This window comes from Microbulbifer sp. CAU 1566 (assembly GCF_023156515.1).
Taxonomy (GTDB): Bacteria; Pseudomonadota; Gammaproteobacteria; order Pseudomonadales; family Cellvibrionaceae; genus Microbulbifer.
This window is the reverse complement of sequence record NZ_JALNMG010000003.1, coordinates 173,014-230,684: the sequence shown is the minus strand read 5'-3', so window position 1 is coordinate 230,684 and position 57,671 is coordinate 173,014. Positions and strand designations below refer to the sequence as shown.

50 protein-coding genes and 1 tRNA gene (1 of these 51 running past the window's edge) are annotated in these 57,671 nt (G+C 56.9%); 36 read left to right on the top strand and 15 right to left on the bottom strand.

All coding sequences use genetic code 11. From position 1 onward, the window contains the following. Nucleotides 1–219 precede the first annotated feature (219 nt). Nucleotides 220–795, bottom strand: coding sequence for a hypothetical protein (locus M0G74_RS09400; protein ID WP_248216341.1), 576 nt, complete (start codon nt 793–795; stop codon nt 220–222). Between the two features lie 50 nt (nt 796–845). On the opposite strand from M0G74_RS09400, the gene M0G74_RS09395 reads away from it, so the two are divergent. Both M0G74_RS09395 and M0G74_RS09390 read left to right on the top strand, forming a co-directional pair. Continuing rightward, complete coding sequence (locus M0G74_RS09395; protein WP_248216340.1) at nt 846–1,028, top strand: hypothetical protein; 183 nt, start codon at nt 846–848, stop codon at nt 1,026–1,028. 12 nt (nt 1,029–1,040) lie between these two features. Continuing rightward, nucleotides 1,041–1,562, top strand: a complete 522-nt coding sequence (locus M0G74_RS09390) for a hypothetical protein (protein WP_248216339.1) — start codon at nt 1,041–1,043, stop codon at nt 1,560–1,562. 143 nt (nt 1,563–1,705) lie between these two features. On the opposite strand, the gene M0G74_RS09385 is transcribed toward M0G74_RS09390, so the two are convergent. Together M0G74_RS09385 and M0G74_RS09380 are read right to left on the bottom strand one after the other, a co-directional pair. Continuing rightward, nucleotides 1,706–3,250, bottom strand: a complete 1,545-nt coding sequence (locus tag M0G74_RS09385; protein ID WP_248216338.1) for a helicase HerA-like domain-containing protein — start codon at nt 3,248–3,250, stop codon at nt 1,706–1,708. A 98-nt stretch (nt 3,251–3,348) separates the two neighbouring features. Then, nucleotides 3,349–4,335, bottom strand: coding sequence for an AraC family transcriptional regulator (locus M0G74_RS09380; protein ID WP_160153926.1), 987 nt, complete (start codon nt 4,333–4,335; stop codon nt 3,349–3,351). A 194-nt stretch (nt 4,336–4,529) separates the two neighbouring features. On the opposite strand from M0G74_RS09380, the gene M0G74_RS09375 reads away from it, so the two are divergent. From M0G74_RS09375 to M0G74_RS09350, 6 genes are all read left to right on the top strand, one after another. Beyond that, the gene (locus M0G74_RS09375; RefSeq protein WP_248216337.1) at nt 4,530–5,876 is read left to right on the top strand and encodes an NAD(P)-binding domain-containing protein; all 1,347 of its coding nucleotides are present in this window, start codon (nt 4,530–4,532) and stop codon (nt 5,874–5,876) included. A gap of 13 nt (nt 5,877–5,889) precedes the next feature. Continuing rightward, nucleotides 5,890–6,867, top strand: a complete 978-nt coding sequence (locus M0G74_RS09370) for a bile acid:sodium symporter family protein (RefSeq protein ID WP_248216336.1) — start codon at nt 5,890–5,892, stop codon at nt 6,865–6,867. A gap of 60 nt (nt 6,868–6,927) precedes the next feature. After that, on the top strand, nt 6,928–7,938 hold the full coding sequence (locus M0G74_RS09365; protein WP_248216335.1) for an SDR family oxidoreductase: 1,011 nt from the start codon (nt 6,928–6,930) through the stop codon (nt 7,936–7,938). Beyond that, nucleotides 7,935–8,810 (top strand): SDR family NAD(P)-dependent oxidoreductase, encoded by an 876-nt coding sequence (locus M0G74_RS09360; protein ID WP_248216334.1) that lies wholly within the window; start codon nt 7,935–7,937, stop codon nt 8,808–8,810. The genes M0G74_RS09365 and M0G74_RS09360 overlap by 4 nt, the downstream gene beginning before the upstream one ends. A 275-nt stretch (nt 8,811–9,085) precedes the next feature. Beyond that, complete coding sequence (locus M0G74_RS09355) at nt 9,086–9,871, top strand: TatD family hydrolase (RefSeq protein WP_248216333.1); 786 nt, start codon at nt 9,086–9,088, stop codon at nt 9,869–9,871. Nucleotides 9,872–10,048: 177 nt separating this feature from the next. Beyond that, nucleotides 10,049–11,656 carry an aminotransferase class V-fold PLP-dependent enzyme gene (locus M0G74_RS09350; RefSeq protein ID WP_248216332.1) on the top strand — a complete coding sequence of 536 codons (1,608 nt, stop codon included), beginning with the start codon at nt 10,049–10,051 and terminating at the stop codon, nt 11,654–11,656. Nucleotides 11,657–11,700: 44 nt separating this feature from the next. Here M0G74_RS09350 and tcdA read toward each other — a convergent pair whose 3' ends face one another. From tcdA to M0G74_RS09335, 3 genes are all read right to left on the bottom strand, one after another. Beyond that, on the bottom strand, nt 11,701–12,528 hold the full coding sequence (gene tcdA, locus M0G74_RS09345; protein WP_248216331.1) for a tRNA cyclic N6-threonylcarbamoyladenosine(37) synthase TcdA: 828 nt from the start codon (nt 12,526–12,528) through the stop codon (nt 11,701–11,703). A 125-nt stretch (nt 12,529–12,653) separates the two neighbouring features. After that, nucleotides 12,654–13,118: a peptidylprolyl isomerase gene (locus tag M0G74_RS09340; RefSeq protein WP_160153919.1), complete on the bottom strand. Its 465-nt coding sequence runs from the start codon at nt 13,116–13,118 to the stop codon at nt 12,654–12,656. A gap of 221 nt (nt 13,119–13,339) precedes the next feature. Continuing rightward, on the bottom strand, nt 13,340–13,771 hold the full coding sequence (locus tag M0G74_RS09335; protein WP_248216330.1) for a hypothetical protein: 432 nt from the start codon (nt 13,769–13,771) through the stop codon (nt 13,340–13,342). A 368-nt stretch (nt 13,772–14,139) separates the two neighbouring features. Between M0G74_RS09335 and M0G74_RS09330 the strand changes: the two genes are divergently transcribed. The 4 genes from M0G74_RS09330 (at nt 14,140) to M0G74_RS09315 (ending at nt 18,456) form a co-directional block, all read left to right on the top strand. Further along, nucleotides 14,140–14,559, top strand: a complete 420-nt coding sequence (locus tag M0G74_RS09330) for an HIT family protein (protein WP_248216329.1) — start codon at nt 14,140–14,142, stop codon at nt 14,557–14,559. A 120-nt stretch (nt 14,560–14,679) separates the two neighbouring features. Further along, nucleotides 14,680–15,474, top strand: coding sequence for a DUF2807 domain-containing protein (locus M0G74_RS09325; protein WP_248216328.1), 795 nt, complete (start codon nt 14,680–14,682; stop codon nt 15,472–15,474). 310 nt (nt 15,475–15,784) lie between these two features. Beyond that, nucleotides 15,785–17,233: a YcjX family protein gene (locus M0G74_RS09320; protein WP_248216327.1), complete on the top strand. Its 1,449-nt coding sequence runs from the start codon at nt 15,785–15,787 to the stop codon at nt 17,231–17,233. Continuing rightward, entirely contained in the window at nt 17,230–18,456 is a 1,227-nt protein-coding gene (locus tag M0G74_RS09315; protein ID WP_248216326.1) for a TIGR01620 family protein, read from the top strand. The genes M0G74_RS09320 and M0G74_RS09315 overlap by 4 nt, the downstream gene beginning before the upstream one ends. A 131-nt stretch (nt 18,457–18,587) precedes the next feature. Here M0G74_RS09315 and M0G74_RS09310 read toward each other — a convergent pair whose 3' ends face one another. Further along, nucleotides 18,588–19,136, bottom strand: a complete 549-nt coding sequence (locus M0G74_RS09310; protein ID WP_160153915.1) for a hypothetical protein — start codon at nt 19,134–19,136, stop codon at nt 18,588–18,590. 376 nt (nt 19,137–19,512) lie between these two features. On the opposite strand from M0G74_RS09310, the gene gorA reads away from it, so the two are divergent. Beyond that, nucleotides 19,513–20,874 (top strand): glutathione-disulfide reductase, encoded by a 1,362-nt coding sequence (gene gorA / locus M0G74_RS09305; protein ID WP_248216325.1) that lies wholly within the window; start codon nt 19,513–19,515, stop codon nt 20,872–20,874. A 278-nt stretch (nt 20,875–21,152) separates the two neighbouring features. Here the strand turns inward: gorA and M0G74_RS09300 are convergent, their stop codons facing one another. Beyond that, complete coding sequence (locus M0G74_RS09300) at nt 21,153–21,524, bottom strand: HPF/RaiA family ribosome-associated protein (protein WP_248216324.1); 372 nt, start codon at nt 21,522–21,524, stop codon at nt 21,153–21,155. Between the two features lie 107 nt (nt 21,525–21,631). Further along, nucleotides 21,632–21,850, bottom strand: a complete 219-nt coding sequence (locus M0G74_RS09295) for a hypothetical protein (RefSeq protein ID WP_248216323.1) — start codon at nt 21,848–21,850, stop codon at nt 21,632–21,634. 178 nt (nt 21,851–22,028) lie between these two features. Between M0G74_RS09295 and M0G74_RS09290 the strand changes: the two genes are divergently transcribed. Then, nucleotides 22,029–23,075, top strand: coding sequence for a hypothetical protein (locus M0G74_RS09290; RefSeq protein WP_248216322.1), 1,047 nt, complete (start codon nt 22,029–22,031; stop codon nt 23,073–23,075). A gap of 136 nt (nt 23,076–23,211) precedes the next feature. On the opposite strand, the gene thpR is transcribed toward M0G74_RS09290, so the two are convergent. Beyond that, nucleotides 23,212–23,793: an RNA 2',3'-cyclic phosphodiesterase gene (gene thpR, locus M0G74_RS09285; protein WP_248216321.1), complete on the bottom strand. Its 582-nt coding sequence runs from the start codon at nt 23,791–23,793 to the stop codon at nt 23,212–23,214. 271 nt (nt 23,794–24,064) lie between these two features. Here thpR and M0G74_RS09280 point away from each other — a divergent pair, with 271 nt between their 5' ends. Continuing rightward, the gene (locus M0G74_RS09280) at nt 24,065–24,574 is read left to right on the top strand and encodes an Hsp20 family protein (RefSeq protein WP_248216320.1); all 510 of its coding nucleotides are present in this window, start codon (nt 24,065–24,067) and stop codon (nt 24,572–24,574) included. 2 nt (nt 24,575–24,576) lie between these two features. After that, nucleotides 24,577–25,269, top strand: coding sequence for a class I SAM-dependent methyltransferase (locus M0G74_RS09275; RefSeq protein ID WP_248216319.1), 693 nt, complete (start codon nt 24,577–24,579; stop codon nt 25,267–25,269). On the opposite strand, the gene M0G74_RS09270 is transcribed toward M0G74_RS09275, so the two are convergent. Beyond that, nucleotides 25,249–26,235: a helix-turn-helix domain-containing protein gene (locus tag M0G74_RS09270; RefSeq protein ID WP_248216318.1), complete on the bottom strand. Its 987-nt coding sequence runs from the start codon at nt 26,233–26,235 to the stop codon at nt 25,249–25,251. The two genes, M0G74_RS09275 and M0G74_RS09270, sit on opposite strands and share 21 nt — an antisense overlap. A 218-nt stretch (nt 26,236–26,453) precedes the next feature. Between M0G74_RS09270 and M0G74_RS09265 the strand changes: the two genes are divergently transcribed. The 10 genes from M0G74_RS09265 (at nt 26,454) to M0G74_RS09220 (ending at nt 42,142) form a co-directional block, all read left to right on the top strand. Further along, complete coding sequence (locus tag M0G74_RS09265; RefSeq protein WP_248216317.1) at nt 26,454–28,313, top strand: beta-ketoacyl synthase; 1,860 nt, start codon at nt 26,454–26,456, stop codon at nt 28,311–28,313. Between the two features lie 557 nt (nt 28,314–28,870). Further along, complete coding sequence (gene fadB, locus M0G74_RS09260) at nt 28,871–31,027, top strand: fatty acid oxidation complex subunit alpha FadB (RefSeq protein WP_248216316.1); 2,157 nt, start codon at nt 28,871–28,873, stop codon at nt 31,025–31,027. A gap of 11 nt (nt 31,028–31,038) precedes the next feature. Next, nucleotides 31,039–32,214, top strand: a complete 1,176-nt coding sequence (gene fadA, locus M0G74_RS09255; RefSeq protein WP_248216315.1) for an acetyl-CoA C-acyltransferase FadA — start codon at nt 31,039–31,041, stop codon at nt 32,212–32,214. Between the two features lie 261 nt (nt 32,215–32,475). Continuing rightward, a tRNA-Leu gene (locus tag M0G74_RS09250) sits at nt 32,476–32,560 on the top strand. Between the two features lie 159 nt (nt 32,561–32,719). After that, nucleotides 32,720–34,033 carry a trigger factor gene (gene tig, locus M0G74_RS09245; protein ID WP_160153905.1) on the top strand — a complete coding sequence of 438 codons (1,314 nt, stop codon included), beginning with the start codon at nt 32,720–32,722 and terminating at the stop codon, nt 34,031–34,033. A 288-nt stretch (nt 34,034–34,321) separates the two neighbouring features. Then, nucleotides 34,322–34,966: an ATP-dependent Clp endopeptidase proteolytic subunit ClpP gene (gene clpP / locus M0G74_RS09240; protein WP_160153904.1), complete on the top strand. Its 645-nt coding sequence runs from the start codon at nt 34,322–34,324 to the stop codon at nt 34,964–34,966. 228 nt (nt 34,967–35,194) lie between these two features. After that, nucleotides 35,195–36,478 (top strand): ATP-dependent Clp protease ATP-binding subunit ClpX, encoded by a 1,284-nt coding sequence (clpX, locus tag M0G74_RS09235; protein WP_160153903.1) that lies wholly within the window; start codon nt 35,195–35,197, stop codon nt 36,476–36,478. 376 nt (nt 36,479–36,854) lie between these two features. Next, entirely contained in the window at nt 36,855–39,260 is a 2,406-nt protein-coding gene (gene lon, locus M0G74_RS09230) for an endopeptidase La (protein ID WP_160153902.1), read from the top strand. 490 nt (nt 39,261–39,750) lie between these two features. Continuing rightward, on the top strand, nt 39,751–40,023 hold the full coding sequence (locus tag M0G74_RS09225; RefSeq protein WP_160153901.1) for an HU family DNA-binding protein: 273 nt from the start codon (nt 39,751–39,753) through the stop codon (nt 40,021–40,023). Between the two features lie 220 nt (nt 40,024–40,243). Continuing rightward, nucleotides 40,244–42,142 carry a SurA N-terminal domain-containing protein gene (locus M0G74_RS09220; RefSeq protein ID WP_248216314.1) on the top strand — a complete coding sequence of 633 codons (1,899 nt, stop codon included), beginning with the start codon at nt 40,244–40,246 and terminating at the stop codon, nt 42,140–42,142. A 165-nt stretch (nt 42,143–42,307) separates the two neighbouring features. Here the strand turns inward: M0G74_RS09220 and M0G74_RS09215 are convergent, their stop codons facing one another. Both M0G74_RS09215 and gloB read right to left on the bottom strand, forming a co-directional pair. Further along, complete coding sequence (locus M0G74_RS09215; protein WP_160153899.1) at nt 42,308–43,885, bottom strand: LysM peptidoglycan-binding domain-containing protein; 1,578 nt, start codon at nt 43,883–43,885, stop codon at nt 42,308–42,310. 161 nt (nt 43,886–44,046) lie between these two features. Then, nucleotides 44,047–44,841: a hydroxyacylglutathione hydrolase gene (gene gloB / locus M0G74_RS09210; protein ID WP_248216313.1), complete on the bottom strand. Its 795-nt coding sequence runs from the start codon at nt 44,839–44,841 to the stop codon at nt 44,047–44,049. Nucleotides 44,842–44,989: 148 nt separating this feature from the next. On the opposite strand from gloB, the gene M0G74_RS09205 reads away from it, so the two are divergent. The 3 genes from M0G74_RS09205 (at nt 44,990) to dnaQ (ending at nt 47,032) form a co-directional block, all read left to right on the top strand. Next, nucleotides 44,990–45,799 (top strand): class I SAM-dependent methyltransferase, encoded by an 810-nt coding sequence (locus M0G74_RS09205; RefSeq protein ID WP_160153897.1) that lies wholly within the window; start codon nt 44,990–44,992, stop codon nt 45,797–45,799. Between the two features lie 68 nt (nt 45,800–45,867). Further along, on the top strand, nt 45,868–46,305 hold the full coding sequence (gene rnhA, locus M0G74_RS09200) for a ribonuclease HI (protein ID WP_248216312.1): 438 nt from the start codon (nt 45,868–45,870) through the stop codon (nt 46,303–46,305). Between the two features lie 4 nt (nt 46,306–46,309). Continuing rightward, nucleotides 46,310–47,032, top strand: coding sequence for a DNA polymerase III subunit epsilon (gene dnaQ / locus M0G74_RS09195; protein ID WP_160154978.1), 723 nt, complete (start codon nt 46,310–46,312; stop codon nt 47,030–47,032). A 113-nt stretch (nt 47,033–47,145) separates the two neighbouring features. On the opposite strand, the gene nhaB is transcribed toward dnaQ, so the two are convergent. Next, nucleotides 47,146–48,678: a sodium/proton antiporter NhaB gene (gene nhaB, locus M0G74_RS09190; protein ID WP_248216311.1), complete on the bottom strand. Its 1,533-nt coding sequence runs from the start codon at nt 48,676–48,678 to the stop codon at nt 47,146–47,148. 378 nt (nt 48,679–49,056) lie between these two features. Here nhaB and M0G74_RS09185 point away from each other — a divergent pair, with 378 nt between their 5' ends. The 7 genes from M0G74_RS09185 to M0G74_RS09155 all read left to right on the top strand — a co-directional run bounded on the left by M0G74_RS09185 (nt 49,057) and on the right by M0G74_RS09155 (nt 56,818). Then, nucleotides 49,057–50,754: a hypothetical protein gene (locus M0G74_RS09185; RefSeq protein ID WP_248216310.1), complete on the top strand. Its 1,698-nt coding sequence runs from the start codon at nt 49,057–49,059 to the stop codon at nt 50,752–50,754. 156 nt (nt 50,755–50,910) lie between these two features. Further along, nucleotides 50,911–51,615 carry an NAD(+) diphosphatase gene (gene nudC, locus M0G74_RS09180; RefSeq protein WP_248216309.1) on the top strand — a complete coding sequence of 235 codons (705 nt, stop codon included), beginning with the start codon at nt 50,911–50,913 and terminating at the stop codon, nt 51,613–51,615. 27 nt (nt 51,616–51,642) lie between these two features. Further along, nucleotides 51,643–52,293: a cation/multidrug efflux pump gene (locus M0G74_RS09175; protein WP_160153892.1), complete on the top strand. Its 651-nt coding sequence runs from the start codon at nt 51,643–51,645 to the stop codon at nt 52,291–52,293. A 92-nt stretch (nt 52,294–52,385) separates the two neighbouring features. Further along, a complete protein-coding gene (sohB, locus tag M0G74_RS09170; protein WP_248216308.1) occupies nt 52,386–53,609 on the top strand; it encodes a protease SohB in 1,224 nt (407 codons plus the stop codon). Between the two features lie 72 nt (nt 53,610–53,681). Beyond that, nucleotides 53,682–54,686 (top strand): YhdH/YhfP family quinone oxidoreductase, encoded by a 1,005-nt coding sequence (locus M0G74_RS09165; RefSeq protein ID WP_248216307.1) that lies wholly within the window; start codon nt 53,682–53,684, stop codon nt 54,684–54,686. 175 nt (nt 54,687–54,861) lie between these two features. After that, nucleotides 54,862–56,124, top strand: a complete 1,263-nt coding sequence (locus M0G74_RS09160) for a patatin-like phospholipase family protein (protein WP_248216306.1) — start codon at nt 54,862–54,864, stop codon at nt 56,122–56,124. After that, nucleotides 56,105–56,818: a DUF4919 domain-containing protein gene (locus M0G74_RS09155; protein ID WP_248216305.1), complete on the top strand. Its 714-nt coding sequence runs from the start codon at nt 56,105–56,107 to the stop codon at nt 56,816–56,818. The genes M0G74_RS09160 and M0G74_RS09155 overlap by 20 nt, the downstream gene beginning before the upstream one ends. Before the next feature lie 46 nt (nt 56,819–56,864). On the opposite strand, the gene M0G74_RS09150 is transcribed toward M0G74_RS09155, so the two are convergent. Next, nucleotides 56,865–57,671 carry the 3' end of an ATP-dependent helicase gene (locus M0G74_RS09150; RefSeq protein ID WP_248216304.1) on the bottom strand. 1,521 nt of this gene lie beyond the right edge of the window, so 807 of the gene's 2,328 nt are visible here — the last part of the coding sequence; its start codon lies beyond the right edge, outside the window — the gene reads right to left on this strand; the stop codon is at nt 56,865–56,867.

Sequence of the window (57,671 nt, the reverse complement as noted above, 5' to 3'; positions counted from 1 at the left end):
CCACTACTGCACCAACAGAAACGTTTTACTGCTCCCTGACATTCCTCAGCAGGTGCTGTTTAAAGTTTAGGCAGGCATTTGCAGAGGCCGAGTCCAAAACGGAAACTTGGCGCAAAAACGTTTACCTTTTAGACAGTTTATACAGGTAGTGCCATTGCGTGCCTGGGTGCGATTGGTGGTGGCTGAATTCGCGGTTCAGTCCGCCGTGCACTCAGCGGTTCAATCAAAGTTCAGCTCGCCGTCTTTCCAGTACTTGGTACCTTTGAGGGTGGCCTGCAGTGCGATCCCGCTTTCTGTCAACTGGTAGACACGCATGCCATCTGCCACTACCTCACCGCCAACGGCGACGCCTTTGTCCTGTGCCTTGGCGGCGGCATCCGCATGGCCGCCGAAAGACCAGCCGTGTTCCACAAACCGGTTCATTACTTCGGGAGAATCGAAAACAAACAGAGCGCGGAAGTCCTTCACCCCGAGCCCGAGGCCGACACCCACTTCACCCATTTTCATATAGGTGCGTTCACCGGACTTGCCGACTGCGACCCCGTAGCCAGTGGAAGCGCTGGCAAACAACAGGTTGACGTTGACGTTGCTGAATACGGCATACCCCGGAGCGCGGGCGAGATCGCTGCGCAGGTCTGGCTTAAGGCGGTAGAGCTCGTCAAGCACCTGGCGTTCGGTCTGTTGAATATGTTGGCGCTGTTCGTCTCGCGTCTGGCCGGGAGCGGCGCAGGAGGTTATCAGCAAGGCTTGGCCCAAAATAAGAACCAGGGCACTGAAGCGCAGGAATAAAGGCATGATCGTTTCTCCGTTGGGCCCCAACTTGATTTCCTTTTGCGCAGCGCTGGATGAAAATCACCCGGGATTGCGCGGAGGTTATGGCTGGCCGGGGGCCGCTTTGCCAGATCACAGTGAGAATACCGGCGATGTTCGGCAAAGCCTGCGACCTGGTGCACAAAGATACAATTGGCGCCACTTTCGGCGCTGATGACAAATCGGGTATTCTTGCCGCCATCTATCGGAATACCTAAGGAATAAAAATCATGAAATCATCCATCAAGCGCGGTATTGCCGCTTCCTGCCTGTTGACCCTGCTGCTGAACCTGACGGCCTGTGGCTATTTCCTCTACCCCGAGCGCAAAGGGCAGTCTGGTGGCCGGGTGGATCCGGTGGTGGTGATTCTGGACGGTGCCGGCCTGTTGTTTGGTATTCTGCCCGGTGTAGTGGCCTTTGCGGTGGACTTTACCAACGGCACCATTTACCTGCCTGCCGGTGGTAGCTCAGCCATTGATCGCCACCTGACCGCGGCGGATGCACCGAAAGAAGACGGCAAACCGGTGATCGACCAGAACGGCCAGGCCTGGATTGAGCTGCCCCTGGAGGCGGTAACCGGTGAGCAGGGCTTTGACGCAAACGAGTCCGATGCGCAGAAACTGGATCAGGTCACCAGCGCCCTGGCCCGTGTTACCGGCCAGCGCGTGGCGGTCGCCGATATTCTGTGGTTGCAGGACCTGGCAGCACTGCAACAGGCCCGCACGCAAGAGCAGGCTACAGTAGCCCGCTAACACACGCGATTGTGAAGAAGCCCTGTTCTGGGCGCTCATCTCTGCTGTCTGGGCTGGCGGCGCACGCAATGCGTCTCCGCCCAGCTACTGGCGTCCCGGCCCCCGGCGGTGCCGTATTTAACGCAGTTTTTTCGTCACAATGGCTAGCGTTTGCGCCCTGTGAGGGCGCCCATCAATCCCCGCATCAGTTCTCGACCCACTTGACGCCCGAAGCTGGTGGCCATCTGGTTAAACGATTTTTCCAGTGCACTTGTTGACGTCGCCACTTTCTTGGCGGGGCGGCTTTCCATCGCTACGGATTTTTCGGTCTGTTCCAGCTGTGCGCGGCGTTGCTGCAACTGTTCATAGGCCGATTCCCGATCCAGCTTCTGGGCATATTTCGGTTTCAGTGGTGAGGCTTTCAGCAACGCGGCCCGCTCTCGCTCGTTGAGCGGTGACAGCCGGCTGGCCGGTGGGTGGATTAGCACTCGCGCTACCGGTGACGGCACGCCGTTGTCGTCCAGGCAGGATACCAGCGCTTCACCGACGCCTAACTCACCGATGACTTTCGCGGTATCCATATGCGGGTTGGTGCGAAAGCTGTTGGCGGCGGCCTTGACTGCGCGCTGTTCGTTGGGGGTGTAGGCGCGCAGGGCGTGCTGTATCCGGTTGCCGAGCTGGGCGAGTATGTCCTCGGGAATATCCAGAGGATTCTGGGTGATGAAAAAAATGCCCACGCCCTTGGAGCGGATGAGCTTGACGATTTGTTCCACTTCTTCGCGGAGTGTTTTCGGCAAGTCGTCAAACAGCAAATGCGCCTCGTCGAAAAATAGTACCAAACGCAGTGCGCTATCGCCGGTTTCCGGCAGGTTTTCGTAGAGCTCTGCCAGCAGCCAGAGCAGCAGAATGCTGTACACCGCGGGCTGCATATCACTGGCGTCCAGCAGGTGAATGTGATCGCTTTGGATCAGGTCGTTGAGATCCAGGGCCGGCTCTCCGAAGAGGGGGTCGGCGCCCTGGGTCTGCAGTGCCAGGAACTTGCGCTTTATCGCCCCTAGGCTGGCGGGAGAGATGGTGCCGTACTCCGGCAGCAGCGCTTTGCGGTTCAGGTCGGCGTAGTTGATCAGCGCGAGCAGGTCTTTCCAGTCGAGTAGCAGTAGTCCCTGCTGGTCGGCGATGTGAAACAGCAGCTGCATCAGTCCCTGCTGGTTTGCATTCAATTGCAGCATACGCCCGATCAATTCCGGCCCCAGCTCACTGGGTGTGGTACGCATGGGCAGGCCACCGTGGCCCCAGAGGTTGAGAGGGAAGGCCCGGTAATAGTGTTGGTCCAGACCAAAGAGTGGCAGGCGCTGCTGCACTTTGTCGCTGTCGCCGCCGGCCGCGCCGAGGCCGCTGAGGTCACCTTTGAGGTCGGTCACCATGGTGGCGATGCCCCGCTCACGCAATTGTTCAACCAGATAGCGCAGGGTCACGGTTTTTCCGGTGCCGGTGGCACCGCAAATGATGCCGTGGCGGCTGAGCATTTGCGGCAGTAACACTGCTGGTGCCGGGCTGCCTGGGGCCGGGCTGCCTGGGGCCGGGGTGTCTGGGGCCGGGGTGTTCGGGGGAAGGCTGGCTGTGGGGGCCAGCCCCAGTACTATTGGCGATTGTGCCCCCGGGGCCTGTTTGGACTGCTGGGACAGTTTGGCGTCGGGCGGCGCGGACATGGAATCTTCCTGTGGGCAGGTCTTGCCGGGTGTTCCCCCGGCGCTACCATCTAACTTTAGGTCAGCGATTCTTGGCGGGCCTGTCCCCATGCGTTGACTCAGCGGTTTTTAAACGCCTTGGGGGAGAGGCCGGTCCAGCGCCGGAAGGCTTTGCCGAAGGCGCTTTCATCGCAATAGCCCAGCGCCGCCGCGATATCCACGTTGGTTTTCTCACCTTCCCGCAACCACTGGCAGGCGTAGTGGCTGCGCACCTCATCCTGTATGGCGCGGAAACTGGCGTTTTCTTCCAGTAGCTTGCGGCCCAGGTGTCGCGGGCTGATGCACAGCTGTTCTGCTACCTGTTCCCGGCTCAGCTGTGGCTCCTGTTGCAGTAAATGCGCCACCCGCAGCTGCAGGCTCTTGCTGGTGAGTGCCTTGAGGAGCGCGTCGGCTTCCGGCTTCAGTCTTGCCATCACCTGTCGGTCGGCGGCGACCAGGGGGATTTCCAGGTCCTGCGGACGCAGGCGGATACCGGATGCTTCCGCGTTGAACTGTACCGGCGCCTGTAATAATTGCTGGTACTGCTGTTGTACCGCCAGTGAGGGGGTGGGGTAGGCGAACTGTACGCTCTGGGGGTTGAATTCGCGGCCGGTCATGGCGCGGGCCTGGGCCAGACAGATCGACAGCACGGTTTCCACCCGCAAACGTGCGCAGCGCAGATAGTTGGGTCGGTAACAGAGTTCTACATAAAAGCTGCCGCGGCGCATTTCAAACTGGCCACCTTCTCCCAGTAACGGGTGGTAGATCAGCAATTGTTCGAGGGCTGCACCGAGGTTTTTCTGGGTCATCAGCAGGTAACCCACCAGTCCCATCTGGCTGCCCTGCATGGCCTGGCCGAGGCGAATGCCGAGTAGGGGGTCCGGGTGTGCCTCCTGTACCGCCAGCCAGATTTCCTCCTGTACCTGCATGGGCACCCGCTGTTCCTCGTTAATGGAGGTCAGGAGCTGCTTGGCCTCAGGTGGGAGTGTGAGCTGCAGGCGCTCGAGAGCGCTTATAATTGCCCGGGTATAGCTTAAAGTGACGCTTCTGCTGTCGGCTTTGTTCAAAATCGCTGTCCGAAATTAACCAGATACTGCCCGATTATGACGACGGTGCTTTCTGTTGTCACGTTATATTGAACGCCAACGTGAATTGGCAAGTGAGTCACGGGATTTTAATCCGGGAGCGCCGTGTGATTGACCGCGGCCGGCGATTAACGTCACTGTTGCTCAACCGGCAGACTCGAACTGGGAGAAGAATAATGAAACCCTTCGCCGTTATCGGTGCCGGCCCCATGGGGCTGTGCAGTGTGCGCAATCTGAGCAAGCACGGAATCCCTTGCGTGGGCTTTGAGATCCACAGCGACGTGGGCGGCCTGTGGGATATCGACAGCCCCACCAGCACCATGTACGAATCCGCGCATCTGATCTCGTCCAAAAAAATGACCGAGTTTGCCGAATTCCCCATGGCAGACGAGGTGGCACTTTTCCCCCATCACAGTGAGCTGAAAGCATACTTTCAGGCCTACGCGCAGAAGTTCGACCTCTACCGCCACTACGAGTTTGGCACCGAGGTGCTGCACTGTGAGCGGTCAGGAGATGACTGGCAGATTACCACTCGCTGTAATGGAGAGGAACAGACCCGCACCTTCGGTGGCTTGCTGATCGCCAACGGGACTTTGCACCATCCGAATATGCCGAAACTGCCGGGTGATTTTGCCGGCGAGCTGCTGCACTCATCCGACTACCGCGATCCGGCCATCTTTGACGGTAAAAGGGTGTTGTTGGTGGGCTGTGGCAACAGTGGTGCGGATATCGCCGTCGATGCGGCACACCGTGCGGCCAGCGTGGATATCAGCTTGCGCCGGGGCTATTACTTCCTGCCAAAGTTTATCGGCGGCAAGGCAACCGATGCTGTGGGCGGCAAGGTCAAGCTGCCGCGCTTTATCCAGCAGCGTATCAGTGCGGCCCTGTCGAAGTTCATGCTCGGGACACCGGAGCAGTACGGCCTGCCCAAGCCGGATTACAAGATGTTTGAATCCCATCCGGTGATTAACTCCCTGATCCTGCACCATATCGGTCATGGGGATATCAAGGCGCGGAAGGATATTTCGGAAGTCGACGGCCATAGGGTGACCTTCACCGATGGCAGCAGCGGTGAGTACGACCTGATTCTGATGGCGACCGGTTACAAGCTGCACTACCCGTTTATTGATCGCGACCAGTTGAACTGGGACGAATTTGCGCCGCGCCTGTACCTGAACGTCTTCCACCCGGAATACGACAATCTTTTCCTGATGGGCATGGTGGAGGCTGCAGGTCTCGGATGGGAAGGGCGCAACCGTCAGGCGGAAATGGTGGCCCTGTACATCAAGCAATTGGCGGCGGGTGCGGAATCCGCGCGCAAGCTCAAGCAGGTCAAGCGTGCCGAGGCCGGCAGCCGTGCCGACGGTGGCATGCAATACCTGAAGCTTGAGCGCATGGCGTATTACGTGCACAAGGATACCTACCTGAAGGCACTGGCTGGTCACACTCGGGACTTGCTGAAAGACTACTCGGTTGCGGATACTGAACGTTTTTCAGCCAATCCGGCCGCCGCGGCCCCTTGAGGTCGCCAGGACCATGAACGATTTAAACCCTGTAGTCTCTGCTTCTCTCAGCAGCTCCCTGGACAGTTTCCAGATGTCGCCCGCTGCCCTGATCGCCCTGAACGCAATTCTGGCTTTTATGATGTTCGGGGTATCCCTGGGGTTGCGCACCGCGGATTTCCGCCGGGTACTGAGCCGTCCGGTGGCTCCGGTCACCGGCCTGGTGGCACAGTTTCTGCTGCTGCCGGCCATCACCTGCCTGGCCACCTGGGCGCTGGATATCAGTCCTGGCCTGGCGCTGGGCATGATTCTGGTGTCCTGCTGCCCCGGGGGCACCTTTTCCAATGTGATGACCTGGATTGGCCGCGCCAATGTGGCCACATCCGTGAGCATGACCGCCATATCCAGCCTTGCCGCGGTGGTGATGACACCCTTCAACTTCGCCCTTTACGGCAGCCTCAACCCCCACACCCGTGAAGCCCTGCAGGCAATCGCCCTGCCGGCTGAAAATATGGTGCTGATGGTGGTATTGGTACTGGCGCTGCCGATGGCGCTGGGGATGTTGATTGGCGCGCGCTTTCCCCGCTTTGCCGAAGGCAGTGAACGCTACTTCCGCACCGCCTCACTGCTGGTGTTCCTGCTGTTTGTAGTGCTCTCTTTCAGCAAGCACTGGCAGACCGCGGTACAGATCGCGGGTTCGGTGCTGGTGCTGGTGATCGCGCACAATGCCCTGGCATTCCTGATTGGAGATCTCGCCAGTCGCGCCACGGGGTTGCCCCAGGGGGATCGCCGCGCCGTGACCATGGAGGTGGGGATCCAGAATTCGGGGTTGGCCCTGGCGATTCTGTTTACCTTCTATCCCGGCGCCGGTGAAATGCTGGTGATCGCCGGTTTCTGGGGCGTCTGGCACCTGGTGTCGGGGCTCTGCCTCGCGGGCTACTGGAACTTCAGCCAGCGCAAATCGATTGCGCCACTGGCCAGCCCCGCCGCAGGCGTTTCCAAATCGCAGTAGGCGAACATTCGCAGTGCCGCGGATAGTGCGGGCGCGTGCAAAATAATAAGAGCAGTAGTAATGAGCGATAAACGGGTATTGATTACCGGCGCAGCCGGTTACGTGGGGAGCCAGCTGGGGGCGTTGCTGAGCGAAGCGATGTCGGTTGTCGGCGTGGATATACAGCAGCGGGAAGTTGCCTTTCCGCTGTTTGTGATGGACATCTGTGATGCTGCGCTGGCGGAGCTGATGCGCGCCGAGCGTATTACCCATGTGGTGCACCTGGCGTCTGTCGTTTCGCCGGGACGTGACCGCGAGCGTGAATACCGCATCGATGTCGAGGGAACCCGCAACCTGCTGGAGGCCTGTGTGAGTGCGGGCGTTGAGCACCTGACCCTGACCAGCAGTGGCGCCGCCTATGGTTACCACGCCGACAATGCCCCCTGGCTCGAGGAAACTCACCTGTTGCGGGGCAACCCGGAATTCGCCTACTCCGACCACAAGCGCCTGGTCGAGGAGATGCTGGCGGAATACCGCCACAAGCATCCGCAGCTGAAGCAATTGATCTTCCGGCCCTGTTCCATTATCGGTGCAACGACCAACAGTAAAATCAGTGAGCTGTTTTCCGGGCGGGCCATTCTCGACCCCGGCGGCCACAATTCACCGTTTGTGTTCATCTGGGACCAGGATGTCATCCGGGCGATTGAGTTCGGTGTGGTACGTAGCGCGGCGGGCATTTACAACCTGGCCGGCGACGGCGCCCTGACACCGGCGCAAATCGCCCACTTGCTGGGCAAGCCCCGCCTCCGGCCACCGGTGTGGTTGCTGAAGTTATTGCTGGGTATCAGTTTCAAGTTGCGTCTTGGGAATGTGCAGCCGGCGCAGGTGATGTTCCTGCAGTATCGCCCGGTACTGTTAAACACCAGCCTCAAGGAAGACCTGGGCTACATACCGCAGAAAACGTCTGCGGAAACATTCGCCTTTTTTGCGCGGGAAGCGCTGGGTGTCGAGGTCGATATGACCCGCTGTACTCCGCTGCAGGCCGAGTTGCCACCGGTGTCCGTCGCTGATTCGGTGGGAGTGGAGGTATGAAGGTGCCATCTGAATGCCAGGCTCCCCCGGCGAATAGCGTGCGTGTATTCGTGGTCACTGGTGCCGCCGGCGGACTCGGTTGGGCGCTGGTGCAGGCGCTGGTGAAATCGCACCAGGGTGGCGGACCTATCCGCTTTGGCCTGGTGGACGTCAATGAAGAGGCGCTGGCGGCAAGGGCGAGAGAGCTGGAGGCACAGGATATTGATGCCGATGTCTTTTTTGCTGACCTCTCCTGTGAGCAGTCCATTGCTGCGCTGTGCGATCGCTTGCGGGTACTTTACCCGCGGGTGGATCTGCTGGTGAATAACGCGGGCATCACCCATCGGAGCCTGTCGACGCAGACCGACAATGCGGTCATCCGTCGTGTCATGGCAGTGGATTACCACGCGCCGGTGGAGCTGGCGCAAGGACTGATGCCACAGTTGCGCGCGGCCGGTGGTTGCGTGGTCAATATCAGCTCTATGGCGGGCTGGATGCCGGTATTGGGCCGGGCGGGTTACTGCGCCGCTAAAAGTGCACTGCACCAGTATTTTGAAACCTTTCGTGAAGAAGTCCGCGAACAGGGCGTCAGGGTATTGATGGTATACCCGAGCTTTGTGGCGACCAACATTGATAGCAACGCCCTTTCGGGGGATGGCGGCCGCGCGCAGCACGCCCAGAGCACCATCGGGCAGGTGCGCAGTGCGGCCTGGATGGCGGGGAAGATTGTGCAGGCTTTGGCGGCAGGGAAAGAGCGATTGTTTCCCCGGGATAAGAGCCTGTTGGGGGCCTATCTCTACAAACTGGCCCCGGGGCTGTTCTTGCGGCAGATGGTGAAAAACTTCCAGGTCGAGCTGGAAGAGGGTCGCAAGCTGGCCAACCAGGCCAATTGATGCGCTGACTAAATCGAGTGTGCTGCCCGCGGTCATACGGGCAGTGGCTGGTTTCCCATCGTTCTCCGCGTGCTCTTTGCGCGGAGCGCTTTCCACACAGGCAGTTCTGCTCTCTCGCCGCTGCAATTCCCCATCGCCATTCGCTGGTCAGCGAGTGGCGCCCATCGCAATTCTGCGATACTCGGCCTAAAATTCCCCTCAAATACCGGTTCGGAGAGCGCTGTGCTTTCCTGTGGCCGTTTCGATGGATTCATCGCGTCAACTGCGTCCCTGTTATGCCGTTAATCGACAGCCACTGTCATTTCGATTTCGAAGCCTTTGCTGCTGACCGCCAGCAGGTTTGGGCGCGATGCGAGGTGTTGGGTATGCAGGGAATGGTGATCCCGGGGGTCAGCATCCCCCAGTGGCGACATCTGTTTGCGCTGGTGAACACCCAGACGGGCTGGTATGGCGCAGTGGGTGTACACCCCTGGTGGGTGAAAGAACTGGCCATTGCCCCCGAGCGCCTGGCGTCTGCCATTGTTGAGCGGGTAGGGCGGGAGCGCTCGGGTGCCAATCGCTGTGTGGCGGTGGGCGAGTGCGGTCTGGATGCCAATATTGAAACACCGCTGGCAGACCAGTTGCCGGTATTTAAGGCCCAGATTGAGGCGGCCGCCGCGCTGAAGTTGCCACTGATTATTCATTGCGTGCGCGCGCACAATGAAATCATCCGGCAGTTGAAACAGTGTTACCTGCCTTGCGGTGGTGTGATCCATGCCTTTAGCGGCAGCCGGGAAATTGCCGAGGAATACTGGAAACTGGGGTTTTATCTGGGTGTGGGTGGCACCATCACCTATCCCCGTGCAGCCAAAACCCGAGCCGCGCTTGCGGCAATGCCGCTGGAGTCCCTGCTACTGGAATCCGATGCGCCAGATATGCCCCATGCGGGCCGCCAGGGGCAACGCAATAGTCCGGAATATCTGCCAGCAGTGGCAGACATACTGGCAGATTTGCGCGGTATTTCTTCAGCGGCGGTTATCGCTCAGACCGGTAACAATGCCCGGGCGCTGTTTGGCATATGAGGGTTGCCAGTGTTTCCGTTACCGGAAGTTTTGTTTTCCATCATTATTGCTGTAAGCCATTGTCTGTAAGCTATTGCCTGTGAGTCATCGCCCGTGAGTTTCCCTCCCCAACGATTTTCACCAGAGAAATTCAAATCCCAATTTCCGCTGTTTAGTCAGTCGGAAAATCGTGATCTTGTGTATCTGGATAACGCGGCGACCACACAGAAACCCGCCTGTGTCATTGAGGCGATTGCCGATTTTTATTGCCACAGTAACGCGAACACGCACCGCTCCAGTCATCGTCTCGCCCGCAAGGCCACGGCGATGGTCGAGCAGACCCGAAGCGCCGCCGCGGAATTTCTTGGCGCGCTCAGTGCACGGGAAGTGGTATTCACTCGGGGGGCAACCGAAGGCTTGAACCTGCTGGCGAACAGTCTTTGCGCTGGTTTACAGCCCGGTGATGAAATTGTGCTGACGACGGCCGAGCACCACGCGAATCTGGTGCCCTGGCAAATGATGGCGGAGCGCTACCGGCTGGAAATCCGCTACCTGCCCGACGTGCGCGGAATCCCGCAGTTCCACCGTATGGCGGAAGTGTTGAATGAGCGCACGAAAATTGTCTCGGTTACCGCGGGGTCGAATGCGCTCGGTTTTCGGGTGGACCTGGAACGAGTGCGTAATACGCTTGCCTCCAGGGACCTTGTGTGGGTATTGGACGGTGCCCAGTTGGCGGCGCACGATCGCATTGATGTGCAGGCGATCGGCTGCGATTTTTTTGTCTGTTCAGCGCACAAATTTTATGGCCCCAGTGGTATTGGGCTTTTATACGGGCGTGAGGCGTTATTGCAACAGATGCCACCCTGGCAAGGGGGCGGCGAGATGATTGCAGATGTGGATCTCTACTCCAGTCATTACGCCGATCTTCCGCACAAATTTGAAGCCGGAACCTCCTCTCTGGCAGCGATCGCTGGACTGGGCGCCTGTATGGCGTTTCTCAGCGCGCAGGATCGCACGGCCATGGCCGTTCATGAGCAGCAACTGCTGCGAGACTTACATGCAGGTTTGTCGCGGATTCCTGAAGTGAACCTGCTGAGCAGTGCGGAAAATAATCTCGGCATCGCCTCATTTACCCATCCGCGCTGTGCGGCAGTCGATCTGATGCAGTGGTTGGATGGGCGTGATATTGCGGTGCGTGTTGGGCACCACTGCGCGCAACCGCTGATGCGCGCCGCCGGTCACAGTGCGACCTTGCGGGCCTCGGTGGCCGCGTACAATAACGCGGAAGATGTCGCCAAGTTTGTTGCCGCGGTGGAAGAGTTTGTGCGGCAGCTCGACCGCGAAGACGCGAGTATCCCGGCTGCGTTGGAAGTCCAAAATCTGGCGGAACCCGGCGCGTCGGAATGGGTAGTGGATGACCTCTCGATGCTGGATCTGGAATTGCTGCGCAGCCGCCAGAACTGGCAGGACAGGTACCGCACCCTGATGGCCTGGGGCAAGCAGATCTCCGGTAAGGCCAGTATCCGCACTGACGCCAATCTGGTGCGCGGTTGTGAGTCCAGCGCCTGGCTGGTGCACCGCTGTGAGGACGATAGAAACTGGTTTGGTCTCGACAGCGACAGCCGGATCGTCAAAGGCCTGGGTGCGCTGCTGTTATTGCAGCTGAACGGGAAAAATCTCGCGGCACAAAATAGGGCGGAAGTGGAAGCGTTGTTTGTGGAGCTGGGCTTGGCACAGCAATTGAGCGAGTCCCGCAGCAATGGCTTTCGTGCGTTGCTGGAGCGCGCCTTCGCATTGATGGTTTGAGGCTGGGGACTGAGGTTTGGAAGCGACTGTCCGGCGGATCTGATTTAGCGCAAGATCCGCTCAATGGCCCGTGACGCAGCTACAAATCCAAAAGTGCCCGTCACCATTGTAGCCGCGCCAAAGCCGCCACTGCAGTCCAGTTTTACCCCGTTTTGCATGGCGCCTTTCTGCTGGCATACCTGGCCGTCCGGCTGCGGGTAAACCATCGGCTCCGCGGAATAGATGGCATCGATCCCGAACTGCCGTTTGCTGGATTTCTGGAAGTTGTGAAAGCGATACAGGTGCTGGCGCACCTTCGCCAGCATGGGGTCGCTGACCGTGCGCCCCAGATCCGCACAGGTAATGCCCGCGGGATTTTTTTTACCACCGGCAGAGCCGACGGTAATCAAACGGATTTTGCGCGCCTTGCAGTAGGCAATCAGGGCGGCTTTTACTCGCGCATTGTCAAACGCATCGATGACGACATCGATGGCCTCCCGTTCGGGAGAGAGAATTTCCGCAAAATTGTCGCTGGCAATAAAGTCTTCGCAGGTGTTCACGACAATTTCCGGATTGATCGCCTTCAACCGATCCGCCATCACCGATACCTTGATATCGCCCACAGTGTCCGTCAGTGCGTGAATCTGGCGATTGGTGTTGGTGATGCAAATATCGTCCAGGTCGACGAGTGTCAATTTCCCGATACCGCTGCGCGCCAGGGCCTCTGCAGTCCAGCTGCCCACCCCGCCAATACCGATGACGACCACGTGGGCGGCGTGTAGTTTTGATAGCGCCTGTACACCGTAAAGCCTGGCAATGCCACCAAACCGTTGCTGGTATTCGTTGCTGAGGGGAGGGGTGGAATCGGTGCTGGTTGGCGTGGAGAGAGGCATGGGGTAATGTCCGGAACTGCTTCCCGAGAAAGCGCCCGAGAAGGCAAAAGGCGATTGCGCCGCAGAGCAGGGATTGGCCGAGAGGGAGAGCGGGGCGCCGGTGACGTCCCGCCCGGTCTGCGTACTTAGTGTACGTGACCGTGGTCTACTTCTTCCGGAGTCGCTTCGCGCACGGAAACCACTTCGATATCAAAGTGCAGCTCGACACCCGCCAGCGGGTGGTTGCCGTTGATGGTTACCTGGTCACCGTCGACATCGATGACTTCCACTTCGATCGGCTGGCCGTCGGTGCTCTGGGCGCGGAAGGCCATGCCAACCTCCAGCTTCTCGACACCGCCAAAGGCGCTGCTGGGCAGGGTCTGGATCAGCTCTGGATTTTGCGGGCCGTAAGCTTCTTCCGGGGCAATCACGACGTTGAATTTATCACCGGCGCTTTTGTCCAGCATTTCCTTCTCCAGCCCGGGGATGATGTTGCCCACACCCTGGAGGTACTTCAGCGGTTGACCACCCTCGGAGGAGTCAATCACGGTACCTTCGGCGTCTTTCAGGGTGTAGTTGATCTCCACCACACTGTGGTTAGCAATTTTCATTAGCAGTCTCTTGTATCTTGAGAGTGAGTTGTAGCGCTTACCGCTTACAGAAGGAAAAGCAAACGGGGATTAAAGGCTGTGTGAGGGTGCATTGTATGGGGCGACCCCAGCGCCCGCAACCGAAGGCGCGGGGCCGGGTTACCCGCGGCTGAGCCGTGGGAGGGGAAGGGTGGCTCAGGGGCGGATGACAGGAGGTGGGGGCTGGCACGGGCCCCTGCGCCTCAACAGGCGATAGACAGGGGCGCTTCGCAGCTGTGGTACAGGTCGCTGGCGGTGGTTACCAGCTGCTGGCTGAAGCAGGGGGAAAAGCCCAGTTCCAGCAGCTGCGCCTCGAGGTATTCCAGCAGGGCTTCGAACAGTGCCGGGTTCAGGCCGCGCGCCAGGAAACTGGCGCGAGCGCTATGAATTGGTTCTGGCTGTGCGGAGAGTGCGTGGTTCAGGAACTGTGCCTGGCGATTGCGCTGCTTGCCGTGGTCCTCGGTATCTTGGGGCGCGAGATACTTGCCAATGGCCTGGTAGAACTCGCCGACGGTGTCATCGACAAACTGGCGGCCGCCGAGCTGCTGCAGAATACCCTGGCTGGCGCTGCCGGAATGATCGGCCAGCGGCATCTGCGCTAGTTTTTGCGTACTGCTGGATACAACTCTCGGCATTGGTAGATCCCCCTGTGAGATGGTAAATCAGTGCGTTGCGGCGGCGCCCGTTTTGCCTCAATTCTTGACGTTCGCCGCAGTGTCCGGAGGTGTGAGACCGGCCTTCGGCGAGGGCTTGGAGCTGCCTGTCGCGATATGGGCGGCAAGATTACGGGAAGGACATACCCCTGCCAACGAATCAGCATGAAATTGTCACAGTCTTCCACGGGTTGTTGAGAATGCGTTTAATTTGGTGCTATAGGGCGTCGTCTGTTGCTTCACTGGTACAGATTCTGCTGCCGCTGGTAGACTAGTTGGTTTCCAGTTCTTTACCCGCGGCCTCCGGTGGACGGCCAGGGTATTTGTCCAGCTCTTATGTGAGGCATCCAATGGCGAGTATTTTCACCCAGATCATGAACGGCGACCTGCCAGGACATTTTGTGTGGCGCGACGAGCGCGTTGTGGCCTTTATGACCATAGCGCCGATCAAGCCCGGGCATTGCCTGGTGGTACCGGTGGAGGAGATCAACCACTGGGACGATGCGCCGGCAGACACTTCCGCCCACCTGATGGCCGTGGCGAGCAAGGTGGCCAAGGCCCAGAAGCAGGTATACCAGCCCAAGCGGGTGGGGGTAATGGTGGCCGGTATCGAGGTGCCGCATACGCACTATCACCTGGTGCCCATCAACGAGATTGCGGATCTGGATTTTTCCCTGCAAAAGCCCGCGGAGCCCGCGGTGCTGGCGGCAGAGGCCGCCAAGTTGCGTGAAGCGCTGGTTGCACTGGGATACCGGGATAGTGCGGACTGATCGCGGGACAGCTCGGAGTGAGTTGTGGCCGCTGATCCGTTAAAAAAACGGTGGTGGCTGCATCCAAACGCCGCGCTTCTGGCGTCACAGTAGCAATTAACATAAACAGGTATTCTGATCATGTTCTCCAGACTGTCGTTTTTTTCATCTCTTTTGCTCGCTCTTGCACTGGGGGCGGGTGTTGCCCATGCGCAGGACGCCAGCCGGTCATTTGCGCTGGATGGTTTCACGGCCATCGCCCTCAAGGGGGGCGCTGACCTCAAGGTGGTGCAGGGCGCTACTTTCTCGGTGACCGCCCACGGTGTTGAAAAAGACCTGACCCACGCCAAAGCGGAGGTGGATGCCGATTCCGGTACTCTGGAGCTTTCGGTAGAGGCCAACAGTAAAAGCCTGCTGGGTGTGGTGACCGTGAGTACCGAGCCCGATGTGGAATTTCGCGTAACCCTTCCGGTGGTCAGCGCCATTCGTGTCACGGGCTCTGGTGATGCCCATGCGGACACCCTGGAGAGCGAAAAGCTCGACTTGCGAGTCACGGGTTCCGGCCTGATCCGCGTGGAGAAAGTGGCGGCAGAGTCCCTGAGCACAGGCGTGACAGGTTCTGGCGATATATTCCTGGCCACGGTGCTGGCGGTGAATGGCGCAGCGAACATCACCGGCTCTGGCGATATCAAAATGGAGAATTTTATCGGCGAAGATTTCTCCGCACAGATCAAGGGTTCCGGTGATATGGCCATTGGCGGCAAAGTGGCCAATCTGAACGTCACGGTGATGGGCTCCGGGGATTTCATGGGACGTACCCTAAGCGCCACTAAAGCCGGAGGTGCAGTGATGGGATCCGGCGATATCGTACTCAAGCGTCCCGCCAGTGAATCCTTCTCCGTTATGGGTTCTGGGGATGTGGCGCTGGTGGATTGAAGCCCGGTAGACGTATAAGTCGGCAAAAAAGCGCGAACCTTTCCGGTTCGCGCTTTTTTTTGGGGTGGCGAAGTGTGGCGGGCCCCGGAAAAGCGCCAGTGTGTAAACTTCAGGGTTGAAATGGTCGCGATTTAGCGCCATCTCCTGTGGGTGGAATACTTTATGTATGTCTCAATGTATGTCTCACCCGGTGGCGGGGAAATCTTGTTCGGAGTCAGGGAGCGGAATTGGTTAATTACAGAAACATGCTGAGAGTTTCTCAAATTCGATGGGATCAGTTTCGAACAGCCTCAACCTGGGGGGATCAGCCTTGAGTGGTATTGATGAATCAGCCACCGGCGCTTCTCATGAAACTGGTCGCCTGCAGAAACTGCGGGATCAGTGGCGCCAGCTGCGCAAAGAAGCGCGCGATAAGTCCCACTGGGCCGCGGAGAGGCTGCTGGACAAGCGGATCTGTATCGGTATTACCGGCCTGAGTGGTGCAGGTAAATCTACCCTGATCACCAGTCTTATCTATCAATTGAGTCACCCCGACAGGGCCCAGTTGCCGGGGTTTGCCCCTGCGTTAAACGGCCGGCTGCTGGGCGCCGAGCTGTATCCGGCGCTGGATACTGGACTACCGCTGTTCGAGTACCCGCAATGCCTGGACGCGCTCACCGCCAACCCACCACGCTGGCCAAAGTCCACCCGTGACCTATCGGCACTGGAATTACACGTCCACCTCCAGGGGCGCAGACTGGGACGGAATTATCGTCAAAAGCTTATTCTGGAATTTCGCGATTATCCCGGCGAGTGGTTGATGGACCTGCCACTGCTGCGGATGGATTTCGCCACCTGGTGCCGGCATCAGCGAGATCTTCTCGACAGCGCGCCGAGAGCGGATATTGCGCCAGAATTACTGGCGCAGCTTCGAGACCTGGCACCGGATGCGACTGCGGACCCGCGTCAGCTGGATAGCCTGTGGCAGGACTATCGGCAGTTTTTGCGCGACTGTCGCCGCGAGCGCAAATTGAGTTACCTGCAGCCGGGACGGGCGCTGCTGGACAATGACGAATATGGATTTTTTCCGCTACCGGCGCTTTCGCACCAGCCGTTGGCGGAACTGAACGCACTGCCGGAAGACAGCGTGTACAAGGTGCTCTCCCAACGGTATCAGGCGTATGTGGATGAGCAGGTGTCGCCGTTTGTCGACAGCCACTTCCGCCACCTCGATCGCCAGTTGGTGCTGGTGGACTTGATCAGTACGCTGTTTGCCGGAGAAGAGTCTCTGGAGGATATGCGCAAGGCGTTTGGACATATTGCCGATACATTCCGTTACGGCAGCAATGGAATACTGCGCAAGCTGTGGCGGCCGCGCATCGATCGACTGGTCTTTGCGGCGACCAAAGTCGATCAGGTACTGGCCGCAGATCACGACTCGCTGCGCCAGTTACTGGGGCAGCAGCTACAACAGGTATTTTCCGGTGCGCGCCACCGCGGTTTGCCGCTGTACTGTGAGGCCATTGCCGCGGTGCGCTGTTCCAATGAAAGCGCCCGCGATGGCAGGCGTATGCTCGTGGGACACGCTATGGACGGCAGTTATCTCGGGTTTGAAAATGCCGAAATCATGGCGCACCTGCCGCAAGATGGTGAATGGCAGCACTACTCCGGTGGTTTACCGCCTCAATTGCGCCCGCCGATGGGGATCGGCCGTGAGGGTTATATGCCCCACATTCGTATCGATGCGCTGCTGAATTTGCTGTTGGGAGATAAAGTGTGAAGTCAGACCCTGAATCAAAAGGTGGCAAGGTTCCGGATGATTCATCGACCTCCGCAACCTCTGCGAGGATTGCCGGGGACGAAAGTGCAACCCGTCCGCGCCGCCAGACCCGTATCGAAAACCTGGACCTGGAAGAGCCACCGGCGCGGGATCGCGCCAGCACCCGGGTGGAATCTCTCGCAGAAGAGTCTGATCAGCTGCCGCGCTCTATTACGACGGGGGAATCCCTCCCCGACAAAATTTCGTTTTCCGAGCTGCGTCTGCCGGTATTTCGTTTACGCCTCTGGAAGCCCGCGTTACTTGCGGCGCTGGCCCTGGCGTTCGGAGCGGTATTCTGGGAGTTGCGCCAGTTTTTCTACTGGGCTGCCGAGATGCACTGGAGTCTTGGCGCCCTCGCAGGGGTGATTATTGGCGCTCTGGTGCTCACCATGGTCAGTGCAGTTTGGGAATATTTTCGTGCCGGCCGGCCGTTGCGGGAGCTGCAGAAAACCCAGGAGCTGGCGGCGCAGGTGCGCGATAGTCGCGCGACCGACGCGGTAGAGCCTCTGAACCGGCAGTTGCGAGAATTGTTCGCGGGCAAACCGCAGGGTGCCTTGCTGTCCCGGGTACATGCGGAAACACCAGATTACTACGACAATAGTGAGTTGCTTCGCCACCTGGAGCTGAATTTCTTCGAGGCCCTGGACCAGGAGGCGTTACGACGCATCGTTCGCCACGCTACGACCACTGGCGCACTGGTGGGGCTCAGTCCCTTTACCACCCTGGATGTATTGGTGGCGCTGCGGCAGTCCATGCGGATGATTGATGATGTGGCGCAAATCTATGGCGTTCGCCCGTCTATCGTGGTGCGTTGGCGGCTGTTTAAAAAGATTCTGGCACTGGTCGCCTATAGCGGCGCCAGTGAATATGCCGTGAGTGAATTGTGGCCGGAGCTGGTCGGCGACAGTATGTTGAGTACCGTGTCTGCGCGGCTGGGGCAGGGTATGGGTGCCAGCCTGTTTATGGCGCGGATTGGTCTCGCCGCGGTGCACAGTTGCAGGCCTATTCCGTTTTCTGAAAAGCAGCGCCCGAAACTGGGGGCGCTTACCAAGCGAATTGCTGCGAGCCTGAAGGAGCGGTTTCTTGGGCGCAATCAGGTGCAGTGGCCTGAAGCTGGTTCCCCATTTACGGGAAATCCGGCGGATGCGGTGTCGGCAAACAAGCCCAAAAGTCCTAGAAAGTAGCCGTCAGCGCAGCTTCGGGAATGAGCTGGGCGCAGGGAGTGGCGGCTTAGGGTTCAACACCAGGGTGGTGTTTCAGCAGTGTTGAACCCCGAGCGAATGCAGCAGTAGGTGAGCGACGATATTCGTGGCGCTTACTGAAACTGCTTTTTCATCAGCATTCTGGTGTGGTGCTGGTCAACAAGTTTGGCCAGTGTTTCAAAGCGGCCTTTAACAAACGGAAGAGGGTTGTTGTTGCCAGCCCCGTCCGGGTACTCGACACCCTCGCGCACCAGTTGTAATTCCTTGGCCAGTGCGTTCATTGCATCAAAGATCGCCTTGGTGTTCTTTTCGTCGTGGAATACATAGTGTTGGTTGGTGTCGTTCAGGTAGTCGTTGCACTCGCCAAGCCATTCCGAGCGCTGGTTGAGAAAGTTGATGGTGTTGCGAATACCACCCTTATATTCCGGTTTGAAGTTCTCGTTGATATATTTTCCCAGGCTACGCATGCCGGAGTCCACGAACTGCTCTACCAGACCATCGCAATAGCTGTCGGTAAGGTAAGACGGGTGGCTCTTGGCGTGAGCGGTGCTGCCAACAGCGAGTAAGCTCATCATCACTGCAGCTTTGAACGACAGCTTTCCGCGCTTGGCTGGGGAGGTTGTTTGATTGGAGTGTGTTGTTGAGAATACTGGCGTTTTCATTTTCAGCTGCCCTACTGTTGTTTTCGCTATCAGGCTTGTTATTGTGATAAACATCACATGAATATCGAAACGACGGTCTTATGTCAACGGCTTTTAAGCACCGTTTGTCACTAATGTGCTATTTGACGAACTGGTACACGTTTCTTGATGCGTTTTCGGTGTAGTAATCGAGCATTGATACACCTGCGGCTGAAAATTTGCACAGTTTGTACGCCCCTGTCTGCACTCGCGTTGCGGCAGGTAGCTGGGGGAATTTTGGTGGGGGCACAGTATATTTTGTGGGCGGCTTCGGTTGCGTCGCCAGCGAAAGGTCGGGAATTGAGTTTGAGTGCCAGCCTTCGCAAAGTGCGCAGGCTGCCGGTAACAGGAGTGAATTTTGTCTGAGTTTGATTTTGATTTGTTTGTCATCGGTGCGGGCTCTGGCGGTGTGCGCGCAGCGCGTATGGCTGCGGCGGCGGGAATGCGGGTGGCGGTGGCCGAAGACCGCTATATGGGAGGGACCTGCGTCAATGTGGGCTGCGTGCCCAAAAAGCTATTCGTATATGCCAGCAGCTACAGTGAGGCCTTTGAAGACGCGGCGGCTTACGGTTGGGAAGGGCAGTCAGGTGCCAACTTTGTTTGGTCAAGATTGCGCGACAACAACGCGAAGGAAGTCGGTCGGCTTAACGGTATTTATCGCAACCTTCTCAATAATACCGGTGTGCAGATTATTGACGGCCGGGCAAAGCTTTCGGGGCGCCAGCAGGTGACGGTTGGTAGTGACAGCTATACCGCAGAGCGCATTCTGGTGGCGACAGGCGGTTGGCCGTTTGTGCCGGATTTTCCCGGTAGCGAACATGTCATCACCTCCAACGAGGTGTTTTCGATGGAGGATTTCCCGCGCCGGGTACTGGTCGTTGGCGGTGGTTATATCGCGGTAGAGTTTGCCGGTATTTTTGCCGGCCTCGGTGCAGAAACCCACCTGTCTTATCGACGCGAATTGTTTTTGCGGGGCTTTGATAAGGATGTGCGCAAATTTGTGCGCGACGAAGTCGGCAAAAAGTCTGTGCAGTTGCATTTCAACCACGACGTTAGTGCGATTGAGAAGCAAGCGGATGGCAGTTTGAAGGTATGTGCTGCCGATGGCGGGGTCCTGGAAGTGGATACCGTGCTGTATGCCACCGGCCGCAAGCCCAATACCCAGGGGCTGGGTCTGGAGTCGCTGGGGGTGGTTGTGCATAAAGATGGCACTATCGGCGTTGATGATAATTTTCGCAGTAGTGTAACTTCGATTTATGCCCTTGGTGATGTAACGGGAGGCCCTGAGTTGACGCCGGTAGCACTGGCAGAGGCGATGGCGCTGGTGAAGCACTGGCAGAGCGGCAAAACGGCCGAAATTGACTACAACAATATTCCGACAGCGGTTTTCTGCCAGCCGAATATCGGTACGGTCGGCTTGACCGAAGAGGAAGCTCGGCAGGCGGGTATTCCGGTAGTGATCTTCAAATCGGACTTCCGGGCCATGCGTCACTCGGTCAGTGGGCGAGATGAGCGGACTTTGATGAAGCTGGTGGTGGATCGGGAAAGCGACAAGGTAATCGGGGTGCACATGGTGGGCCCTGATGCCGGGGAGATTATTCAGGGGTTGGCGGTGGCAATGAAGGCCGGGGCTACCAAAACCACGTTTGACCAAACGATCGGGATCCACCCTACGGCGGCCGAGGAGTTTGTCACCATGCGCACCCCGGTTGCGGAGTGACGTCTTAACGCACAGGCGTTATGCCGTTGGAATAAAAAAGGCTGTGACGGGTTACCCGATCACAGCCTTTTGCGTTCTGGTTCCTCCTTGCTCGAGTGGCGTCGAGCATTGGGTCAGTTACCGGCACTGGCTTCAGCGTGGGGCTGGAAGCTCCCGCTGAATGCCTTGGGTGAATTTTTAATCTCCCCCTGGTATTCAAATTGGCGTTTTTGAATGTCCCGGCAAGGGACTTTCAGAGTGCTAGCTCAAGATCGGCTCCAAGCTAACTCCCACTTAACTCACTCGATAGACTCGTCGAGGGTGTCGGGCGTGTCGAGCACCGGCATCTGGTGCCGGCGGGTTTTGTGGCGGTCACCACGCTCTTTCAGGCAGCGCTCTGCGGAGCTGAACGCGGCGTTAACAGCGCGGTGGATGGAGTCGCTTTCGTTGGTAATGGTGACCGGATTGCCGCTCAGGGCAAGTTCCACGGAAGCTTTGTACTGCTTCCCTTTGTGCTTGTGTTGATGGGGGGCTTCGAGGACCACACGGCTTCGTATGATGTCGCCACAATAACGTTCCAGCTTGTTCAGCTTTTTAGATACGGTATCCGCCAGGGCGGCAGATTTGTCGATATCACGGAACACGATGTTATCGTAAGGCGCAGATTTCATGGGCACATACCTCCGGTTATAAGGAATCCATGCAGGCCGCGATGCGCGGTTTGCTGAGATATAAGGTAGGGCGCCCTATAGGGAGAAGCCGCTCAGTTGGAACCGAATCACCAGAGGTCGCAGATCGGGTGGCTGCCTTGGCAGCGGAATTGGTGTTTTGCGCCCGGGTCGGTTTTCAACTGGGTCAGGATTAACTCCCTGTAACCCATAATGCGATTCTCAAAAAAAAAATCAAGCTCTCGAATCAATAAAATGTCATAAATATTTGCTAGCCCCGTGGGAACTTTTTTGGAAGTGCGAATGTGCCGTTTTGCGGTGCCTGTCACTCTATGTTTCCCAAACTTGTTGGCATGGTCATTGCTGTGTTTTGGAGTCTGAGGTAAATTGGCAGCTCTTGCGCGAGTTACCGTGTGCCTGTTTTTATCAGGGCTGTACCTGCAGTGTGCGCAATGACTCTTTTATGCGCTTCTCGAAGTAAAAAAATCAAACAATGGACTTTTGACTATGGCGGTAAACCGTAGCTGCTCGCTGTTCTTTGCGGGCGTGTTGGGGGTAGTTGGCTGGTGTGCGTCGGTTCAGGCCGCGTCTTCTCTGACCGTGGAGCAGAACAAGCTTGCGCGTATGGAGCAGTCCATGGAAAACCGACTGGTAGAGCTCGAAGATGTCGAGAACGAAATGCTCGCGTACGACTACAAGTTGGAGCGTGCCCAGGAGTCTCTGTCTAAAGCCCGGGCTAACCACGAGCAGAGCCTGAAAGAGCTAAAGACGGCGGAGCGAGAGCACAAGTTGTCACCCAATACGGATACCGAGCGCGCCCTGCACAAGGCCAAGCATGCCTACGACATGGCGGAGCGCGGTGTTGACAGCCGCAATCGTCGTGTTGAAATCATCCAGTCGAACTTTGGCGAGCTGCAGACGCGGCTTCAGAAGTCCCGGTCCTCCGTAGCCGACGGCAAGTCACGTCTCGCGTCACAGCAGGCTCTGGTGGATAAAATGGTTAAATCCATGCTGGACTCCGCGGAAGAGCAGAAGGTGGCGGCGGCAGCCAAGCCGGTGCGGAGCCCGGAGCCTCTCGCAAAACCCAGCATTCCCGAGCCTAGCCTGGCGGCTCTGACGCCGGCTGCGCCCCAAGTTAGTGCGCAGCCCCCGGTTGCGGATCCGGTGGCGCAGAGTGCCCCGGCGGTGGGCGCGGTTGAGCGTGAAGTAGACCCGGAGCTGGTTGAATATGTACGCGGTGAGCGCGAGCGACTGGACAAGCTGCTCGGTGAATTGGCGGAAGGGGACGAAGGCAAGAAAACGTTCCGGCGCCTGATGCTGCGTGCCAGCGGTGAAGAAGATCTTGAGTTTGAATTTCTTGGTGAAAATCAGTACAAGCTGGTGGCGCCGGTGCACGCGGGCAGGGAAACCTATCGGGTGAACTCCTGGCGTTTCAGGCGCACCATCCCCGCCGAGGATGATGGTGAGCGCTACGTATTCATTTTTGACGCGCGCCGCCTGTCCCGCCCGCGATTGGTGATGTATCCCGAATATGTGCTGTCTCAGCTCGACTGATTGATTCTGTGTGTGACCTTATGGTCGCTGCCGAATGAAAGCCCGCATTGCGGGCTTTTTTTTGTCTGAAAATCGGCTTTTGGTCGACTCTGCACGCGGGTCACTGGAGTGGCTGTTAGTCGGGGTTAGCTCGAGGTTAGCCCAGGGGGCTTCCTTCCAGCGGTAGGGAGATCAGTGGGTGGTACTGGCTGCCACCCGGCGCAAGCAGGCTGTGGTAGAGGGTGAGGTTGCCCAATCGGCAGGCGAAGTCGGTGACTAGTGGTGGTAGCCGCGTGAAGCCGTGATTACTGCGGGCAAGGGTGAAGTGTGGGCGAAAGCTTTTGCGCTCGGGTTGCTTGCCAATCGCTGTCATCAGGTCGCGGCAATGTTGGTGTAAGGCGGAAAGCTCCGGATTGGGTAAAAGCTCTGCCGCGAGCATTTTGGCGCGATCCTTGGGGAAGGGGTGGGTGCTGACGATCTGCCCATAGCTGGCTGCGGTGCTGCTGGCGATGTCGCGAAGGATGGTTTCGATCGTGTCCAGTTGTTGGCAGCTGGTGTCGCCCAGAAACGCCAGGGTCAGATGGCGGTTGTTGTGGCTGATCCAGCGGTGATCCCTGGGGAGTCTCAGCTGCTGGCAGTGGTGGCAGGTGGCATCCAGAAAGCGCTGGGTGGCAGTGTCCGGGGCAACGCCGATAAACAAGCGTACGGTGTCATGACTGTCTTTTTTTATTGCTTCCACTCAGGTATTCACCTCTGCTGTTGCAATGGGTGGCCGGATGTTTCTGTCGCGGGAACCACCAACAGGTTTTCCCGTTTGAGTGCGTCCAAATGCAATTTTCATTTTTTTGCTGAATGCCCTTGAAGGCGATGACGCTGGCCATATATCTATTCCTGAGGGCGGCAGGCTCGACAGAGGTGCCTCCCCGATTTCTGCAAAAAGCAGAAAATCCAATGACCTGGTTTTTAGTACAGGTGTTAATTAAATATTGCTCTGAATTGAGGATATGACAATGCGTAATTTAGATCTTTCCCCTCTGTATCGCTCTGCTATTGGTTTTGACCGACTGGCAAGCCTGTTGGATTCCATGAATACGACCGAGCAGAATCAACCGGCATACCCGCCCTACAATATCGAATTGACCGGGGACGACGCCTACAGAATTACGATGGCGGTAGCCGGTTTTGATCAGTCTGAACTGGATATCCAGGTGGAACAAAACCGCCTGACCGTCAGCGGTAAAAAACCAGCGGATGACGCTGGCCGTAATTTCCTGCACCGTGGTATTGCTGCGCGGAATTTCGAGCGCCGTTTCCAGTTGGCAGATCATGTGCGTGTTACCGATGCACAGCTGGTCAATGGCCTGTTGCATGTTGAGCTGGTACGTGAGATTCCCGAGGCCATGAAGCCGCGCAAAGTGGAGATTTCCAGCGGTAACCTGCTGCAGTCTGAAAAAAGAGTCGAGCCCGAGTCGGCCGGCCAGAATTCTGCGATTAACGCCGCGCGTGAACAAGCTGCCTGAGGGTGAGCAATCACGTAAAGGAGCAGTTGTCCCATGGCAACTGCCCACTGTGCCGCCATTCGGCGGCACAGTTGTATCATCGGGACAAGTTTCGCGACTATTACCAGTGCGCAAATTGCGCGCTGGTTTTCGTGCCTGCGACTTTCCATCTCTCTCCAGACGCTGAAAAAGCCTATTACGACCTGCACGAGAATAGCCTTGAGGACGCCGGGTACCAGCGCTTTCTGAATCGCTGTGCCGTGCCGTTAATTGAGCGTTTAAGCCCCGCATCGTTCGGGCTGGATTTTGGCTGCGGGCCGGCGCCATTACTTGCGAAACTGCTGCAGCAGGCTGGTCACGAAGTCTCAACCTACGACCTTTACTATCGTGCGGATGCCGCAGCACTGGAAAAATCTTATGATTTTATTGTCAGCACCGAAGTCGTGGAGCACCTTTCCTCACCGGACAGGGTGCTGGCGATGTTGTGGCGCCTGCTAAATCCCGGGGGAATGCTGGCGTTGATGACCAAGCTGGTCGCGTCGCCTGAGCGCTTTGCCAATTGGCACTATATTCGCGACCCAACGCATATTGTGTTTTTCAGCAGGCAAACGTTTTGCTGGTTGGCGGCCTACTTCCAGGCCGAGCTGGAATTTGTGGCGTCCGACGTGATTATCTTGCGCAAACCAGCGTCGGCTTTAGGTGTTCACCTTGAATAATTTTGCGCGCACAGTGGTGCGGTATTCGCTGGGCGTTGTTGAGAGGAATTTTTTGAACAGGGCAGTGAAGTGCCCCATGTCCTGGTAGCCGACTTTCTCCGCTATTTCATTCACCGACAGGTTGCTGGACTGCAGTAGTTCCCGCGCCATATCCACGCGGACATTTTGCAGGTATTGGAGGGGTGTCTGCCCGGTGGCGAGCTTGAAACGGCGGTTGAACGAGCGCACGCTCATATCAAAGTGCTTTGCCACTTCGCTCAACTTTACATCTTCACTGCTGTGCTGTTTCAGCCAGGTCTGCGCCTGAACGATTTCTTCATCTGGATGCAGGTGTACGGCGCCCTCGGAATAAGCAATCTCATCAAACGGTCTACGAATTTCGTGCGAGAAATTTCGCTCAACGTGACTGGCGATGGCGGGGCCATACAGTTGTCGGATCAGGTGCACGGTGACATCCGCGAGCGCGTTCACGCTGGCCGCGCAGAACAGCTTGTCTGCCTGGGTAATAAAATACTGCCGCTTGAGTTTTACCTGGGGGTAGTCGGCGGCGAATCGTTCAAAGTAGTGCCAGTGCGTGGTGGCCGGTTTGTCATTGAGTAAACCGGCCTCCGCGAGAAAGCAGACGCCGGTGCCAACAGCGCTGATCGCTGCGCCTTTTTCTGCCTGGGTATTGAGCCAGTCCAGCAGAGCCTTGCTGCGGCGCAATGCCGGACGAGGGTTTCGCCAAAGGGCAGGCAGGTAAATGATGTCGCTGTCCGGGGCGTCGGCCAGGGCGGCATCCGGCGCCAGCTGAAAACCGGAGCTGGTTTGAACCGGTGCGCCATCTATGCTGACGGTAACCAGCTTCAATGGCGTGGCCTTGCCCTCCGTTCGCGCCCGGCTTTCCGCACCGCGCAGCATTTCCAGAGGCAGTACGGTGCCGGTGGTCAGCATCTGGTCAATTAGCATGAATGTGACGGTAGGCATAGGTAACTCTCTGCTTTGCCAGCGATAACTTTGGTGGCTGGCTGCCTGGCGGCTTTGAGCGGACGGTGGGTAAGTTCGCTCGGGTGTGAGCATCAGCCTTGTTGGCCAGATGCTCAAATTTGCTGGCCAGTATGCCCATAACGAGGCCGAATCGCCAGCCCCTAAACTGACCCACCATTAGATTTGTCCTAATTTATCGTTTCAGGCTGGAGGTCAGGATGCAGCGCCTACCCGTAATTACCGCTTTTGGGGGATTTAACCCCGCTGGTCGCAGTTCTTTCCATCGCGGTTACAAGCGGTTGGTGCTGGATAGTCTCGGCGAGGCTGAGCGTACGGACGTGCTGTCTGATCTCGCCGCCCTGATGGGGCTGCGCACTGGTGACGCCGCCACCGGGCCACTTAGCCCGGAGCTGGAGCAGCAGGTGCTGCAGGGCACACTGGTGCGGGAGCTGGAATCACGCTTCTACGATTATCGCCAGTGCCACTTTCACCAGCCTGCGGATTTGCAGAGCGCCGACGGCTTTGCCTTTGACATGTCCGCACGGCAACTGCCTTCGCCATTGCCCGCCGATTGGCAGGTGGAGACACTGGATAACGGCCGTGTGCGCGTGCGTACCAAGGCGCTCTCCGTAATGCTGGATAGTCACCGTGAAATTGCGGTGGCGTCTGCCGGGCAGTTGCCCACCGGCTTTGAGCCTGGGCAGCAGTACAATTCCCGCTTTCACCCCCGCGGCCTTCAGTTGGCCATTCTCGGTGCCTCTGATGCGGTGCAGTCGCTCGGCATTGACTGGGATCTTGTTGCAGAGAAAGCCGGGCCCGACAAAATTTCCGTGTATGCCAGCTCGGCCATGAGTCAGCTGGATCTCAACGGCAATGGCGGCCTGTTACAGTCTCGTTTACGCGGCGGTCGCGTGAGCTCCAAGCAGCTTGCGTTGGGTCTCACCAGCATGCCCGCGGATTTTGTAAATGCTTATGTGCTTGGCAGTGTGGGTACTACCGGTGCGGTAGCGGGTGCCTGTGCCACTTACCTCTATAACCTGCGTGCAGCGGTGGAAGACATTCGCTGCGGACGTGCACGGGTGGCCGTGGTGGGTGCGTCTGAAGCGCCACTGGTGCCAGAGGTGGTCGATGGTTATGCAACGATGGGGGCCCTGGCCAACCTGGATGGATTGCGCAAAATTTTCGGCAACGATATCGACTTCCGTCGCGCCAGTCGTCCCTTTGGCGACAACTGCGGCTTCACCCTGGGTGAGGGTAGCCAATGGGCGGTGCTGATGGATGATGAACTGGCGCTGGAGCTCGGTGCCCCCATTCACGGGGCGGTAGCCAATGTGTTCGTCAACGCAGACGGGCCGAAAAAATCCATCTCCGCACCGGGACCGGGAAACTATCTCACGGTGGCGCGGGCGATGTCGGAAGCTCGGGCGATACTGGGCGAAGAGAGTCTGCGCCAGCGCAGCTTTGTACAGGCGCACGGGTCCAGTACCCCCCAGAATCGAGTCACCGAATCGGCGATTTTTGACCGCCTCGCCGGTGCCTTCGGTATCGAGAACTGGCCGGTGTGTGCGGTAAAAGCGTTTGTGGGGCATACGGTGGCGGCCGCCAGCGGCGACCAGTTGATCAGTAGCCTTGGTATTTTTGCCCGCGGTATCCTGCCGGGGATCACCACCATTGACCGGGTGGCCGAGGACGTACATCACGACAACCTGTCCCTGTCCATGTCCCATGTCGAGCGCGACCCGGAATCCCTGGATATTGCCTTCCTTAACTCCAAAGGGTTTGGTGGCAACAACGCGACGGCCACTGTTCTGGCGCCGCATATCACTGAAAAGATGATCGGCAAGCGTCATGGTGAACGCGCGGTAACCGAGTATCGCAAACGCAATGAAGCGGTGGCGGAGCGTGCGCAGGCGTACGATCAGCGCGCCAGTCGCGGTGACCTGAATGCCATCTACCGTTTTGGCGAAGGCTTGATTGACGAGTCCGGCATCGCGCTGGACGGCGCCCATTTGAGTCTGCCTGGTGTGCCGGGGAGCGTGTCACTACCTGACGAAAATCCGTTCTCGGATATGGTTTAATCCTTGTGTGTGAGCCCCGCGAGTACATTTGCGGGGCTCGCATTTTTCAATGCATTCCCCCATCGCATCCCTTTCTCTCGCATTCTCGTTTTTCGTGGCCAATCCCTGCCTTTCTGCCGGTGTGCTCGCTCCGCAGTCTATATTTGCGTAGCGAAAATGTTCTCTTGGACCGGGGGCATCTACGCTTTCAGGGGCTGCAGGTTTTCACTCTTCTTTTTCCTGGCATTGGTCTATCTTGCGACGATGTGGTCATATTTTGATCTGTAGTGTGCTGTTATCACAATTCGGGCACCAAACCGGACAGTGGATATGGCAGAAATGGTATTCAAACACACGTTTGAATCTGGCTATACTTGGGCGCGTTGACTGAGCTTCGGGAATGCGTCATCAACTGCATAATGTTGGACGCAAGGATAATGAGTTTGCGCGCAGTACCTGGAAGTAAGGTGTTGCCGACCAACCATTCTCCGTATTTCGACTTGGTCTTGCACAAACCAGACCCCCGGACCGGTTGTCTCAAAACTTGAAAATCCGGTCACCAATCAATGAGGTCAATAATGTTATTTAGTGGCAAAGCGCTATCCGTGCAGATGCTGGAAAACGGCATCGCGGAACTGAAGTTCGATCTGGAAGGCGAATCCGTCAACAAATTCAATCGCTTGACCGTGTCGGAGTTTTCCGACGCACTGGACGCGATTGAAAAGGCGAGCGACATCAAAGGCCTGTTGCTGACCAGCGGCAAAAGTGTATTTATCGTCGGTGCCGATATTACCGAGTTTGGCGGTGCATTTTCCGCCGGGCCGGAAGGCATCGCCGAGCTGATGAACAAGAACAACGAGAATATCAACCGTTTGGAAGACCTCCCTTTCCCGACGGCGGTGGCCATCAATGGTTATGCGCTGGGTGGTGGTTTTGAAGTTTGCCTGGGCTGTGACTTCCGCGTAATGGGAGATCAGGCCAAAGTCGGTCTGCCGGAAGTAAAGCTGGGTCTCATCCCTGGTTGGGGTGGCACTGTGCGTCTGCCACGTGTAGTGGGTGTTGATGTTGCAGCAGAGTGGATTGCTGCGGGCAAAGAGCAGCGTCCTGACGCGGCTTTGGCTGCGCACGCGGTTGACGCGGTTGTCGCTACGGCAAGCCTGAAGGATGCCGCGCTGAAACTGCTCGGACGTGCGATCTCCGGTGAGCTGGACTACCAAGAGCGCCGTAACAACAAGAAGTCTCCGATCCCACTGAACGACACTGAAGCATTGATGGCATTTTTCACCACCAAAGCGTTTGTCGGTCAGCAGGCAGGTAGAAACTACCCGTCACCAGTGAATGCGGTGACGTCGATCGAGCAGGGCTACAAGGTTGGCCGCGACGAAGCACTGAAAATCGAGCAGCAGCAGTTTATTGCCAGTGCCCAGACCGACACGGCCAAGTCCCTGGTGGGTCTGTTCCTGAATGATCAGAAGGTCAGCAAGGTTGCCAAAGGCTGGGAGAAAAAGTCCGATAAGGAAATCGAGCGTGCAGCGGTGCTGGGTGCGGGCATCATGGGGGGCGGTATTGCCTACCAGTCTGCCTATAAAGGCACCCCGATCAAGATGAAGGATATCGCCCAAGACGGTATCGATCTTGGTTTGAAGGAGGCCGGCAAGCTGCTGACCAAATTAGTGGACCGCGGCCGTATGACACCGGCCAAGATGGCGGAAACCCTCAATCGCATCGAGCCCACCCTGAGCTACGACGGTTTCGGTGATGTGGATATCGTGGTTGAGGCGGTTGTTGAAAACCCGAAAGTGAAGCACGCCGTGCTGAAGGAAGTGGAAACCAAGGTATCTGAAGATACCGTGATCGCTTCCAATACCTCTACCATCTCCATCGACTCCCTGGCGGAGCCGCTGTCCCGCCCGGAAAACTTCCTCGGTATGCACTTCTTCAACCCGGTGCACAAAATGCCGCTGGTGGAAGTGATTCGCGGCGAGAAAACCTCCGAAACCGCGGTTGCGCGTGTTGTTGCTTACGCCAACAAAATGGGCAAAAAAGCGATTGTTGTACGTGACTGCCCGGGATTCCTGGTTAACCGCGTACTTTTCCCGTACTTCGCAGGCTTTGCCATGTTGGTGCGCGATGGCGCCGACTTCCAGCAGGTCGACAAGGTCATGGAGCGTTGGGGCTGGCCTATGGGCCCGGCTTACCTGATGGACGTGGTCGGTATTGATACCGGTGTGCACGCTGAGAAGGTAATGGCAGAAGGTTTCCCTACTCGTATGGGTAAAACCTTCACCGCGGCTTCTGACGTGATGTACGAAGCAGGTCGCTATGGCCAGAAAAATGGCAAGGGCTTCTACGTCTACGAAGAAGACAAAAAAGGTCGTCCGAAGAAAGTTGCGACCGAGGAAGTTTACGACCTGCTCAAGCCCCATGTGGCCGATCGTCGCGAATTTGAAAACGATGAAATCATTGAGCGCATGATGGTGCCAATGGCGACCGAGCTCGCGCGCTGCCTGGAAGAAGGTATCGTTGATTCTCCCGCAGAAGCCGATATGGCGCTGATCTACGGTATTGGCTTCCCGCCATTCCGCGGTGGCATTTTCGCCTGGCTGGACAGTGTTGGCCTGGATAACTTCGTGAAAATGGCTGAGAAGTACAGCGACCTCGGCGAGCTGTATCAGCCTACCGAAGGTATGCGTGAAATGGCTGCCAGTGGCAAAACCTACTACGGCGACAAGTAAGGAGAGTTTCCATGAGTCTGAATCCTAGAGATGCCGTAATTGTCGATTATGCGCGTACCGGCATGGGCCGATCCAAAAACGGCGTATATCGCAATGTCCGCGCGGACGATATGTCTGCGGAACTGCTGAGAAAATTCCTGCAGCGTAACGACAAGCTGGATCCGAAAGAAATTGACGACCTGATCTGGGGCTGCGTGATGCAGCGCGATGAGCAGGGCTTCAACGTTGCCCGGATGATTGTGCTGCGTGCGGGTTTGCCGCATACCATTCCGGCGCAAACCGTTAACCGTCTGTGTGGTTCTTCCATGTCCGCGCTGCATACTGCAGCGGCCAATATCCAGGCCGGTTTGGGCGATGTCTATGTGGTCGGCGGTGTCGAGCACATGGGCCACCTGAACATGATGGAGCACGTGAGCCCCAACCCGATGCTGGGTCGCTACATGGCCAAGGCGGCCGGCTCCATGGGTATGACGGCAGAGTACCTGGCGATGATGCACGGCATTCAGCGTCAGCAGATGGATGAATTTGGTGCGCGCTCGCATCAAAAGGCCGCCAAGGCGACCGAAGAGGGCAAGTTCAATCGCGAAATCATCGCCATTGAAGGTCACGACGACGATGGCGTGCCGGTGCTGGTTGAGAAAGACCAGACCATTCGCCCGGAAACTACCGTGGAAGCGCTGGCGCAACTGCGTCCTGCGTTTGATCCCAAACACGGCCAGGTGACCGCCGGTACCTCCTCGCAGATTACCGACGGTGCTTCGGTGATGTTAGTGATGTCCGCTGAGCGTGCCCAGTCCCTGGGGTTGACGCCAATTGCCAAAGTGCGGGAAATGGCGCTGGCAGGCGTGGATCCATCCATCATGGGTTACGGACCGGTACCATCTACCAAGAAGGCGCTGAAGCGCGCTGGTCTCTCCATCGAGGATATCGACAAGGTGGAGCTGAATGAGGCCTTTGCCGCCCAGGCGCTGCCTGTGCTCAAGGATCTCAGTCTGCTGGACAAGATGGATGAGAAGGTCAACCTGTACGGCGGTGCCATCGCCCTGGGGCACCCGTTTGGCTGCTCCGGCGTTCGTATCACCGGTACGCTGCTGAGTGTTATGCAGAACGAAGGCGGCGATCTCGGCGTCTCGACCATGTGTATTGGTCTGGGGCAGGGGATTACCACCATTCTGGAGCGGGTGTAACCCATCCCTTCCGGTAATTCCGCGGGGCGCTTTCGGGCGCCCCGTTGCTTTTTCGGTCCAGGATTCGCTTCGGGAACACCGGCTTCAGCGCGGTTTCGTTCGCTTGGTCGCACCCTCTGGTCAATTTGATGCACCGGAGGGCGTGCTATTGTTGAAGCCCTGTGTCGCCTGTGGCACAATCTGCTCCCCTCGTCGCAACCCCGGCAGGATTTTTCTTAAAAGTCCATTTAAATCAAGGGTTTAGCGGCGAGAAGAAAGTTTGGGGACGTGGTGGAATTGGTAGACACGCCAGATTTAGGTTCTGGTGCCGCAAGGTGTGAGAGTTCAAGTCTCTCCGTCCCCACCAAACAAAATTCTGCAGTCCGCGCCCATGGGTGCGGGCTGTTTGTATTTGGCGGTCGGGTATTTTCCCGGCGCAACGCAAATCGCCGACGCTCAATTGGCTCCCTGTAGCCTAGATTTGTAGCCCGGCATCTGTGAAGAGAAGAGTCTCACGAGGATTAACATGCAGGTTTCCATCGAAACAACTTCCGGTCTGGAGCGTCGCTTAACGGTAAATTTGCCGGCAGAGGTCGTTGATAAGGAAGTAGACAAGCGCCTTCAGCAGGCAGCCAAAACCGTACGGATCAATGGTTTCCGTAAAGGTAAGGTACCTCTGAACGTTGTACGTCAGCGTTTTGGTGCTGGCGTGCGCCAGGAAGTCCTGGGTGAAGTGATGAGCCGCTCTTTCTACGACGCGGTACAGAAAGAACAGGTTAAGCCTGCCGGTCAGCCGAGCATCGAAGCCAAGAATGTAACTCCGGGTGAGAACCTGGAATACGTGGCCACTTTCGAGGTGTATCCGGAAGTGACTCTGACCGATCTGGCGGAGGTGAGCATTGAGCGTCCGGTGGCGGAAGTAACCGACGCCGATGTCGACAACATGATCGACGTACTGCGCAAGCAGCAGTCCAGCTGGAAAGAAACCAAGCGCAAAGCGCAGAAGGGCGACCGTGTAACCATCGATTTTGTTGGCCGTAAAGACGGCGAAGAATTCGAAGGTGGCAAGGCAGAAGGTCAGCAACTGGTTCTGGGTTCCGGCAACATGATCCCTGGCTTTGAAGACGGCATCATCGGCATGAAGCCCGGTGAAGAGAAAGAAGTGGAAGTCACTTTCCCGGAAGACTACCAGGCGGAAAACCTGAAGGGTGCCGACGCTGTATTCACCATCAAGGTGACGGCTTCCGAGAAGCCTGAGCTGCCAGAACTGAACGACGAATTCTTCGCTTCTTACGGCGTTGAAGAAGGTGGCGAAGACAAGTTCCGTGAAGAAGTGCGTGGCAACATGCAGCGTGAACTGAAAAACGCAGCACTGAACAAAGTCAAAACCCAGGTAATGGATCAGCTGTTCGAGAAGCACCAGGTGGAAATTCCTGCTGCTCTGGTTCAGGGTGAAGTTCAGACCCTGCGTGGCCAAATGGTTCAGCAGTTCGGTGGTCAGATCAAGCCGGAAGATGCGGCCAGAATGCTGCCGGACACCATGTTTGAAGATCAGGCCAAGCGCCGCGTTGTGCTCGGTTTGGTGGTTGGTGAAATCGTTAAAGAAAACAAGCTGAATGTTGATGCCGATCGCGTAAAAGCGAAAGTTGAAGAGCTGGCGTCTACTTACCAGCAGCCGGAAGAAGTGGTTGAGTACTACTTCAATAATCGCGAGCTGCTGGCCGGTGTTGAGTCCGTGGTGCTGGAAGACCAGGTTGTTGATTTTGTGCTGGAAAAAGCCAAGGTCAGCGAAGTGGAAAGCACTTACGACGATGTGATCAAGCCCCAAAAACAGGGTTAAGTTCACAGAAAACGGCCACCTTCAGGTGGCCGTTTTTTCTTCTGTCGCTTTTTGCGGGATGGTGTGCCACCGCTTCCCAAGCGGTTCTGTCTGGCCCCTCTATTCACCCGGTTCCTTTCGTATAGTTTCTCGCACGGTTTCTCGCACAGTTTCCCCTCAATTTCCCAACTGGCTTTATCGCTGCTGAGCAGTTAAGCTCAGTTTGATCGTATTTTTCAGGGTTGTATCTTTTTTATACCGCTACATCCTGTGTCCGCCTAATACGCCGAAAAAGGAAGCATCGTATCCATGGCATATTTTGATAGTCCTGCGAATTCTGGTTTGATTCAGGCCACCGGTGGCCTGGTACCCATGGTCGTTGAGCAGACCGCTCGAGGTGAGCGCTCTTTTGATATCTACTCGCGCCTGTTAAAGGAGCGCGTGATCTTTCTGGTGGGGCCGGTCGAAGACCATATGGCCAATCTTGTGGTCGCCCAGTTGTTGTTCCTGGAAGCGGAAAATCCCGACAAGGATATTCACCTTTATATCAATTCTCCGGGCGGCTCGGTGACTGCCGGCATGTCCATCTACGACACCATGCAGTTTATCAAGCCGGACGTCAGTACCATGTGTATTGGCCAGGCCTGTAGTATGGGGGCCTTTCTGCTGACTGCGGGGGCCGAAGGCAAGCGCTACGCGACGCCGAATTCTCGTGTCATGATCCACCAGCCAAGTGGCGGTGCTCAGGGGCAGGCGTCGGATATCCACATCCAGGCGCAGGAAATTCTGAAAATCCGCTCCCGCCTGAATGAACTTATGGCACACCATACCGGACGCAGCGTGGCAGATATCGAGCGTGACACTGACCGGGATCGTTTCTTGAGTGCTGACGAAGCCAAGGAATATGGTCTGGTGGATGATGTGCTTTCCCAGCGTCAAATGATGGGTAAGTGACGCGTAATTTTCTTTGATTCCGTGTCAAAAGACTTCCATTTCCCTCATGTATAGAAGCGCTTTCCCCCCTGTTCCCAGGGGGCGTGAGCGCTTGGTATCCCCCTCGTGGCCGGCCGTCCGGTGCTCGAGGATAAAAAAACTTGAAAAACCTGCCAAAAGGCCGCATCTTGCTTATGAACCCTATTTGCCGCCGCATTTTGGCGGGCTGCCAGACCACGGAGTACGTAGATGACTGATCAGAACAGCGGAGACGATAATGGCAAACTCCTTTACTGTTCCTTCTGTGGCAAGAGCCAGCAGGAAGTGCGCAAACTGATTGCGGGTCCGTCTGTTTATATTTGCGATGAGTGCGTCGAGCTTTGTACCGACATCATCCGCGAAGAAGTCCAGGAGTCCGTCGATGGCGATGATTCCCGGCTGCCCACCCCGCAAGAAATCACCGACATTCTCGATCAATACGTCATTGGCCAGGCGCGCGCCAAGAAGGTGCTCGCGGTAGCGGTTTACAACCACTACAAGCGTCTTCGCACCAGTAAGGGCGTTAAAGGCAAGGACGATGTCGAGCTGGGCAAGTCCAATATTCTTCTGGTTGGTCCTACCGGTAGTGGTAAAACCCTGTTGGCAGAAACCCTCGCGCGTCTGCTGAATGTGCCTTTTACTATTGCCGATGCGACCACCCTGACCGAAGCCGGTTATGTGGGGGAAGACGTAGAGAACATCATCCAAAAGCTGTTGCAGAAGTGTGACTACGATGTGGAAAAGGCTCAGCAGGGCATTGTTTACATAGATGAGATCGACAAGATTTCGCGCAAGTCTGACAACCCCTCTATCACCCGCGATGTATCCGGGGAGGGTGTACAGCAGGCACTGTTGAAGCTGATTGAGGGCACGGTTGCCTCGGTACCGCCACAGGGCGGGCGTAAGCATCCGCAGCAGGAATTCCTGCAGGTGGACACCTCGAATATCCTGTTCATTTGCGGTGGCGCCTTTGCCGGCCTGGACAAGGTGATCCGTGATCGCTCGGAAAAGGGCGGTATTGGCTTCTCTGCAGAAGTGAAGTCCAAAGACAGCAAGAGCAACTTCGGGCAGGTTCTGCTGGATCTGGAGCCGGAAGATCTGGTGCGCTACGGCCTGATCCCCGAGTTTGTCGGTCGTCTGCCGGTCACTGCCACCCTGGAAGAGTTGGATCGTGCAGCGCTGGTACAGATTCTGACAGAACCGCGGAATGCATTGACCAAGCAGTATGCAAAGCTGTTCGATATGGAAGATGTGGAGCTGGATTTCCGCCCAGACGCCCTGGATGCGGTTGCGACCAAGGCCATGGAGCGCAAGACTGGTGCTCGGGGACTGCGCTCCATCATGGAGTCGGTGCTGCTGGAAACCATGTACGACATCCCCTCCATGGACAATGTCGCGAAAGTCGTTATCGATGAGGCGGTCATCAAGGGAGAGTCTGCGCCACTTCTCGTTTACGAGCAGGCAGAACCGCAAAAGGCGGCTCCTGAAGAGTAACAGCTCAATCACTGTGCCCCGCCCTGCGGGGCCAGGCGCACGAAAAGCCCCAGATGGGGCTTTTTTTGTGTCTGGGTGTTAGGGCTGGGCAGTTGGGGATTGCTCGTATCTTGCCTATCCCCGTTTCTGTGCTATTAGGCTTCTGTGCTCTGAATAGGTCGACAACCGGAATCCCGGTATTTTGCGACCATCCCTGAGGGCCGTGAATTAAACTAATTTTGCTGCGCGTGCCGGGACGGGCTTGTTATTCTGAGGGGAGCCCCCAACATTAGCTTCTGAACTGGCGTAAACCGGAAGTCATGCTGATATGCCTTCCGGTCACGAATAAGTCGCCAATCCGGTGGTCAGTCGCCACCTGAAGGCCGAGAGGAGTTTTATGGACCAGCCATCCGAGACCTTGAATGAATACCCCCTGCTGCCACTGCGTGACGTAGTGGTCTACCCGCATATGGTTATCCCGCTGTTTGTCGGCAGGGAAAAATCCATCGATGCGTTGGAAGAGGCCATGCGCAGCGACAAGCAGGTGTTGCTGGTCGCGCAGCGCCAGGCTTCAGAGGATGATCCGGGCGCCGATGATGTCTATCGAGTCGGCACGGTTGCCAGTGTGTTGCAGTTGCTCAAGTTGCCCGATGGCACGGTAAAAGTGCTGGTTGAGGGCGGGCATCGGGTAAAAGTGGAGGAGATCCAGGAGGGGGATGGGCACTATCGTGCAACGGTTTCCCCGCTGGAATCCGAAGAGCTGCCAGAAGCCGAATCGGAGGCACTGGTGCGCTCTGCCATGTCTCAATTCGAGCAGTACGTCAGTGTCAGTAAAAAGGTTCCCAATGAGGTCATGACTTCACTGTCCGGCATTGATGAGCCCGGCCGGTTGGCAGACACCATTGCCGCCCATATGTCCCTTGACCTCCCGCAAAAGCAGGAACTGCTGGAAACAGTAAGCGTCAAAGAGCGACTTGAACATCTACTGGGTCTGATGGATTCAGAAATCGACCTGATCCAGGTGGAAAAGCGTATCCGCGGCCGCGTGAAGAAGCAGATGGAAAAGAGCCAGCGGGAGTATTACCTCAACGAACAGATGAAGGCGATTCAGAAGGAACTGGGCGAGATCACCGAAGAGCCCAATGAAGTTGAAGAGCTGGAGCAAAAAATTGCCGATTCCGGCATGTCCGCGGAAGCGGAAAAGAAAACGCGCGCTGAACTCGGCAAACTGAAAATGATGTCACCAATGTCGGCGGAGGCATCGGTACTGCGCAGCTATATCGACTGGATGCTGAGTGTGCCCTGGAAAAAGGCCAGTCGTGTTCGCCATGACCTGGCGAAGGCTGAAGAAATCCTGAACAAGGATCACTATGGTCTGGAAGAGGTGAAGGAGAGGATTCTCGAATATCTCGCGGTGCAAAAGCGGGTGAAAAAGGTCAAGGGGCCGATTCTCTGTCTGGTTGGCCCGCCCGGTGTCGGTAAAACATCTCTGGGCGAGTCCATTGCCCGGGCAACCAACCGCAAGTATGTACGTATGGCGCTTGGTGGCGTGCGTGATGAGGCGGAGATTCGCGGGCACCGCAGAACCTACATCGGTTCATTGCCAGGCAAGCTGGTTCAAAAAATCTCCAAGGTCGGGGTGAAAAACCCGCTGTTCCTGCTGGATGAAGTGGACAAAATGGGGATGGACCATCGCGGCGATCCGGCCTCTGCGTTACTTGAGGTGTTGGACCCGGAACAGAACAAGGCGTTCAACGATCACTACCTGGAAGTGGATTACGATCTTTCTGACGTGATGTTTGTGTGCACCTCCAACTCCATGAATATTCCAGGTCCATTGCTGGATCGGATGGAGGTGATTCGTATCCCGGGTTACACCGAGGACGAGAAACTGAATATTGCGCAGCGCTACCTGATTCCCAAGCAGCGTAAATCGGCAGGCCTCAAGCCGGAAGAACTGGAGTTGACCGATGACACGGTGCGCGATGTCGTGCGCTATTACACCCGCGAAGCCGGTGTGCGCGGTCTCGATCGCGAGATGGCAAAAATTTGCCGTAAAGTGGTTACCGAGCATGTGCGTAAATCGACCACGCACAAAGTGGTGGTAAAGCCTGAGCAACTGGAAGAGCTGCTGGGTGTGCGCAAGTTCGACTTCGGGCGTGCCGAAGAGGCGAACAAAATCGGCCAGGTTACCGGCCTCGCGTGGACAGAGGTTGGCGGCGAGCTGCTCACCATTGAGTCCTCTGCGGTATCTGGTAAAGGGCGAGTGATCAAGACCGGTTCACTCGGTGATGTAATGCAGGAGTCCATCCAGGCTGCGTTAACGGTAGTGCGTGCGCGTGCGCAGGCGCTAGGGATACCCCCGGACTTCCACGAAACCCGGGACATTCACATTCACGTGCCCGAGGGAGCTACCCCGAAAGATGGTCCATCTGCGGGTATTGCCATGTGCACGGTACTGGCTTCGGTGCTGACCAATATTCCCGTGCGTTCCGACGTGGCCATGACGGGCGAAATCACTCTGCGCGGTGAGGTACTGCGTATCGGTGGTTTGAAGGAGAAGCTTCTGGCTGCCCACCGTGGTGGTATTAAAACGGTGCTGATCCCTGCAGACAATGAGCGGGATCTGAAAGACATCCCGGATAACATCCAGCAGGATCTGGTGATTAAGCCGGTGAAGTGGATTGACCAAGTGTTTGAATATGCACTGGAAAAAATGCCTAGCCCGTTGAGCGATGAGGAGTACTCTGCGTTGCAAAAGCAGGCTGAAGAGCGCTCTCAGCGTTCTATACAAACGCACTGATGGTGATGCGGGGTAATGGATGGCGTGAGTCCTGTTACCTCAACTCCAAAAGAGGGCCCTCGGGCCCTCTTTTGTTATATGTAGGCATGTTTGAACATCTTTTAACCGTATTTGTTTGATTGTTGCGGTGGTGTATTTCTTGGGCATCGCCGATTCATTTTCCCGTTAAAAAAACCATTGAACTGAGCGCTCAATGTCGCGTAGAGTACGCAGCCTGCAAAATTGCAGGTTAAAAAATAAGCTTGGCGCACATTGCCTGAGCAAGGGTGGATTAAAAATGTCCAGCTCCCCGCAAAGCCGCATGGTTCCTTGACCCACCAACGGGCAGTTGGTATAAAACGAGGCTTGTTGCGCTGCGGGGAAGCCGCAGGCGATTAATATTCGGCTGCAAAATTGCATGAATACGCCTCGTTAAAAGAGGCAGCAACAGACCTAGAATACATCCAAAAAATTTAGACCTAGAAACCCAGAAAGAACAGAGGGATATAGCGTGAATAAGTCCGAACTGATTGAAGCCATTGCCGCATCTGCTGACATTCCAAAGGCAGCTGCCGGCCGTGCTTTGGACGCCATGGTAGAAAGCATTACCGACGCACTGAAAAAGGGCGATCAGGTAGCTCTGGTTGGCTTTGGCACTTTCGCCGTGAAAGAGCGCGCTGCGCGCACTGGTCGCAACCCGCGTACCGGCGACCCGATTGAAATCGCTGCCGCTAAAATCCCGAACTTCAAAGCTGGTAAAGCTTTGAAAGACGCGGTGAATTAAGAAGCCTTGTAGTCAACAAAGCTTCAAAGAGGCGTATCAGTGGGATGCGCCTTTTTTGTTTCTGAACGATTGAATTTTTCATTTGGATCTGCGGATTTAGACCGTATTCGGCCAAAGTCAGTAACGGGTAAATTCTATTTGCCGGGGCTGGGAGAGGGCTGGAATAACAATAAACAATGATCCAGATGTGTACTGATAAGAGTTAATTTCGGAGCTGAATATGCTTCAGTCCATGCGCGACAACCTGAAGGGAACAGCGGCGGTGATCGTTGCTGCGTTTTTCGGATTTATTATGGTGATCGGTGGAATTGATTTTTTCACCGGTGCCAGTGGTGGCTCGGCCGATAGGGTGGCCGAGGTCAATGGAGAGAAAATCTCCAACCTTGATTTGCAGCGCGCGATTCAAAATCGTCGCAGCATGATTGAAAGCCAGTATGGAGACAGTGTCCCCGCAGATCTGCTGACGGATGAGCAGTTGCGTGGTCCGGTCCTGCAGCAGCTGGTAAACAGCTCTGTGATGCGCCAGGCGGCACAGAACAGTGGCATGGTAATGAGTGCCTCTGCGGTCGATAAAGATATCGTGCAAATGCCGGGCTTCCAGGTGAATGGCCAGTTCGACCAGCAGATGTATCGCGACGGCCTGCGCCGTATGGGATACAGCGCGGCAGGCTTCCGCCAGCTCCTCGAGCAGGAAATGGTGATGCAGCAGTACGTGAGCAGCGTGTCTGACAGCGCCTTTACCACCCGTGTCGATGCTGAGCAGATCGTGTCTGTTTCCATGGAGGAGCGGGACTTTGATTATGTAACCCTGTCGGCTGCTCCGCTGCTGGGTGATATCGAAGTGGCGGATGCCGAAGTGCAGTCCTACTACGATGCCAATCAAGGCAGCTTCCAGCGCCCCGAGCAGGTAGCGGTTGAATACATTGAGCTGACCCCGGAGTTGTTTGCCGCGAATATCGATGTGTCCGAGCAGGATCTGCGCGCGCAATACGACCAGGAAGTGAAAAACTTCGAGGCAAAAATTCGTCGTCACGCTGCGCATATCCTAGTGGAGAGCGGTGACGAAGCGTCTGCAGAAAAAGTAGCTGAAGTTCAAGCCAAGCTTGCTGAAGGTGCGGACTTTGCGGATCTGGCAAAGCAGTATTCCGATGACATCATTTCCCGCGAAGACGGCGGTGATCTCGGCTTTACCAGTGGTGATGTTTTCCCCGAAGCTTTTGAAGAGGCGCTGGCGAGTCTGGACGTCGGTCAGGTTTCCGGCCCGGTGCAAACCGATGACGGTACCCACTTCATCAAGCTGATCGAGGTGGCTGATGCTGAGCCGCCAAGTTTTGACGAACGCAAAGCGGCAATCTCTGCTCGTCTGCGCAGTGCGGAAGCCGAGCGGGAGTTTGTGGGAGCGCTCGGCCGTCTGGCTGACCTGGCCTACAACGCGGAAACGTTGGCCGGCCCCGCGGAAGAGCTGGGTGTCTCTGTGCAAAAAACACCGCTTTTCTCCCGTCAGGGTGGAGCCGGTATTACCTCGGATAGCAAAGTGCTCGCTGCCGCCTTCTCTCCGGAGGTGATGGAAGATGGTGTCACTTCTGACGTTCTGAACCTTTCCGAAAATCACGCGGTAGTGCTCAAGGTGGTTGACCACAAGCCGGCGGGCGCTAAGCCGCTGGAAGAGGTCAAGGCGGAAATTGTCCAGCGTCTGAAGCGAGAAAAAGCCAGCGAGCAATTGGTGGCAAAAGCGGAAGCGATTCAGCAAAAAGCAGGATCTGAGTCCTTTGACGAGGTGGCGACCGCTGAGGGCCTGACACTGGAAACCAGTGAAAAAACCCGACGTGGCGGTTTTGGTGCTCGTGGAGAGGTGGTCAACCATGTCTTCGGAATGGATGCACCCAAGCCGGGAGCCAAGACTCTGGGACACTTTGGCTTGCCTAGTGGTGACCGAGTGGTTGTGCAGTTGCGGGCGGTGCGCGAAGGCGACCTTTCCCGTCAGAGCGCAGAACAGCGCGACGCGTTAATGCAGCAGCTGGCGAGCATGCAGGGCACTTCCGAGCTGGCCGCAGTGCAGCAGTATTTGGCCAGCAAAGCGGATATCGAAGTTTCAGGCGAGGGTACTCAGGTAGAGTAACCGTTGCTCGGGATTCCTCGATTTGCAGGCACAAAAAAACCGGCGTATTCGCCGGTTTTTTTGTGCCTGCAATCAGCTGGTGACGAATCCCTTTGCTCTGTTCCTCGTGCTGTGCGTGCCGGAGGTTTCAGGCGCGTACAGCATTCGGGTTTGGGGAAGCGTTCGTCAGCCGTTGGATGCGCTGTCTACGAAGAGGGTCAATCGCTGACCCGGCTGAAGGTAGCCTTTCTTGCTGATTTTGTTCCAGCGCACAATGTCGCTGATATCGATGCTGAACTTGCGCGCGATCCGGTAAAGAGAGTCGCCATTGCGTACCCGGTAGGAAACTTTGCGGGTTGTTCGGCTGCTTTGCTCGGTCTGGCTGCCACTGCCGGAGTAGGCGACGAGCTTGTGGCCCGGGCGGAGGGTGTCGCCGGGTGCCATGTTGTTCCAGCTGGCCAGTTCGCGCACTTTGACGTCCATGGACCGGGCAATGCCCCAGAGGGTGTCTCCCGGGCGAACGGTGTAACTGGTTTTCTGTCCTTTTCCGGATGACTGGCGGCGCTGTACACGCTGGTCGATCGAGTAAGCGTACTGGGCGCTGGGGCCGGAAGCGCTGGGGATCAGAAGTGTCTGTCCGGCGCGGATGCTGCTGCCGCGGAGTTTGTTGGTCTGCTGAATTGCGGCAATGGTGGTTTCGTAGCGGCGGGCAATGACCGAGAGCGAGTCGCCGCGGGCGACAGTGTAGCGCTGCCAACTTACCCGTTTATCCGCCGGTAAATTCCCCAGGGCTTCGACAAACTGCGCACTTTTATCGCTGGGAATGAGCAGTTGGTGGTTGCCGTTGGGGTCGGTCGCCCAGCGGTTATACCCGGGGTTTAGCAGGTAGAGTTCTTCAATTTCAATTCCCGCCAGCTCAGAGGCCTGGGCCAGATCGATCTGGCTGCCGACATTCACCGCCGTATAGTAGGGGGTATTGCCCACGTCGTGCAGGGGAACCTGGTAACGCTCCGGGTGCGCCACCACTTCGGCAAGCGCCAATAACTGGGGTACGTAGCGCTTGGTTTCCCGGGGCAGTTTCAGATCCCAGAAGCTGGTGCCTTTGCCGCTGCGTGCATTGCGCTCGATGGCCCGTCGAACGGTCCCTTCGCCGGCATTGTAAGCAGCGAGTACCAGCAGCCAGTCATTGTCGAACTTGGCTGCCAGGTAATTGAAGTATTCCGACGCGGCGCGAGTGGATTCCACGACATCACGGCGGCCGTCATACCACCAGTTCTGGTCCAGGCCGAAAGATCTGCCGGTAGCGGGAATAAACTGCCACATTCCGGAGGCTTGCGCATGGGAGTAGGCGAATGGGTCGTAGGCGCTTTCCACAATGGGTAGCAGTGCGAACTCCAGGGGGACGTTGGCCTGATCCAGCTGCTCAGCTACATGGAAGATGTAGCGGCGAGAACGTTCGGTCACTCGGGCCATATAGCCCTGGTTGGATGAGAAATACTTGACGTAGTCTTGGACCTTCGGGCGTTGGATCTCGCGATCGAGGGAGAAGCCCTGTCGCAGTCGCTGCCAGATATCCTTCGGTGGCAGCGCCGGTTCGGCCGCGCTCAGAATGTTCTGGCTGATATCCTGAACCTGGCTGTTTTCGACCTCGCCAGCCCCGGGGGTGGTGTGGCTCGAGCTGCCGGATTGCGGCGCAGAATCGAGTTGCGCGCAGGCCCCCACTGCCGTTGCCAGAATTGCAACGGCAAATTTCTTATAAACCATGCTGGTGTCCGCAGTCTGTCGTTATCTTTTTGCCAAGCGTGTAGCGGGCGCCGTCCAATCAGGGGCGCCTGTCGCCTGAATTATCGATTAATACGCTTGAGCTTTAATTTGTAATTGTCTGATTCTAAAGAGGGTCTTTGGTTCCGGTCAATGCAAATTGCCTAAAAATTGTCCTTCCAGTGTCGTAAAGTGGCGAATATTTCTACAGTGGATGGGGCTTCCCCGGCGCCGTGCGCGATCGCCTGTGTCCGTACCGCGTCAGCGCTGGTGCGCAGGAAAGGGTTGGTGGCGAGCTCCAGCGCAATAGTGGATGGCAGTGTCGGCAAGCCGCGCTGGCGTATTGCCTGTGCTGCCACCTGGCGCTCGGTGACCTCCGTGTTGGCCGGGTCAGCGGCCGCGGCAAATTTCAGGTTGGAGAGCGTGTACTCGTGGGCGCAGTAGACCCGGGTTTCCGGGGGTAGAGCGGCGAGCTTGGACAGTGAATGGTGCATCTGTTCTGGTGTGCCCTCGAACAGACGTCCACAGCCGGCGGCAAAGAGGGTGTCGCCGCAGAAGAGGTGGGTAATGGCATCATCCCGAAGTATCAGTGCGATGTGGTCGAGGGTGTGACCGGGTACCGCGATAACGTCCCAGTGGCAGCCCATCAAGTCTAATGTATCGCCATCATTCAGGGGGTGGGTGACACCTGCAATACTGCCGGGGCCATAGACCGGGCAGTCGAACGCCTTTTTCAGCGCTTCGACACCGCCAGTATGGTCGAAATGGTGGTGGGTCAAAAGGATGCCCGTTAGCGGCGAATCCCCCAATGCCGCCATCACTGGCGCGGCATCCCCGGGGTCTACCACCCAGTTTTGCTGGGCGTTTTCGTTACCTGTTTCGCTACTTATTTCGCCACTTTGCTGCAAATGCCAGATATAGTTATCGCTAAATGCAGGAATTGGGTGGATTGTGATCATTGCTGTGTCTCGCTAACCTACTGGATGTCGCAACCTTAACATAGAGAGTCCAGCTGTTTGGGGCCGCTGACCTGACGGGTCCTGCAGTTGGCAGTGTTTTCGGTCGCTTGTGACCCATAATTCGAGGAGCCGCAAAAGGAGCTGCCAGATGGGGCGGAAATCGGAGTTTACATCTCTGTTCGAGCGCGGCGGTGCTCAATTGCCGCCGCTATCTCAGTCTTGCCCGGAGCTAAGCGATTGGTTCAAGGGTGGCTTGGGTCAGGAAATTCTCACGCAGCAGCTCGCCCTGGTTCAGCCGCTGGTAGAGCGCTTGTTCGGCTACCACCTGATGCAGGCCAGTGTAGCGGAGCAGGTAGACTTTGCGGCCTGTAGCCGGATCAATCACCGCTTTCGCCTGAGCCCTTGTGTTGAGGGTGGTGGCGCGGCGCTGGTGGAGTTCGAACAGCTGCCGCTGCCAGCGGAATCTATCGATGTGGTGATTTTGCACCACATGCTGGACTTTGCTCCCCATCCCCACCAGGTGTTGCGCGAAGCGGCGCGGGTGCTGATTCCTGGGGGACACATGGTGCTGATCGGCTTCAATCCCTTCTCGTTGTTGGGGCTTACACGTATCTTTGGGTCCTCGAGCATCTACCAGAAGGGCAATCAGTTGCGCGCGGCGCGGGTAGCTGACTGGATGAATCTGTTGGACCTGCAGGCGGCACCGGTCGAACGGGGTTTTTTCCGGCTGCCATTGCAGCACCGTGACCTGCTGGCCAAGACGGCCTGGATGGAGCGCTTGGGTAACCGCTGGCACTTGCCCTGGGGTGGCTTTTACCTCATAGTCGCGCGCAAAGAAGTCGCACGTATGCGCACCATCAAAATTAACTGGCGCGGTGAAAAAAAGCCTGCTTTGAGTGTGGTGCCCAGCAGCCCTCGAGTTGCCGCCAGAGATCGCCACCAAAAACGAACGCGCTGAGTGCAAATGCTTGCATTCAATGCGGCGTATCCTTGTCTTGAATACAATTCGAATTACAAGAGCCCGGTTTGAAACAAGTTACCATTTATACCGATGGCGCCTGCCGGGGAAATCCCGGCCCGGGCGGCTGGGGAGCATTGCTGATGAGCGGCGGTGCAGAAAAAGAGCTGTGTGGAGGGGAGTCACTGACCACCAACAATCGCATGGAGCTGATGGCTGCAATCCAGGCGCTGGCTGCATTGAATCAGCGCTGTACGGTAGACCTGCACACGGATTCCCAGTACGTGCGCCAGGGGATAACCGGTTGGATCCACAACTGGAAAAGGAATGGATGGAAGACCGCCAATAAAAAGCCGGTGAAAAACGCCGATCTTTGGCAGGCCCTGGATGATGCCATCGCCCGTCACGAAGTGCAGTGGCACTGGGTAAAGGGGCATGCGGGAAATCCGGGCAACGAGCGCGCCGATGCACTTGCAAACCGCGGAATTGATGAGTTGGGGGATTAATCCGATGCGCCAGATAGTACTGGATACCGAAACCACAGGTCTGGATCCTAAATCCGGACACCGGATTATTGAAATTGGTTGTGTCGAACTGATCAATCGGAAATTGACTGGTCGCCATTATCATCAATACATTAATCCGGAGCGGCAGGTAGATGACGGGGCCATCGAAGTTCACGGTATCACCAATGAATTCCTGGTTGATAAGCCTGTCTTTTCTCAGGTTGCTGATGAGTTTATGACCTTTTGCGATGGTGCAGAGTTGGTCATTCACAATGCCCCCTTCGATGTGGGCTTCATCAATGCCGAGTTGAAACGGCTTGGCAATCCTCGCTGGCAGAATGTAGCGGCGCATTGCGGTGTGCTTGATACCCTGGCATTGGCCCGGGAAAAGCACCCCGGCCAGAAAAATAACCTGGATGCGCTGTGTAAGCGCTACTTCGTAGACAACTCCCAGCGGGATCTCCACGGCGCATTGCTCGATGCTGAGATCCTGGCGGATGTCTATCTGATCATGACCGGTGGGCAAACGGATCTCGCCTTGGCGGGGGCCGACAAGGGTGGTGATGAGGAAGAAAGCAAAACAGAACAGATGGAGGTGGGTTCGATTCGACGCTTGAGTGCAGAGCGCGCCCGCTTATCCGTGCTGCAGGCCAGCCCAGAGGAGCAGGAAGCGCATGCGCAGTTTCTCGGTTTGCTGGAGAAATCTGCGGGTAAGCACTTCTGGTAAAACGTATTGATGCTAGGGGAAACCCAGCGTTCTGCGAAATACAAAAAAGGGGCCCTTTGGGGCCCCTTTTTAATTCGTGCATAAATCCCGGCAGTGGGATTCAGTTAGCTCGCTTAGATGGCGTAAATCACACAAAGCAGGGCCACAATGCTCAGCACGATGGTGTAAGGCAGAGCCATAATGACCATGCGACCGTAGGAAAGGCGGATCAGCGGCGCCAGTGCAGAGGTGAGCAGGAACAGGAATGCCGCCTGTCCATTGGGTGTGGCAACACTCGGCAGGTTGGTGCCGGTATTGATGGCGATGGCCAGCTTGTCAAAATGTTCGCGAGTGATATCGCCTGCCGTGAGCGCGGCTTTCACTTCGTTGATGTAAACCGTTGCCACGAATACGTTGTCACTGATCATGGATAAAATGCCATTGGCCAAAAACAGCATGCCTGGCTGTTGCTCCGGTTCAAGGCCAAGTACAAAGTGGGTGACCGGCTCAAACAGGTGCTGCTCGTGGATGACTGCTACGATGGCAAAAAAGACTACCAGTAGGGCGGTGAAGGGCAGGGCTTCTTCAAAGGCATGGCCGATACGCGCTTCCTGAATGACGCCGTTGAATGCCGTGAGCAGTACGATGATCATCAGGCCGATGATGCCCACTTCGGCGACGTGGAAGGCCAGTGACAGCACCAGGATCACTGCAACTATGCCTTGCACCCACAGCTCCACAACATCCCGTTGGGTACGTTTCTGTTCCTGTTCTACCGCGAAGTTGGAGAGTACTTCGCGCACAGCGTTTGGCAGCTTTGCCCCGTAACCGAACATTTTGCTTTTTTCCAATATAAAGCAGGTCAGGAGGCCCGCGAGCAGCGCGGGCATGGTGACCGGGGCCATATAGAGGAAGAAGTGCAGGAAGTCCCAGCCCGCCTTTTCCGCAATCAGCAGGTTTTGCGGTTCGCCAACCAGGGTACAGACACCGCCCAGTGCGGTACCGACGGCGCCATGCATGATCAGGCTGCGCAGGAAGGAGCGGAACTGATCCAGATCTGAGCGGTGGTATTCCACCACTTCTTCATCGGAAGAGTGGTCGTGTTCCGGATGGGTTTGTCGGTTTGACGCCACTTTGTGATAAACCGCATAAAAGCCGACGGCGACACTGATCAATACTGCGGTAACGGTCAGTGCATCGAGGAATGCTGACAGCACCGCGGAAACTCCACAGAACAGTAGGGATAGGGTGGTTTTGGAGCGTACGTTGATTAACAGTTTGGTAAATACGTACAGCAGCAGGTTCTTCATAAAGTAGATACCGGCCACCATGAACATCAGCAGCAGGATGACCTGTATATTGTCGGTCACTTCGCGATACACCGCGTTGCTACTGGTCATGCCCAGTAGTACGGCTTCAATGGCGAGAAGGCCCCCGGGCTGCAGTGGGTAGCACTTGAGTGCCATGGCCAGGGTGAATATAAATTCACCAATCAGCACCCATCCGGTAATAAATGGCGAGGTGGTGTGCAGCAGGATAGGGTTGATGATCAAAAATACAGCAATGGTCAGCTTGTACCAGTCGGGTGCTTCGCCGAGGAAGTTCTCGCTGAAGGCTCGGCCGATGCCGCTTCCGGAACGTGACAGGGATTGGTTTAGGGTGTTCATTATGGGTTACTTCCTTGGTTCTCCGTGAGCCCCGTCCCGATACTGCTGGGGGGTCGCCCCGGAAACCTAACCAGTTCCGGGGGAAAATTCAATTGGTTTAACCAGTTGCCATCAGCAAGGATGAGTTTTGTTGATTGATCGATGGAAATTGAGTCCATAAAGGTGGACTCTTGGGCGGTTTGGTATAAATTGCCCTAGCTGCCGGGGTTTTGTACACGAAACCGAATGCGCAAAGCTGTATATTGGCGGCTTTGCAAAACCGCTCCGTGCAACTGCCGCCTGATGGCTCAGTTATCCTAGTAATGGCCGCGGAGTGTGCTGGATGCCCCCGAATACCGGGCGGGTAAAAATATAAAGACAATTGCAGTGGTGTAGGCATTGAGTGAATTGCGCGAAATCAACCTGACGTCCGTTAGCCTGGTAAAAGAAGAACTTGTGGCGAGTATTGAAGGCGCTACCGGTTACCTGGATCAGTTTGCAGCCGATCATGGCAATAAGCAGGCACTTGAACAGTGCATTCAGCGGCTGCGACAAGTTGCCGGCGTGCTGCAGATGGTTCAACTGACGGCAGCCGAGCTGCTGGCCCAGGAAATGCTCACCGCCATGGGAGACCTGCTGCAAGACCGACAGCAGTCACCAGATGAGCTACTCGAAGGTGTCGGTACCGCTTTCTATGTACTGACCCGCTATCTGGATTTTGTACAGAACCGGGCCAGCGCTCGTCCAGAGTTGCTGGTGCCCTATATCAATAGCCTGCGACTCGCGCGGGCACAGGCTCCGGTACCTGAAAGTCACTTCCTGCGCTGCCGCCTGGACGCAAATATGCCGGGAGCGGTGTCCTCCGCGGTCATGTCAGAAGATCTCAAATCCTTTGTACGCCGGTTCCGCCATATGTATCAGGTGGGACTGTTGGCGTTGCTGAAAGGCAAGCCTCGCGGGCCGGCGTATACCATGATGTCGCGCGCGTTGCAGCGTATCGCCAGCGTGTGTGCCGGGCGTCCTAACGGCAAGCTTTGGTCTGTTTCGGGTGCGGCTATCTCCGCGATGGCGGACCGCGAGATGTTGGTCAATCGCCAGCGGGTTATGGTGTTCAGTATGCTGGATCGCCGCCTGCGCAATATTTGTCGCGATGGTGACGCCGCGCTGGATCAGCCGGCGCCGCCGGTATTGATTAAAGAGAGCCTCTATTGGTTGGCTTTGTCCGGTCCCTCCGGACATGGGGAAAGGCTGTTGCAGGTGTTCGGCGTCAAACCGCTGGGCTATCGCGAGCCCGAGCTTGAGCGTGACAGAGCCAGTCTCGGCGGCCCGGGTGCTACGGCGATTGCGGCGGTTGCCAACGCCCTGGATGAGGAGCTTTCCGGAGTGCGCCGGATGCTCGATGATGCCGAGATGATCGGTCTCAGTAACCTGGATGAAGAGGGTGGTCTGGTAGACACCCTGCGTAAAATTTCCAACACCCTGATCCTGCTTAATTTCCGCCGAATAGGTGAGAATTTGGGCGGCTCGCTTACTGCATACCAAAGCTGTGCCGCTGCGGGTGGGCGTGCGGCAGACAACGCCCTGCAGCAGCTTACCAATCAGATCCTGACGGTCGACGGCACCATTCGCGCGCTGCGCCAGACTTCCACGATCGAGTTGGATGAAACCGGACAGGCGGATATTGCACTTGAACGCAGTCAGCTGGCAGAAGCGGAACTCGCGGTGCTAAAAGAGGCCGAAGCGGGCTTGTCGCTGATCAAGCGGGCGCTGGCCTCTTATGCGGATTCCGGCTTTGATCACGGCCATATTCGCAATGTCTCCACCACCCTCAACAGCGTGCGCGGTGGCTTGGTGGTTCTGAGTCTGTCTCGCGCGGCGGCGGTCGTGGAGCGGTTGGTACATTTCGTCGATGCCGTGATCGACCAGAAAAATGTCGCTCCGGCGGTAGAGCAGTCCCTGGAAATTTTTGCCGACGCCATCATCAGTCTTGAGTATTACCTGGGTGAAGTGAAACTGCATCGCCAGGCCGACAAGCAATCGCTGGACCTTGCGGTGGAAAGTCTCGAGGCGCTGGGTTATCCAGTGGAAGTTGCCTGAATGCCGGCATTGGTGCAGTCTGGGATCGGTTAAGGCATTCTGCGATCTATCGCTATGACAAATTTCAGCCCTGCCGGGAGCATATGGCCGCTCCCTGCGTTTCAATGGCATATCCTTGTATCCCATGGGGAAATCCTCTGTGGGCCGCAAGGCCCAATGCACTCTGAATTCCCCTTCGTGTTGCCCGTGCAAGCGGGCACCCCGGCCAGTCACTATCTCGGTGAGTGGCAGGGGGCTCCGTGTGGCGTCCATCACTTGCCGATTCGCGTCGACATTCCCGGTTTTGAATGGCGGGGCTTGAGGACCTTCCTCGGGGCCGTGGACGAACAGCTGTTTTTTTTCATTGGCCGCGCCACGCAAGTAGTGAATTGGGATCTGGATCATCAGTACTGTGGTCGCTGTGGACTGCAGACGGAATACCACCCGAAAGATCGCGCACGCGTCTGCGAACACTGCAGTTTCGCGGTATATCCTCGTATTTCACCCTGCGTCATCATGCTGGTGACCCGTGGCGATGAGTGCCTGCTTGCCCGGCACACTCACCACCGTCACGCCATGTATACCGCACTGGCCGGCTTTATCGAGCCGGGTGAAAATGCCGAGCAGGCGCTTGCGCGGGAAGTGCGTGAAGAGGTGGGGCTCGAAATTGCGAATCCACATTATGTTGGTAGCCAGTCGTGGCCATTCCCGGGGCAATTGATGATCGGGTTTCTGGCGGAGAGCACCGGCGGTACGCTGACACCGGATCGCGACGAAATTATGGATGCCCGCTGGTTTCATCGGGATGAGGTGCCGGAGATAATCCCGCCCGCCGAGACACTGTCGGGACAATTAATCCGAACCTTTACAGGAAATAGCTGATTTCAGGCGTAAACGGGGACCAAATTCATGTATATCGCCATAACGTTTTTGATTGCGTTTATTGCTTTGCTGCTGGTTTTCTGGGGCGGCAAAGTGTTGCTGAAAGGCAACTGGTTAATGGGTTTTTTACGGGGCACCGTCGGATTGGTGTTGCTGGCGGGAGCCCTGCTGATCGTGCTGGTGGCTTTGGATGTCTATAGTTACCGAAACCTGGCGAACGAGCACAGTGTTGGCACTGTTTCTTTCGAGCGCCTCGGTGATCAGCATTTTATGGTCAAGTTTGCCGATGAGGATGGTATTTCCCAGGAGTTTGAGCTCCACGGTGACCAGTGGCAGTTGGATGCGCGGATGCTGAAATGGAAGGGAGCACTGGCGCGCTGGGGGATAGAGCCTGCGTACCGACTTGATCGGCTCAGCGGCCGTTACCTGACCTTGCAGGATGAGCGGAATAAAGAGCGCTCTGTTTACGCCCTGGATCCCAGCGACCACGGTGTGGATATCTGGAGCTGGCTGCGGGAAACCAATAACCGGCTGCCGATTGTTGATGCCGTTTACGGCAGCGCGACTTTCTTGCCGATGCAGGACGGCGCCGTATACGAGGTGCGTATCAGTCATACCGGCCTGTTGGCGCGGCCGCTCAACCAGCAGGCTCAGTCCGCACTCAATGAGTGGCAGTGACCAGATTTAACATGCTGCCTCGTAAGGCGAGTCAGTAGTAGGCCGGCGACAACCGGTTTTGACGAAACGATAATCAGGATTTTGGGGGTTGAGTGGAATTTCTTAGTCAATACGGATTGTTTTTGGCCAAAGTGGTCACAATCGTCGTGGCGCTGTTGGTCGTCATCGGTATTATCGTGGCCAATCGTGCCCACGGGAAGGACCGGCAACCCGGTCATATTGCCGTCACGCGCCTGAATGACCGCTATGAGGATATGAAAGAAGTTCTGCTGGAAGCGGTTATGGACAGCGCTGAATTTGACGCGCGCAAAAAACAGCAGGAAAAAGACCGCAAAGCCGAAGAAAAAGAACAGGCCAAGAAGCGCAAGGCAGAGCTGAAAGCAAAGGCCAAGGCGGATAAGGCGGCGGCAAAAAAGCAATCGCAGCCTGAGGCGCGCGAAGTGAAATTGCCGGAGCAGGCCGAGGCTGATGCAGAAGCGGGCTCGGTAGCCGTGAGCGGTGAGAAGGTTGCAGAGAGCGGTGAGAAGTTAGCCGGAGAAGACGACAGCAATCTTCGCAAGCGTTTATTCGTGGTGCACTTCGATGGCGATATCAAGGCCAGTGCGCTTTCCAATCTCCGCGAGGAAATTACCGCGATTTTGCAGGTTGCCGAAACGCGTGATGAGGTCGTGGTGTGCCTGGAAAGCCCCGGCGGTATGGTGGCCAATTACGGTCTGGCAGCGAGCCAGTTGGCGCGCGTGCGCAGTGCGGGGGTCAAGCTCACGATTGTGGTCGACAAAGTGGCCGCCAGCGGCGGTTATATGATGGCGTGTGTGGCGGACCGGATTCTTGCCGCACCTTTTGCCATGCTGGGGTCAATTGGCGTCGTTGCCCAATTGCCGAACTTCCACAAATTGTTACAGCGCAACGATGTGGATTTTGAACTGTTTACCGCTGGTGAATACAAGCGCACGGTGACTATGTTCGGGGAGAATACCCCGGAAGGAAAAGAGAAATTCCAGAGTGACCTGGAAGAAATCCATACCTTGTTCCAGCATTTTGTTTCCGAATATCGGCCACAACTGGATATCGCCAAGGTGGCAACCGGAGAAGTATGGTTTGGTCAGCGTGCGCTGGATCTGGCGCTGATCGATGAATTGAAAACGTCCGATGAGTATCTGACGTCACGGGCGCAAAACGCTGATCTTTATCAGATTGAGTACAAAGAGCGTCAGAATATCGCCAAAAAATTTGGCTTTGCGGCGCAGTCCGGTATCGAGAGCGCGCTGGCAAGGCTGCTTTCGCGACTGGCAGCCTGGCGTCATCAGGCACAGTAAACGCTTGCTGGGGACCTGTGGGGCTCTGGTAGCGAGCGGGGGCGGAATGGCGGCAAAACAAGGGAATTGGAAATGACGGACAACACATATCGCGCGATGCTGGTGGAAGAGGTAGCTGCGGGCAAATACGATCAGGGTATTGTGGATCGCCCGCTGTCGGCGCTGCCGGCGAATCCCGTTGTCATTGATGTTTCCCATTCTTCCCTGAACTACAAGGATGCACTGTCTGCGTTCGGTAATCGCGCCGTCACACGTGACTATCCTCATACCCCCGGGATTGATGCCGCGGGCAAGGTATTACGGGACGACAGCGGTGCCTTCACCAAGGGTGCCCAGGTACTGGTTACCGGTTACGACCTTGGTATGAATACGGCGGGCGGATTGGCGGAACGTATCGCTGTTCCCTCTGACTGGGTGACGCCATTGCCGGATGGCCTGTCCCTGCGCGAGGCGATGATTCTTGGCACCGCTGGTTTGACCGCGGCCCTCTGTGTCGAGAAGTTACTGGAGTCCGGGGCGAAACCCGCGGATGGCGAAGTCCTCGTGACAGGTGCCACCGGTGGTGTTGGTTCCATTGCGGTAGCCCTTCTGGCGAAACTGGGGTTCCGGGTAGCGGCGGTTACCGGCAAGCTGGAGTCCGCCGAGTTCCTGACCGGGCTGGGTGCCTGGAAAGTGCTCGACCGTGAGACGCTGGCGCCTTTTGCCAACAAGGCCATTGCCAAGCCCCTGTGGGCCTGGGCGGTGGATACCGTGGGCGGCGAAACACTGTTCAATGTCATCAAATGCCTTAAGTACGGCGGCGGTGTGGCAGCGTGCGGCATGGCTTCCGGTGCCCAGTTTCAGGCCAATGTCTTTCCGTTCATTCTGCGAGGTATCAGCTTGCTCGGTGTCGACAGTGTCGAACTGCCGCTGTCCAAGAAGGCCGAGGTCTGGGAGAAGCTCGCCGGAGACTGGTATATCGGTGAGCAGCTGGAAAAAATTGCGGAAGATATTTCCCTGGATCAGGCGCCGGAATTTCTTGCGCGCCTGCATCGCGGGCACGGGATCGGGCGTTATGTTGTGGATATGACCAGGTAGTGTTTATCTGGTCAAATTATGTGAATCCACGCGCAATATGCAGTCTCTGTCGTGCCATCCCCGTCTGGCGCCTGCTATGCTGAATAGCAACAATAACTTTGAATTGGGAGCGAACTCCCCCAGCCCGGGTGTTTTCGAAACCCTGTTCCCAATATTGTCGATCTGGTAGCAAACTTTGTCGGTCAACCTTCCGCCCACTTCACAGTCACACGATGCCGGTGCTTTGGTGCTATCCGGTGGTGGTGCCCGTGCGGCCTATCAGGTGGGGGTGCTCAGGGCGCTGGCAGAACTCACGCCTGAGACTGAACCCCATCCCTTCAAAATTGTCTGTGGTACATCGGCAGGTGCGGTCAATGCGTTGCTGCTGGCGAGCCATCCGGGTACTTTCAAAGAGGCGGTGGCGCGCCTGTACGATTTGTGGATGGGGCTGACGGTCGACAATATTTATCGCAGTAACTGGACCAGTTTGCTGGGCAATATCCTGACGATCTCGGCGTCTTTGTTCAATCAGGGCGTCGCCCGGCGCAGGCCCCTGGCTCTGCTGGATAACGGTCCGCTGCGGGAACTGGTTACTGAGGTGATCCCATTCGGGAATATACAGCGCAATATCGACGACGGGCGCCTGCGCGCCGTCAGTGTGAATGCCATGTCGTACAACCAGGGGGAATCGGTCAGTTTCTTCCAGGGTGGCGAAGACTTGAAAGAGTGGCGACGTTTTCGCCGCTGTGGTGAACGCACGGCGCTAACCGTGGAGCACCTGATGGCCTCGGCGGCGATTCCCACTCTGTTTCCGTCGGTGAAAATTGGCGATGAATATTTTGGCGACGGCGCAGTGCGCCAGCTGGCGCCAATCAGTCCCGCGCTGCACCTGGGTGCCAGCCGGGTGTTTGTGGTGGGCGTGTCCGATAATCGTTCGCCGGTGCACTGGGGCAAGCACCGCAAGGTCGCCCGGCATTCACCGTCGCTGGCACAGATTGGCGGGCAGCTGTTCAACGCCGCCTTTATCGATAGCCTGGAAGGTGACCTGGAGCATATGGATCGGGTCAACCTGTTGCTGGATGCGGTGGACGAAAAAGCACTGGCGGACCTGGCGCCGCTGCGGGCAGTGGAGTCTGCAGTGATTGAGCCCAGTCAGAGCCTGGACCGCCTCGCCGGTCGCAAAGTGCGCTATCTACCACCAGCACTGCGCTGGCTGTTTCGATCCACCGGAGCCACAACGTCCGGTGGCGGCGCCTCCGCCGCCAGTTATCTACTGTTTGAAAAACCCTATCTGGGTGAACTGATCGAGCTGGGTTATCAAGATGCCATGTGGGAGCGTGACAAGTTGCGCAATTTTTTGCGCCCACGCACTCAACTGGTGGAAACTCAGCAAAAAGGCCTTTTTGGAATCCGGGTGAAACCGGCAACGGAAGCAAGTAATGGCAATACTCCCTCCTGAATCTTCCTTTCTCCGTCGCGGACTGATCGCGTCTTTGGCACTGGTTCTTGCTGCCTGTGGCAGCCAGGGTGTACAGGATAGTGGCAGTGGCAGTGGCAGTGGCAGTGGCAGTGGCGGTGACGGGGCGCTGCGCCAAGCGAACCAAAGTGAATACCGGCAGCTGCTGGCGGAAGCGCACCAGCTGAGTTTTACCCTGGACTTTGATCGCCTGCGGCGGGCCTTTGTGGAATCGTCGGAATACAACCCCTATGGCGGCGTCAAACTGCGGGGTTTACCGGAAGCCTACAGTTCTGTGGAAGCCGCGGATTTTGATGGTTGCCTGCGCAATGTGGACAAGGTGCTCAAGTACAATTACATGAGCCTGGAAGCCCATATGATCGGTGTTTTGTGCAGCGGACAGGCGGGCGATTTTGATCGGGAAGATCAGCATCGCTATATGGTGGAGGGGTTGATGACCTCGATCGAAAGTAGTGGCGATGGCAAAAGCCAGGAAAGTGCCTTTTTGACGATCAGCACATCAGAGTTGCGGGGCTTTGTACGTCTCAAGGGCCTGCAGGTTCTGGATCAGTCTATCGTGTATGACAAGCAGGGCATCTACGACAAAATGCAGGTGCGCGACCCGGAATCCGGGGAAGAGTACCCGCTGTTTTTTAATGTAAGCCAGCAGTTCGCCCAGGCTACAGGCGAGGAGTAGTCCCCCTCATAAACGGTGCGCAATTCACAGGCTGTAGTCGCAATGATTACAGCAGGAATTGCGCAAGTTTGTCCCAGTCGAAGCGGCGGGTCTGGCGGTCGCTGAACAGAATCTCCACCCGCGAATCCTCCCATTTGATCACCCGTCCGTAGCCCAGCTTCTGGTGGCGAATACTTTCCCCCAGTTGCGGTTTTTTCTGTGCGGCTCTCGGCGCATTGATGTCCGGGTTGTAGTCGCAGGCTTCCAGGTATCGCAATGCCAGCCGGGTGATCGGAACGCCGGTGGTGATATTGTCTGGCCGCTGTTGCAGTGTTTCCCCAAGTAGCCTGCACAGTGGCAGGTGCATTTCATCGATGAACAGGGAGGGCTTCTGGTCAGCGTCTTGTGGCCCGCTGTTTTTCGGTGCAGCGCTGTCGCTGGCGACTTCCGGTGTCAGCAGGAAAAGTTGTTTGCGCGCCCGTGTCATGGCCACATACATCAGGCGGCGCTCACTCTCCGTCGATGCGGGGGTGGAGAAGTCCCTCTGCGGTTGATAGGGCATATTGTGCACCGTCAGGGAGGGAATAATGACCTGATCCCATTCCAGTCCTTTGGCCTGGTGCATGGTGGTTATCTGGATGGCATCCGGCGTTTCTGGTGTTTCCTCGCTGTCCTGGTCGGGTTGTTTTTCACCGTTGTGTTGCTGGCCTTGTTGATGCTGCTGTTGCAGTTGCTGCAGGTGTGCCAGCGCCTCTCTGGCCGGCAGGCGCAATTGATCCATGTACAGGCAGAACGCCAGAATGGTCTGTTGCCGCTCCTCTGCTTGCTGGCGATTGAAGGCGTCCTCGCCGATTCCACTCAGATAGTCGAGCTC

Excerpts from the sequence above, each read along its gene's own strand:
- M0G74_RS09400 (WP_248216341.1), bottom strand. The coding sequence starts at position 795 with ATGCCTTTATTCCTGCGCTTCAGTGCCCTGGTTCTTATTTTGGGCCAA.
- M0G74_RS09395 (WP_248216340.1), top strand. The coding sequence starts at position 846 with ATGAAAATCACCCGGGATTGCGCGGAGGTTATGGCTGGCCGGGGGCCG.
- M0G74_RS09390 (WP_248216339.1), top strand. The coding sequence starts at position 1,041 with ATGAAATCATCCATCAAGCGCGGTATTGCCGCTTCCTGCCTGTTGACC.
- M0G74_RS09385 (WP_248216338.1), bottom strand. The coding sequence starts at position 3,250 with ATGTCCGCGCCGCCCGACGCCAAACTGTCCCAGCAGTCCAAACAGGCC.
- M0G74_RS09375 (WP_248216337.1), top strand. The coding sequence starts at position 4,530 with ATGAAACCCTTCGCCGTTATCGGTGCCGGCCCCATGGGGCTGTGCAGT.
- M0G74_RS09370 (WP_248216336.1), top strand. The coding sequence starts at position 5,890 with ATGAACGATTTAAACCCTGTAGTCTCTGCTTCTCTCAGCAGCTCCCTG.
- M0G74_RS09365 (WP_248216335.1), top strand. The coding sequence starts at position 6,928 with ATGAGCGATAAACGGGTATTGATTACCGGCGCAGCCGGTTACGTGGGG.
- M0G74_RS09360 (WP_248216334.1), top strand. The coding sequence starts at position 7,935 with ATGAAGGTGCCATCTGAATGCCAGGCTCCCCCGGCGAATAGCGTGCGT.
- M0G74_RS09355 (WP_248216333.1), top strand. The coding sequence starts at position 9,086 with ATGCCGTTAATCGACAGCCACTGTCATTTCGATTTCGAAGCCTTTGCT.
- tcdA (WP_248216331.1), bottom strand. The coding sequence starts at position 12,528 with ATGCCTCTCTCCACGCCAACCAGCACCGATTCCACCCCTCCCCTCAGC.
- M0G74_RS09340 (WP_160153919.1), bottom strand. The coding sequence starts at position 13,118 with ATGAAAATTGCTAACCACAGTGTGGTGGAGATCAACTACACCCTGAAA.
- M0G74_RS09335 (WP_248216330.1), bottom strand. The coding sequence starts at position 13,771 with ATGCCGAGAGTTGTATCCAGCAGTACGCAAAAACTAGCGCAGATGCCG.
- M0G74_RS09330 (WP_248216329.1), top strand. The coding sequence starts at position 14,140 with ATGGCGAGTATTTTCACCCAGATCATGAACGGCGACCTGCCAGGACAT.
- M0G74_RS09325 (WP_248216328.1), top strand. The coding sequence starts at position 14,680 with ATGTTCTCCAGACTGTCGTTTTTTTCATCTCTTTTGCTCGCTCTTGCA.
- M0G74_RS09310 (WP_160153915.1), bottom strand. The coding sequence starts at position 19,136 with ATGAAAACGCCAGTATTCTCAACAACACACTCCAATCAAACAACCTCC.
- M0G74_RS09300 (WP_248216324.1), bottom strand. The coding sequence starts at position 21,524 with ATGAAATCTGCGCCTTACGATAACATCGTGTTCCGTGATATCGACAAA.
- M0G74_RS09290 (WP_248216322.1), top strand. The coding sequence starts at position 22,029 with ATGGCGGTAAACCGTAGCTGCTCGCTGTTCTTTGCGGGCGTGTTGGGG.
- M0G74_RS09280 (WP_248216320.1), top strand. The coding sequence starts at position 24,065 with ATGCGTAATTTAGATCTTTCCCCTCTGTATCGCTCTGCTATTGGTTTT.
- M0G74_RS09270 (WP_248216318.1), bottom strand. The coding sequence starts at position 26,235 with ATGCCTACCGTCACATTCATGCTAATTGACCAGATGCTGACCACCGGC.
- M0G74_RS09265 (WP_248216317.1), top strand. The coding sequence starts at position 26,454 with ATGCAGCGCCTACCCGTAATTACCGCTTTTGGGGGATTTAACCCCGCT.
- fadB (WP_248216316.1), top strand. The coding sequence starts at position 28,871 with ATGTTATTTAGTGGCAAAGCGCTATCCGTGCAGATGCTGGAAAACGGC.
- fadA (WP_248216315.1), top strand. The coding sequence starts at position 31,039 with ATGAGTCTGAATCCTAGAGATGCCGTAATTGTCGATTATGCGCGTACC.
- tig (WP_160153905.1), top strand. The coding sequence starts at position 32,720 with ATGCAGGTTTCCATCGAAACAACTTCCGGTCTGGAGCGTCGCTTAACG.
- clpP (WP_160153904.1), top strand. The coding sequence starts at position 34,322 with ATGGCATATTTTGATAGTCCTGCGAATTCTGGTTTGATTCAGGCCACC.
- clpX (WP_160153903.1), top strand. The coding sequence starts at position 35,195 with ATGACTGATCAGAACAGCGGAGACGATAATGGCAAACTCCTTTACTGT.
- lon (WP_160153902.1), top strand. The coding sequence starts at position 36,855 with ATGGACCAGCCATCCGAGACCTTGAATGAATACCCCCTGCTGCCACTG.
- M0G74_RS09220 (WP_248216314.1), top strand. The coding sequence starts at position 40,244 with ATGCTTCAGTCCATGCGCGACAACCTGAAGGGAACAGCGGCGGTGATC.
- M0G74_RS09215 (WP_160153899.1), bottom strand. The coding sequence starts at position 43,885 with ATGGTTTATAAGAAATTTGCCGTTGCAATTCTGGCAACGGCAGTGGGG.
- gloB (WP_248216313.1), bottom strand. The coding sequence starts at position 44,841 with ATGATCACAATCCACCCAATTCCTGCATTTAGCGATAACTATATCTGG.
- M0G74_RS09205 (WP_160153897.1), top strand. The coding sequence starts at position 44,990 with ATGGGGCGGAAATCGGAGTTTACATCTCTGTTCGAGCGCGGCGGTGCT.
- dnaQ (WP_160154978.1), top strand. The coding sequence starts at position 46,310 with ATGCGCCAGATAGTACTGGATACCGAAACCACAGGTCTGGATCCTAAA.
- nhaB (WP_248216311.1), bottom strand. The coding sequence starts at position 48,678 with ATGAACACCCTAAACCAATCCCTGTCACGTTCCGGAAGCGGCATCGGC.
- nudC (WP_248216309.1), top strand. The coding sequence starts at position 50,911 with ATGCACTCTGAATTCCCCTTCGTGTTGCCCGTGCAAGCGGGCACCCCG.
- M0G74_RS09175 (WP_160153892.1), top strand. The coding sequence starts at position 51,643 with ATGTATATCGCCATAACGTTTTTGATTGCGTTTATTGCTTTGCTGCTG.
- M0G74_RS09165 (WP_248216307.1), top strand. The coding sequence starts at position 53,682 with ATGACGGACAACACATATCGCGCGATGCTGGTGGAAGAGGTAGCTGCG.
- M0G74_RS09155 (WP_248216305.1), top strand. The coding sequence starts at position 56,105 with ATGGCAATACTCCCTCCTGAATCTTCCTTTCTCCGTCGCGGACTGATC.